Source organism: Microbacterium sp. LEMMJ01, assembly GCF_002114135.1.
Classification (GTDB): domain Bacteria; phylum Actinomycetota; class Actinomycetes; order Actinomycetales; family Microbacteriaceae; genus Microbacterium.
Genome location: NZ_NCTV01000015.1, coordinates 1 through 56615, shown reverse-complemented (window position 1 = coordinate 56615; position 56615 = coordinate 1). Strand labels below are relative to the sequence as shown.

General features: G+C 69.7%; 56 protein-coding genes and 3 tRNA genes (1 of these 59 running past the window's edge). 47 read left to right on the top strand and 12 right to left on the bottom strand.

Going from position 1 to position 56615, the window contains the following annotated elements; translation table 11 throughout:
- From rpoB to B7W94_RS01255, 12 genes are all read left to right on the top strand, one after another.
- A protein-coding gene (gene rpoB, locus B7W94_RS01310) for a DNA-directed RNA polymerase subunit beta (RefSeq protein ID WP_025104411.1) crosses the window boundary here: on the top strand, nt 1–585 show its 3' portion. Its footprint begins 2919 nt before the window's first position; only the last 585 of its 3504 coding nucleotides appear in the window; its start codon lies beyond the left edge, outside the window; the stop codon is at nt 583–585.
- Nucleotides 586–665: 80 nt separating this feature from the next.
- Complete coding sequence (rpoC, locus tag B7W94_RS01305; protein WP_025104410.1) at nt 666–4541, top strand: DNA-directed RNA polymerase subunit beta'; 3876 nt, start codon at nt 666–668, stop codon at nt 4539–4541.
- 181 nt (nt 4542–4722) lie between these two features.
- Nucleotides 4723–5652: a PfkB family carbohydrate kinase gene (locus B7W94_RS01300; protein ID WP_085603758.1), complete on the top strand. Its 930-nt coding sequence runs from the start codon at nt 4723–4725 to the stop codon at nt 5650–5652.
- Between the two features lie 86 nt (nt 5653–5738).
- A tRNA-Tyr gene (locus B7W94_RS01295) sits at nt 5739–5823 on the top strand.
- A 72-nt stretch (nt 5824–5895) separates the two neighbouring features.
- Complete coding sequence (locus tag B7W94_RS01290; RefSeq protein WP_025104408.1) at nt 5896–6387, top strand: FBP domain-containing protein; 492 nt, start codon at nt 5896–5898, stop codon at nt 6385–6387.
- Between the two features lie 45 nt (nt 6388–6432).
- On the top strand, nt 6433–7233 hold the full coding sequence (locus tag B7W94_RS01285; RefSeq protein ID WP_085603754.1) for an enoyl-CoA hydratase/isomerase family protein: 801 nt from the start codon (nt 6433–6435) through the stop codon (nt 7231–7233).
- A gap of 116 nt (nt 7234–7349) precedes the next feature.
- Nucleotides 7350–8384, top strand: a complete 1035-nt coding sequence (locus tag B7W94_RS18425; protein ID WP_139833219.1) for a hypothetical protein — start codon at nt 7350–7352, stop codon at nt 8382–8384.
- Nucleotides 8384–9178, top strand: a complete 795-nt coding sequence (locus B7W94_RS01275; protein WP_085604126.1) for an inositol monophosphatase family protein — start codon at nt 8384–8386, stop codon at nt 9176–9178. Before B7W94_RS18425 ends, B7W94_RS01275 begins: the two co-directional genes overlap by 1 nt.
- 239 nt (nt 9179–9417) lie before the next feature.
- The gene (locus tag B7W94_RS01270) at nt 9418–10566 is read left to right on the top strand and encodes a M23 family metallopeptidase (RefSeq protein ID WP_253247350.1); all 1149 of its coding nucleotides are present in this window, start codon (nt 9418–9420) and stop codon (nt 10564–10566) included.
- A 68-nt stretch (nt 10567–10634) separates the two neighbouring features.
- Nucleotides 10635–10706, top strand: a tRNA-Thr gene (locus tag B7W94_RS01265).
- Nucleotides 10707–10738: 32 nt separating this feature from the next.
- A tRNA-Met gene (locus B7W94_RS01260) sits at nt 10739–10812 on the top strand.
- A gap of 156 nt (nt 10813–10968) precedes the next feature.
- Nucleotides 10969–11448: a hypothetical protein gene (locus B7W94_RS01255; protein ID WP_085603747.1), complete on the top strand. Its 480-nt coding sequence runs from the start codon at nt 10969–10971 to the stop codon at nt 11446–11448.
- A 9-nt stretch (nt 11449–11457) separates the two neighbouring features.
- Here the strand turns inward: B7W94_RS01255 and B7W94_RS01250 are convergent, their stop codons facing one another.
- A complete protein-coding gene (locus B7W94_RS01250; protein ID WP_253247349.1) occupies nt 11458–12282 on the bottom strand; it encodes a CPBP family intramembrane glutamic endopeptidase in 825 nt (274 codons plus the stop codon).
- 155 nt (nt 12283–12437) lie between these two features.
- On the opposite strand from B7W94_RS01250, the gene B7W94_RS18020 reads away from it, so the two are divergent.
- Entirely contained in the window at nt 12438–12599 is a 162-nt protein-coding gene (locus B7W94_RS18020; RefSeq protein ID WP_172400040.1) for a hypothetical protein, read from the top strand.
- A gap of 6 nt (nt 12600–12605) precedes the next feature.
- Here the strand turns inward: B7W94_RS18020 and B7W94_RS01245 are convergent, their stop codons facing one another.
- Nucleotides 12606–14273, bottom strand: coding sequence for an MDR family MFS transporter (locus tag B7W94_RS01245; RefSeq protein WP_085603744.1), 1668 nt, complete (start codon nt 14271–14273; stop codon nt 12606–12608).
- A complete protein-coding gene (locus B7W94_RS01240) occupies nt 14273–14884 on the bottom strand; it encodes a TetR family transcriptional regulator (RefSeq protein WP_085603741.1) in 612 nt (203 codons plus the stop codon). Before B7W94_RS01240 ends, B7W94_RS01245 begins: the two co-directional genes overlap by 1 nt.
- A gap of 175 nt (nt 14885–15059) precedes the next feature.
- On the opposite strand from B7W94_RS01240, the gene B7W94_RS01235 reads away from it, so the two are divergent.
- The 9 genes from B7W94_RS01235 to B7W94_RS01195 all read left to right on the top strand — a co-directional run bounded on the left by B7W94_RS01235 (nt 15060) and on the right by B7W94_RS01195 (nt 19132).
- Nucleotides 15060–15497, top strand: coding sequence for an Asp23/Gls24 family envelope stress response protein (locus B7W94_RS01235; RefSeq protein WP_025104399.1), 438 nt, complete (start codon nt 15060–15062; stop codon nt 15495–15497).
- Nucleotides 15494–15685 carry a DUF2273 domain-containing protein gene (locus B7W94_RS01230; RefSeq protein ID WP_025104398.1) on the top strand — a complete coding sequence of 64 codons (192 nt, stop codon included), beginning with the start codon at nt 15494–15496 and terminating at the stop codon, nt 15683–15685. The genes B7W94_RS01235 and B7W94_RS01230 overlap by 4 nt, the downstream gene beginning before the upstream one ends.
- Nucleotides 15682–16023: a hypothetical protein gene (locus tag B7W94_RS01225; protein WP_029989602.1), complete on the top strand. Its 342-nt coding sequence runs from the start codon at nt 15682–15684 to the stop codon at nt 16021–16023. The genes B7W94_RS01230 and B7W94_RS01225 overlap by 4 nt, the downstream gene beginning before the upstream one ends.
- Nucleotides 16020–16586, top strand: a complete 567-nt coding sequence (locus B7W94_RS01220; protein WP_025104396.1) for a hypothetical protein — start codon at nt 16020–16022, stop codon at nt 16584–16586. Before B7W94_RS01225 ends, B7W94_RS01220 begins: the two co-directional genes overlap by 4 nt.
- Nucleotides 16583–17281 (top strand): hypothetical protein, encoded by a 699-nt coding sequence (locus tag B7W94_RS01215; protein WP_025104395.1) that lies wholly within the window; start codon nt 16583–16585, stop codon nt 17279–17281. The genes B7W94_RS01220 and B7W94_RS01215 overlap by 4 nt, the downstream gene beginning before the upstream one ends.
- Before the next feature lie 14 nt (nt 17282–17295).
- The gene (locus B7W94_RS01210; RefSeq protein ID WP_025104394.1) at nt 17296–17469 is read left to right on the top strand and encodes a CsbD family protein; all 174 of its coding nucleotides are present in this window, start codon (nt 17296–17298) and stop codon (nt 17467–17469) included.
- 117 nt (nt 17470–17586) lie between these two features.
- Nucleotides 17587–18153, top strand: coding sequence for an RNA polymerase sigma factor (locus B7W94_RS01205; protein ID WP_085603738.1), 567 nt, complete (start codon nt 17587–17589; stop codon nt 18151–18153).
- Nucleotides 18150–18752 carry an Asp23/Gls24 family envelope stress response protein gene (locus B7W94_RS01200; protein ID WP_085604120.1) on the top strand — a complete coding sequence of 201 codons (603 nt, stop codon included), beginning with the start codon at nt 18150–18152 and terminating at the stop codon, nt 18750–18752. The genes B7W94_RS01205 and B7W94_RS01200 overlap by 4 nt, the downstream gene beginning before the upstream one ends.
- Entirely contained in the window at nt 18749–19132 is a 384-nt protein-coding gene (locus B7W94_RS01195) for a hypothetical protein (RefSeq protein WP_253247348.1), read from the top strand. Before B7W94_RS01200 ends, B7W94_RS01195 begins: the two co-directional genes overlap by 4 nt.
- A 17-nt stretch (nt 19133–19149) precedes the next feature.
- On the opposite strand, the gene B7W94_RS01190 is transcribed toward B7W94_RS01195, so the two are convergent.
- Nucleotides 19150–19995, bottom strand: a complete 846-nt coding sequence (locus B7W94_RS01190; RefSeq protein ID WP_085603735.1) for an SDR family oxidoreductase — start codon at nt 19993–19995, stop codon at nt 19150–19152.
- Nucleotides 19996–20088: 93 nt separating this feature from the next.
- Between B7W94_RS01190 and B7W94_RS01185 the strand changes: the two genes are divergently transcribed.
- The 7 genes from B7W94_RS01185 (at nt 20089) to glmM (ending at nt 26223) form a co-directional block, all read left to right on the top strand.
- Nucleotides 20089–20454, top strand: a complete 366-nt coding sequence (locus tag B7W94_RS01185) for a winged helix-turn-helix transcriptional regulator (protein WP_085603732.1) — start codon at nt 20089–20091, stop codon at nt 20452–20454.
- Nucleotides 20455–20552: 98 nt separating this feature from the next.
- On the top strand, nt 20553–22091 hold the full coding sequence (locus B7W94_RS01180) for an APC family permease (RefSeq protein ID WP_085603729.1): 1539 nt from the start codon (nt 20553–20555) through the stop codon (nt 22089–22091).
- Between the two features lie 38 nt (nt 22092–22129).
- Nucleotides 22130–22978: a tRNA pseudouridine(38-40) synthase TruA gene (gene truA, locus B7W94_RS01175; RefSeq protein WP_085603726.1), complete on the top strand. Its 849-nt coding sequence runs from the start codon at nt 22130–22132 to the stop codon at nt 22976–22978.
- Nucleotides 22979–23031: 53 nt separating this feature from the next.
- Nucleotides 23032–23700: an endonuclease/exonuclease/phosphatase family protein gene (locus tag B7W94_RS01170; protein WP_085604114.1), complete on the top strand. Its 669-nt coding sequence runs from the start codon at nt 23032–23034 to the stop codon at nt 23698–23700.
- Between the two features lie 191 nt (nt 23701–23891).
- Nucleotides 23892–24338, top strand: coding sequence for a 50S ribosomal protein L13 (gene rplM / locus B7W94_RS01165; RefSeq protein WP_025104385.1), 447 nt, complete (start codon nt 23892–23894; stop codon nt 24336–24338).
- 26 nt (nt 24339–24364) lie between these two features.
- Nucleotides 24365–24850 (top strand): 30S ribosomal protein S9, encoded by a 486-nt coding sequence (gene rpsI, locus B7W94_RS01160; RefSeq protein ID WP_025104384.1) that lies wholly within the window; start codon nt 24365–24367, stop codon nt 24848–24850.
- Between the two features lie 14 nt (nt 24851–24864).
- Nucleotides 24865–26223: a phosphoglucosamine mutase gene (gene glmM / locus B7W94_RS01155; RefSeq protein WP_085603722.1), complete on the top strand. Its 1359-nt coding sequence runs from the start codon at nt 24865–24867 to the stop codon at nt 26221–26223.
- A gap of 66 nt (nt 26224–26289) precedes the next feature.
- Here glmM and B7W94_RS01150 read toward each other — a convergent pair whose 3' ends face one another.
- Together B7W94_RS01150 and B7W94_RS01145 are read right to left on the bottom strand one after the other, a co-directional pair.
- Entirely contained in the window at nt 26290–27807 is a 1518-nt protein-coding gene (locus B7W94_RS01150) for a hypothetical protein (RefSeq protein WP_085603720.1), read from the bottom strand.
- Nucleotides 27738–28523: a glycosyltransferase family 2 protein gene (locus B7W94_RS01145; RefSeq protein WP_085603715.1), complete on the bottom strand. Its 786-nt coding sequence runs from the start codon at nt 28521–28523 to the stop codon at nt 27738–27740. Before B7W94_RS01145 ends, B7W94_RS01150 begins: the two co-directional genes overlap by 70 nt.
- 54 nt (nt 28524–28577) lie before the next feature.
- Between B7W94_RS01145 and B7W94_RS01140 the strand changes: the two genes are divergently transcribed.
- The gene (locus B7W94_RS01140; protein WP_085603712.1) at nt 28578–29024 is read left to right on the top strand and encodes a GtrA family protein; all 447 of its coding nucleotides are present in this window, start codon (nt 28578–28580) and stop codon (nt 29022–29024) included.
- Between the two features lie 18 nt (nt 29025–29042).
- Here the strand turns inward: B7W94_RS01140 and B7W94_RS01135 are convergent, their stop codons facing one another.
- Nucleotides 29043–30506: a polysaccharide biosynthesis tyrosine autokinase gene (locus tag B7W94_RS01135; RefSeq protein WP_085603709.1), complete on the bottom strand. Its 1464-nt coding sequence runs from the start codon at nt 30504–30506 to the stop codon at nt 29043–29045.
- Between the two features lie 103 nt (nt 30507–30609).
- The gene (locus tag B7W94_RS01130) at nt 30610–31974 is read right to left on the bottom strand and encodes a polysaccharide biosynthesis tyrosine autokinase (protein WP_085603706.1); all 1365 of its coding nucleotides are present in this window, start codon (nt 31972–31974) and stop codon (nt 30610–30612) included.
- 70 nt (nt 31975–32044) lie between these two features.
- On the opposite strand from B7W94_RS01130, the gene B7W94_RS01125 reads away from it, so the two are divergent.
- The 9 genes from B7W94_RS01125 to B7W94_RS01090 all read left to right on the top strand — a co-directional run bounded on the left by B7W94_RS01125 (nt 32045) and on the right by B7W94_RS01090 (nt 44762).
- Nucleotides 32045–33196, top strand: a complete 1152-nt coding sequence (locus B7W94_RS01125) for a hypothetical protein (RefSeq protein WP_085603703.1) — start codon at nt 32045–32047, stop codon at nt 33194–33196.
- Nucleotides 33197–33267: 71 nt separating this feature from the next.
- On the top strand, nt 33268–35130 hold the full coding sequence (locus tag B7W94_RS01120) for a polysaccharide biosynthesis protein (protein ID WP_253247347.1): 1863 nt from the start codon (nt 33268–33270) through the stop codon (nt 35128–35130).
- Nucleotides 35130–37139 carry an NAD-dependent epimerase/dehydratase family protein gene (locus tag B7W94_RS01115; RefSeq protein WP_085603700.1) on the top strand — a complete coding sequence of 670 codons (2010 nt, stop codon included), beginning with the start codon at nt 35130–35132 and terminating at the stop codon, nt 37137–37139. Before B7W94_RS01120 ends, B7W94_RS01115 begins: the two co-directional genes overlap by 1 nt.
- Nucleotides 37129–38292, top strand: coding sequence for a glycosyltransferase (locus B7W94_RS01110; protein WP_085603697.1), 1164 nt, complete (start codon nt 37129–37131; stop codon nt 38290–38292). Before B7W94_RS01115 ends, B7W94_RS01110 begins: the two co-directional genes overlap by 11 nt.
- Nucleotides 38289–39524, top strand: a complete 1236-nt coding sequence (locus B7W94_RS01105) for an O-antigen ligase family protein (RefSeq protein ID WP_085603694.1) — start codon at nt 38289–38291, stop codon at nt 39522–39524. The genes B7W94_RS01110 and B7W94_RS01105 overlap by 4 nt, the downstream gene beginning before the upstream one ends.
- Before the next feature lie 101 nt (nt 39525–39625).
- Complete coding sequence (locus B7W94_RS01100) at nt 39626–40600, top strand: glycosyltransferase (RefSeq protein ID WP_172400039.1); 975 nt, start codon at nt 39626–39628, stop codon at nt 40598–40600.
- A gap of 106 nt (nt 40601–40706) precedes the next feature.
- Nucleotides 40707–41663, top strand: a complete 957-nt coding sequence (locus tag B7W94_RS17820) for a hypothetical protein (RefSeq protein WP_139833218.1) — start codon at nt 40707–40709, stop codon at nt 41661–41663.
- Nucleotides 41664–41830: 167 nt separating this feature from the next.
- Complete coding sequence (locus B7W94_RS17815; RefSeq protein ID WP_139833217.1) at nt 41831–42880, top strand: hypothetical protein; 1050 nt, start codon at nt 41831–41833, stop codon at nt 42878–42880.
- Between the two features lie 70 nt (nt 42881–42950).
- Nucleotides 42951–44762: a DUF4012 domain-containing protein gene (locus tag B7W94_RS01090; RefSeq protein ID WP_139833216.1), complete on the top strand. Its 1812-nt coding sequence runs from the start codon at nt 42951–42953 to the stop codon at nt 44760–44762.
- A gap of 37 nt (nt 44763–44799) precedes the next feature.
- Here B7W94_RS01090 and B7W94_RS01085 read toward each other — a convergent pair whose 3' ends face one another.
- The 3 genes from B7W94_RS01085 to B7W94_RS01075 are packed head-to-tail and all read right to left on the bottom strand — an operon-like array spanning nt 44800 to nt 46957.
- Nucleotides 44800–45513 carry an arsenate reductase/protein-tyrosine-phosphatase family protein gene (locus tag B7W94_RS01085; RefSeq protein ID WP_253247346.1) on the bottom strand — a complete coding sequence of 238 codons (714 nt, stop codon included), beginning with the start codon at nt 45511–45513 and terminating at the stop codon, nt 44800–44802.
- Nucleotides 45510–45986 carry a VanZ family protein gene (locus B7W94_RS01080; RefSeq protein WP_085603683.1) on the bottom strand — a complete coding sequence of 159 codons (477 nt, stop codon included), beginning with the start codon at nt 45984–45986 and terminating at the stop codon, nt 45510–45512. Before B7W94_RS01080 ends, B7W94_RS01085 begins: the two co-directional genes overlap by 4 nt.
- A gap of 35 nt (nt 45987–46021) precedes the next feature.
- The gene (locus B7W94_RS01075; RefSeq protein ID WP_085604106.1) at nt 46022–46957 is read right to left on the bottom strand and encodes a Ppx/GppA phosphatase family protein; all 936 of its coding nucleotides are present in this window, start codon (nt 46955–46957) and stop codon (nt 46022–46024) included.
- Between the two features lie 28 nt (nt 46958–46985).
- On the opposite strand from B7W94_RS01075, the gene coaA reads away from it, so the two are divergent.
- From coaA to B7W94_RS01035, 8 genes are all read left to right on the top strand, one after another.
- On the top strand, nt 46986–47939 hold the full coding sequence (gene coaA / locus B7W94_RS01070) for a type I pantothenate kinase (protein ID WP_085603680.1): 954 nt from the start codon (nt 46986–46988) through the stop codon (nt 47937–47939).
- A 63-nt stretch (nt 47940–48002) separates the two neighbouring features.
- A complete protein-coding gene (glmS, locus tag B7W94_RS01065; protein WP_085603677.1) occupies nt 48003–49850 on the top strand; it encodes a glutamine--fructose-6-phosphate transaminase (isomerizing) in 1848 nt (615 codons plus the stop codon).
- A gap of 105 nt (nt 49851–49955) precedes the next feature.
- Complete coding sequence (locus B7W94_RS01060; protein ID WP_025104378.1) at nt 49956–50315, top strand: holo-ACP synthase; 360 nt, start codon at nt 49956–49958, stop codon at nt 50313–50315.
- Entirely contained in the window at nt 50312–51415 is a 1104-nt protein-coding gene (gene alr, locus B7W94_RS01055) for an alanine racemase (protein ID WP_085603675.1), read from the top strand. Before B7W94_RS01060 ends, alr begins: the two co-directional genes overlap by 4 nt.
- Nucleotides 51412–51903, top strand: coding sequence for a tRNA (adenosine(37)-N6)-threonylcarbamoyltransferase complex ATPase subunit type 1 TsaE (gene tsaE / locus B7W94_RS01050; protein ID WP_441338622.1), 492 nt, complete (start codon nt 51412–51414; stop codon nt 51901–51903). Before alr ends, tsaE begins: the two co-directional genes overlap by 4 nt.
- Nucleotides 51900–52745, top strand: a complete 846-nt coding sequence (locus B7W94_RS01045) for a response regulator transcription factor (RefSeq protein ID WP_085603672.1) — start codon at nt 51900–51902, stop codon at nt 52743–52745. The genes tsaE and B7W94_RS01045 overlap by 4 nt, the downstream gene beginning before the upstream one ends.
- Nucleotides 52746–52954: 209 nt before the next feature.
- Nucleotides 52955–54547 (top strand): sensor histidine kinase, encoded by a 1593-nt coding sequence (locus B7W94_RS01040; RefSeq protein ID WP_085603669.1) that lies wholly within the window; start codon nt 52955–52957, stop codon nt 54545–54547.
- Nucleotides 54544–55680, top strand: coding sequence for a hypothetical protein (locus B7W94_RS01035; RefSeq protein WP_025104373.1), 1137 nt, complete (start codon nt 54544–54546; stop codon nt 55678–55680). Before B7W94_RS01040 ends, B7W94_RS01035 begins: the two co-directional genes overlap by 4 nt.
- A 15-nt stretch (nt 55681–55695) precedes the next feature.
- Here the strand turns inward: B7W94_RS01035 and B7W94_RS01030 are convergent, their stop codons facing one another.
- Nucleotides 55696–56364 (bottom strand): FadR/GntR family transcriptional regulator, encoded by a 669-nt coding sequence (locus B7W94_RS01030; protein WP_085603666.1) that lies wholly within the window; start codon nt 56362–56364, stop codon nt 55696–55698.
- Between the last annotated feature and the right edge of the window lie 251 nt (nt 56365–56615).

The following is a 56615-nucleotide window of genomic DNA, read 5'->3' as shown; positions in this document are numbered from 1 at the left end:
GAGATCTCCGGTCTGCTCGACTCGACGCTCCCGACCCGTGACGGCCTGCGCCTGATCGACTCGAGCGGCAAGACGCAGCTGTTCGACGGCCGCTCCGGCGAGCCGTTCCCGGCGCCGATCTCCGTGGGCTACATGTACATCCTGAAGCTCCACCACCTGGTGGACGACAAGATCCACGCCCGCTCCACCGGTCCGTACTCGATGATCACCCAGCAGCCGCTCGGTGGTAAGGCGCAGTTCGGTGGACAGCGCTTCGGTGAGATGGAGGTGTGGGCCCTCGAGGCCTACGGTGCGGCGTACGCCCTCCAGGAGCTCCTCACGATCAAGTCCGACGACATCCTCGGCCGCGTCAAGGTGTACGAGGCCATCGTCAAGGGCGAGAACATCCAGGAGCCCGGCATCCCCGAGTCGTTCAAGGTGCTCATGAAGGAGATGCAGTCGCTCTGCCTGAACGTCGAGGTCCTCTCGGCCGACGGCACGCTGGTCAACCTCCGCGACACCGACGACGAGGCGTTCCGCGCCGCAGAGGAACTCGGTATCAACATCTCCAGCCGCTTCGAGGCCGCCTCGATCGACGAGATCTAATCCTTCGGTAGGCCCGGGACACACGTCCCGGGCCCACCGAAGCAGACTTCTCAAAAAGAATTTCCGACACAGGAGAACTAGTGCTCGAGTCCACAACCTTCGATGAGCTTCGCATCGGCCTGGCGACCGCAGACCACATCCGCGCGTGGTCCTACGGCGAGGTCAAGAAGCCCGAAACCATCAACTACCGCACCCTCAAGCCGGAGAAGGACGGTCTCTTCGGAGAGCAGATCTTCGGCCCGTCCCGTGACTGGGAGTGCGCCTGCGGCAAGTACAAGCGCGTCCGCTTCAAGGGCATCGTCTGCGAGCGCTGCGGCGTGGAGGTCACCAAGAGCTCCGTCCGTCGTGAGCGCATGGGTCACATCGAGCTCGCCGCTCCCGTCACCCACATCTGGTACTTCAAGGGCGTGCCCTCGCGCCTCGGCTACCTGCTGGACATGGCGCCGAAGGACCTCGAGAAGGTCATCTACTTCGCCGCGTACATGGTCATCTCGGTCGACGAGGAGGCCCGTCACCGCGACCTGGGTACCCAGGAGAACAACATCCGTCTCGAGCTGAAGACGCTCGGCGACCGCCGCGACGCGAAGATCGCGGAGCGCCTGGCGAAGCTGGAGGAGGAGCTCGCGGCCCTCGAGGCCGAGGGTGCCAAGGCCGACGCCAAGAAGAAGGTCAAGGACGCCGCCGAGAAGGAGATGTCGCTCATCCGCAAGGGTGCCGACGAGGCGATCCTGAAGCTGGAGCGCGTGTGGGAGGACTTCCGCACGCTCGAGGTCGGTGCCCTGCGCCCGGAGGACGACGTCTTCCACGAGCTGCAGGACCGCTTCGGCCAGTACTTCGAGGCCTACATGGGTGCCGAGGCGATCCAGCGTCGCCTGGCCGCGTTCGACCTGGCCGCCGAGGCCGAGAGCCTGCACCTGCAGATCTCGGAGGGCAAGGGCCAGCGCAAGATCCGTGCGATCAAGCGCCTCAAGGTCGTCAACTCGTTCCTCGAGACCGGCATGAGCCCGGCCGCGATGGTGCTCGACGTCGTCCCGGTGATCCCGCCGGAGCTGCGTCCGATGGTCCAGCTCGACGGTGGCCGCTTCGCGACCTCCGACCTGAACGACCTGTACCGCCGCGTGATCAACCGCAACAACCGTCTCCGTCGCCTGATCGACCTCGGTGCCCCCGAGATCATCGTCAACAACGAGAAGCGGATGCTGCAGGAGGCCGTCGACGCGCTGTTCGACAACGGCCGCCGCGGTCGCCCCGTCACGGGTACCGGCAACCGCGCCCTGAAGTCCCTGAGCGACATGCTCAAGGGAAAGCAGGGGCGCTTCCGCCAGAACCTGCTCGGCAAGCGTGTCGACTACTCGGGCCGTTCGGTCATCGTCGTCGGCCCGCAGCTCAAGCTGCACCAGTGCGGTCTGCCCAAGCAGATGGCGCTCGAGCTCTTCAAGCCGTTCGTCATCAAGCGCCTGATCGACCTCGGTCACTCGCAGAACATCAAGGCTGCCAAGCGCGCCGTCGAGCGCACCCGTCCCGAGGTCTGGGACGTGCTCGAGGAGATCATCCGCGAGCGTCCGGTGCTGCTGAACCGTGCACCCACCCTGCACCGTCTCGGCATCCAGGCGTTCGAGCCGCAGCTCGTCGAGGGCAAGGCCATCCAGCTGCACCCGCTCGTCTGCGCGGCGTTCAACGCCGACTTCGACGGTGACCAGATGGCTGTCCACCTGCCGCTGTCGGTCGAGGCTCAGGCCGAGGCCCGCGTGCTCATGCTCGCGTCGAACAACATCCTGAAGCCGTCGGACGGCCGTCCGGTCACCCTGCCCTCGCAGGACATGATCATCGGTCTGCACCACCTGACGACGGTCAAGGCTGGCGCCAAGGGCGAGGGTCGTGCGTTCGGCTCCGTCGGCGAGGCACAGCTCGCGTACGACGAGGGCACGCTCGACCTGCAGGCGAAGGTCCGCATCCGCATCCCGGGTCTGGCCTTCCTCGAGGGCGAGGCTCCCGAGGGCTACGAGAAGCACGGCCTGGTCGACGCTTCGCTGGGTCAGGCGATCTTCAACGACGCGCTGCCGAAGGGCTACCCCTTCGTCCGCGAGCAGGCCGACAAGGGCAAGCTGTCGCAGATCGTCAACAAGCTGGCCGAGGAGTACCCCAAGGTCGAGACGGCCGCCACGCTGGACCGCATCAAGGATGCCGGTTTCTACTGGGCGACCCGTTCGGGTGTGACCGTCGCGCTGAGCGACATCCTCACCCCGCCGAACAAGGCGGAGATCGTCGCGGGCTACGAGAAGCAGGCCGCGAAGGTCCAGTCCCAGTACGAGAAGGGCCTCACGACCGACGCCGAGCGTCGTCAGGAGCTCATCAAGATCTGGACCGAGGCGACCGACGAGGTGCAGGCCGCGATGAAGGCGCACTTCCCGGAGGACAACACCATCAACCGCATGGTGTCCTCCGGCGCTCGTGGTAACTGGCTGCAGATCCGGAACATCGCCGGTATGCGTGGTCTGGTGAACAACCCCAAGGGTGAGATCATCCCGCGTCCGATCATCTCCTCGTACCGCGAGGGTCTGTCGGTGGCGGAGTACTTCATCGCGACGCACGGTACCCGTAAGGGTCTGGCCGACACCGCCCTGCGTACCGCCGACTCGGGTTACCTGACCCGTCGTCTGGTGGACGTCTCGCAGGACGTCATCATCCGCGAAGAGGACTGCGGCACGTCGAAGGGCCTCGAGCTCCCGATCGCCGCTCCGAACTCGCAGGGTGAGCTGGTGCGCGACGCGAACGTCGAGAACTCGGTGTTCGCCCGCACGCTGGCGTCCGACGTGGTGAACGCGTCGGGCGAGGTCCTGGCCGCGGCCGGCGACGACGTGGGCGACGTGCTCATCGACAAGCTGGTCGCCGCGGGCGTCGAGACCATCAAGGTCCGCTCGGTCCTGACCTGCGACTCCGCCGTCGGCGTGTGCGCGCAGTGCTACGGCCGTTCGCTCGCGACCGGCAAGACCGTCGACATCGGCGAGGCCGTCGGCATCATCGCGGCCCAGTCGATCGGTGAGCCCGGTACCCAGCTGACGATGCGTACCTTCCACACCGGTGGTTCGGCGTCGGCGGATGACATCACGCAGGGTCTGCCCCGTGTGCAGGAGCTGTTCGAGGCGCGTACCCCCAAGGGTGCATCGCCGATCGCGGAGGCCGACGGCCGCATCACGATCGACGAGACCGAGAAGGCCAAGAAGGTCATCCTCACGCCCGACAACGGCGACGAGCCCGTCGTCTACCCGGTGCTGAAGCGTGCCACCCTCCTCGTCGAGGACGGCCAGCACGTCTCGGTCGGTCAGCCCCTGCAGGTCGGCACGCTCGACCCCAAGGAGGTCATGCGCGTCATGGGTGCCCGCGAGGTGCAGAAGTACCTCGTCGGCGGTGTCCAGGGCGTCTACCGCTCGCAGGGTGTGCCGATCCACGACAAGCACATCGAGGTCATCGTCCGCCAGATGCTCCGCAAGGTCACCGTCGTCGACCACGCCGACACGACCCTGCTGCCGGGTGAGATGGTCGACCTGAAGCGCTACCAGCAGATCAACCGCGAGGCCGTGGCCGAGGGCAAGCGCCCCGCGTCCGGTCGCCCGGAGCTGATGGGTATCACGAAGGCGTCGCTCGCGACCGAGTCGTGGCTGTCCGCTGCGTCCTTCCAGGAGACGACCCGCGTGCTCACGCAGGCCGCCATGGAGGGCAAGCGCGACCCGCTGGTCGGTCTCAAGGAGAACGTCATCATCGGAAAGCTCATCCCCGCCGGAACCGGTCTCTCGAAGTACCGCGACGTCACGGTCGAGGCCACCGAGGAAGCCAAGAGCGAGCGTTACCCGAACCGGATCTTCGCATCCGACGGCGCGTACGCGGACGGCGACTTCGGCTACGTCGACTTCGACGCGTTCTCGACGGACGACATCACCCCCGGTACCTACAACTGAGGTGTGAGTGAGTGAACGAAGGCCCCGGGGTTCTCCCCGGGGCCTTCGTCGTCCCTCGGCGCGGTCGGGTGTGCACAGCTTCGGAGATCCGGCGCGGCGCGCCGCCGGTGGGGCTCATCCATCGGGGTGTCGGGTGTCATCTCCGAAGCTGTGACCGGGGCGGGCGCGGTAGGGTCGGCGAGTGACCACTGAGACTTCCCCCGGCGGCGCGGCCGTCGTCATCGGAGACGCCCTGATCGACGAGATCCGGGATGAGGCCGGCGTCCGCGAGTTCGTCGGCGGAGCCGCCCTGAACGTCGCGGTGGGGCTGCGCCGGCTCGGAATCCCCACGACGCTCATCGCGATGGTGGGGGAGGACGTCGCCGGCGCGCACATCCGCGAGTATCTGGCCGATCACGGCGTGCGGCTGATCGCGAGCGCGGCACCGCACGGGTCGTCGCGGGCCGTCGTGACCCGGACCGCGAACGGCGAGCCGAGCTACGTCTTCAACCGCGCGGCCCAGGAGCGGACCGTCCGGTACTCCGACGAGGCGAAGGCTGCCATCGCCGGCGCGGACATCGTCGCGGTGAGCTGCTTCCCCTTCGATGTCCCGGCCGAGGTCGAGGCCCTCGCCGCCGCGGTGGAGGGCGCGCGGCTGGCGATCGACCCGAATCCCCGCACCGGGATGCTGTCCGACCGCGAGGAGTTCGTCCGCGGCTTCGAGCGGCTGGCCGCGCGGGCGGACCTGGTGAAGGTCGGCGCCGACGATGCCGACGTGCTCTATGACGGCGACCTCGACACCCTGCGCGCGCGGCTCCGGGGCCTCGGCGTCACGGCGGTGCTGGCGACGGCCGGAGCGGACGGCGCCGTGCTCGAGGCGGACGCCGGGTCGGTCTCGGCCCCCATCTCGGCGCTGCCGGGTCGGGTGGTCGATACCGTGGGCGCGGGGGACGCGACGCTCGCCGCCGTCGCCGCCGGACTGGTGGACGGTGCCCCGGAGGCGGTCGAAGGATGGTCCGCCCTGCTCGAGCGCGCGATGGATGTGGCCGCCGCGACCTGCCGCGCCGAGGGCGGGCTGCTGCGCACGCCGGAGTCGCTGGCCGCCGCCGACCGCGGCGTGCACGGGAGCTGACGCCTCGATTTCTCGCGCCCGCATCCGGCAGGTATGATTGTTCTTCGTGCCCCCGGTTGGCTGTTCAAGTCGGACGGGTGCGCTCTGGCGAGTTACCCAAGTGGCCAAAGGGATCTGACTGTAAATCAGCCGTCTTCGACTTCGGGGGTTCGAATCCCTCACTCGCCACCACGGAAGCCCCCGCTCGCGGGGGCTTCTCCCGTTCCCGGCCTCACCTCCGCGCCGAGTTCCTAGACTGGTGCGATGCGACCTCTCACCGAAGCCGACGTCCGGGCCTCGTTCGTGAACGCGGACGCCGACGAGCTGCGCGTCATGGAGATGCCGCACGACTTCCTCCTCGTGGACTGGGACTACCTCGACTTCTTCGCCTGGCGCGACCCGAGTGCCGGCAAGCGCGGCTACGTCCTCATCCCGCACGAGGGGCGTGTGGTCGGGGTGGTGCTGCGGGCGTCGGAACCAGGGCGCGGGCGCTCGGGCATGTGCAACATCTGCCACACGATGCAGCCGGGCAACCAGGTGGCGCTGTTCGCGGCGCGACGCACGGGAGAGGCGGGGGAGCGCGGCGACTCGGTCGGCACCTACATCTGCGCCGATCTGTCCTGCCACGAGAACGTGCGCCTGGCGCATCCGCTCGCACCGAACGAGATCCGGGCGGCGGGACAGGTCGACTTCCGGCTCGATGGCACCCGGCGACGGATGGAGCGGTTCGTGGCGCGCGTCTGGGAGGGCGCCTGAGCGCGACTAGCCTGGAGGCATCCGCCTGTGCTCGAAGGAGAAGCCATGAGTGATGCCATCCTGTTCGCCGTCGACGAGGGGATGGCGCGGCTCACGCTCAACCGTCCGACCCGCCTCAACGCCTTCAACGCCGATCTGGCGTACGCCTGGCGGGATGCGACCGTCGAGGCGACGTCGCGCGACGACGTGCAGGCCATCCTCATCGACGCGGCGGGACCGGCGTTCTGCGCGGGCGGCGACGTGATCGACATGGCGACGACCATGGGGTCGTCCGGGGCGGAGATCACCGCGCTGGCGGAGGTCATCAACACCGGGATCCGCGCGCTCACGGAGTCGAGCGTGCCCGTGGTCGCCGCGGCGCACGGGACGACGGCCGGTGGCGGACTCGGCATCCTGCTCGCCACGGACTACGCGGTGGTGGGCTCGCGGTCGCAGCTCGGGAGCCTGTACGCGAACATCGGCCTCACGCCCGACCTCTCCGTGTCAGCCCAGCTCGCGCGGGCCGTGGGTCAGCGCCGTGCCCTCCAGCTCGTGCTGCAGGACCGGCTGCTCACGGCCGCGGAGGCCCTCGACTGGGGCCTGGTGGCCGAGGTCGTGGAGGGCGAGGACGGCAGGACGGAAGCCGACCGGGTCCGTGCGCGGGCCGAGGAGATCGCGCGGTTCTGGCTCGCCGGCGCCGCCGACGCGTACGGGCAGGCCAAGCGGCTGGTGCGGTCGCAGCCGGAGCGCACATTCGCCGAGCAGTTGAGCGAGGAGGCCCGGTCCATCGGCGCCGCCCTGGAGACCCCGGACGCACAGGCGCGGGTCGCGGCCTTCGCGGCGGCCTCCGCGAAGAAGGCCGGCTGACCCTTCCTCCCCAGACCGCGGTCGGACCCCGATCTCCTTCGCACTCGAGGGAAGCCGGAACAAGCGGGCCCGCGCGTGGCAGGATGAAGGCATCGCCGCTCGACGAGAGGATCCCCATGTCCCATCCGGACACCGCCCGGCTGCAGCCGCAGGGTGACAAGAAGAACATGTCGCTGCTCATCAGGGGCTCGCTGTGGGTCGCGATCGGCGCCCTCATCGCCGCGGCTCTGGTCTGCGTCGTGTGGGTCCTGGTCGGTGATCAGAACGGCCTCATCGGTCGCGCCTTCCTCACGATCCTCCTGCTCGCCGCCTTCGCCGGGATCGCCATCCTCGAGGCGGGCCTCGCGCCGAACCGGCCGGACTGGCTCCAGCTCGCGAGCATGGTCTCCTGGGTCATCGCGCTCCTCGTCGGCCTCGTGAAGATCTGGCTCCCGGAAGACGGGCTCTACTTCGGCGCGGAGCGCTTCTTCCAGCTGCTGCTCGTGATCGGGATCCTGCAGCTCGCACTGCTCCATGTGCGGCTCTTCACCCGTGCCGCGCAGCGCCATGTCACGACCTTCACGAAGGTGATCCACATCGTGACGATCGTCTTCCTCGGCGCCCTCGTCGCCCTGCTGGTCTTCTTCCTCGCGTTCCCCAACACCTTCGACTACACCGAGCTGTACTGGCGCATCGTCGTCGCCCTCACGATCCTCGTCGCCGTCGGCACCACGCTCATTCCGCTGCTCAACGCCCTGTTCGCGCCGAAGAAGGCTCCTGCCGCCCGGCCGGTCGCCTCCGCGCCGTCCTGGCCGACCTACGCCGACGGGATCACGCCCCTCCCGGTCCTTCCGGACGGGAGCCCGGACTGGAATGCGTTCTACACGGGGTACCCCTCGACGGCTCCCCAGGCCCTGGGTCAGGCGCCCGCCGCGGGGTTCCCCGTGGCGACCCCGCCCCTGGCGCCGACGGCTCCGGCCCTTCCGGACTTCGCGGCGCCTCCCGCTCCTGGCCCTGTGCCTCCCGCGCCCGACCTGCCGGCGCCGCCGCAGCCGGCGTCGCCCTCGTCGGCACCTGCGCAGCCGGCGCCGCCGCAGCCCGCTCCGCCCACCCAGGGTGAGCCCCCGGCCTTCCCTCCGCCGCCGCCCGCACCCTCGCACCCGGCGCCGTGATCGACGCTCTGGAGCTCAGCGCGCTGGCGACGGAGATCGCCGAGGAGGCGGGTGCGCTCGCCCGTACCCGACGCCGGGAGGGCGTCCGGCTCGCGGCGACCAAGTCGACACTCGCCGACATCGTGACCGAGGCGGACCGCGAGGTGGAGGCGCTCATCCGCGAGCGACTGCGCGCGGCGCGGCCGGCGGACGGTTTCCTCGGCGAGGAGTCGGGGGCGGCCACCGGCGACAGCGGCATCACGTGGGTGGTCGACCCCATCGACGGCACGGTGAACTACGCCTACGGCATCCCCGCGTACAACGTGAGCATCGCGGCCGTCAGCGGTCCTCCGGAGCCCGACGCATGGGAGGCGCTGGCCGCCGCCGTGCACGCTCCCGCTGTGGGGGAGACCTTCACCGCGGCACGCGGCCACGGTTCCTGGTCGGACGGCGTCCGGCTCGCGGTGACCGCGGTGACCGACGCTGGGGCACTCCTGGCGACCGGGTTCGGCTACGACCCGGCGACGCACGACGGCGACCTCGCGACGGTCCGCCGGGTGATGCCCATCGCCCGGGATCTCCGCCGTATGGGTTCGGCGGCCCTGGACCTGGCCTACGTGGCGGCGGGCCGACTGGACGGATACTTCGAGCGCGGCCTCAAACCGTGGGATCACGCGGCGGGTGCCCTGCTCGTCCAGGAAGCGGGTGGGCGCGTGAGCCGGATCGACCGGAAATCGCCGCGGCCCTTCCTGATCGCGGGTGGCGTGACCGTGCACGACCGACTCCGGGATATCCTCGATGAGGAAAAACCCTGACCGATCCATGGCTTTCACAGGAGGATCGGGGTAGTGTTTACCCGATCGTTACTTTCACCACCCGAAGGTGAGAGTTGTCATTGCGCCCCCGAGCATCACGAACGACCGAGAGATTAGCTTTGCCCTTCGAGAACCCCCAGGCTGCCGCTGCGCCCACGCGCCGGTCCAGCCGCCCTCGCACTGCGGCCTCCGAGGCCTCGGCGAGCGGGTCGACGGCACCCCTCGCTGACGCGGAGACCGTGATCGCCCTCGCTGCTGTCATCCCCCTGTCCCGTCGCGCCGCGCGTCAGCGCCAGGCCGAGGTGCCCCCGGTGCCGGTCGCACCCGAGGAGCCCTTCATCGCCGCGGCTGCACCCGCCATCGCCGATGTCCCCGCGGTGCCCGTCGTCGCCGAGATCGTCGAGAAGTCCGAAGACACGGTCCCGGTCGAGGACATCGCCCCGGCATCCGAGCCCTTCGTCGCCGAGGCTGACGCCGAGGGCGACGCCTTCGAGCGCGCCTCCCGCGCCTTCCGTGAGACCGGCTCCATCCCGACTGCGTCGACGTCCCGGCGTTCGGCCTTCGTCGCGAACGCCGCATCGCAGGCCGCGCCGAAGATCGACACCGCCGGCCTCGCGGCCGTCGGTCCTCGCCGCACCCGCCGCATCCGCAAGACCCTCGCCGCCGGTGCCACCGTCGGCGCGATGGGGCTCGCCGGACTCCTGGCCGTGTCCATGACCCTGCCCGCGGAGGCCGTCGCGGCCGCCCAGGGCGGATCCCTCGCCTCGACGTCCCTCGTCACCGCGGCCGCCGCCGACGCGGCAGGCTCGGCGGACGACGAGATCCAGGCTTTCGTCGCGCCGTCGGGCGTGCAGAACGAGCCGCTCTCGCGCGCCGACAACTTCAGCACGGTCTCGCTCGTCGAGGTCGCCGCCGAGCAGGGCATCAACTACTCCGGTGAGATCTTCACGAACGACCCGGACGCCGCCATCCAGTGGCCGTTCCTCGTCGGAGTGGGCATGAGCTACGGCTACGGCATGCGCAGCGGCCGCCTCCACGAGGGCATCGACTTCGTGCCGGGCAACGGTGCGCCCATCCAGGCGATCGCCGACGGCACCGTCCGCATCGCGACCGAGCAGGGTGCCGCCTACGGTGTCACGGTCTACATCGACCACGTCATCGACGGCTCGGTCATCACGAGCCACTACTCGCACATGCAGTACGGCTCGCTGCAGGTGAAGGCGGGCGACAAGGTCAAGGTCGGCGACATCGTCGGCAAGACCGGTAACACCGGCCGCTCCTACGGGGCGCACCTGCACTTCGAGCTCATCGTGAACGGGACGACCATCGACCCGATGCCGTGGCTCAAGAAGAACGCCGGACGCACGTCGCTCACCTCGGAGGAGTGACCGTCTCGATTTCATGAGGACGCCACAGTGATGGTATTCTCGTGTGGTTGCCCCGCGAGGGGCAGCACGCCCCGATAGCTCAGTGGCAGAGCACTTCCATGGTAAGGAAGGGGTCGTCAGTTCAATCCTGACTCGGGGCTCGGAGTTCGCATCTGCGATGCGGATGCCGTGCGGCAGGGTAGCTCAGTTGGTGAGAGCGCACGACTCATAATCGTGAGGTCGCGGGTTCAAGCCCCGCTCCTGCTACAGAATGAAACCCCCGGAACCTTCCGGGGGTTTTGTCGTCTCCGGCCACCGTGCCGGGATACCGTCCTCACCCCGCGCGGAGCGTCCTAGAGTGTGTGACGCGTCGGCCTCCCGGCCGGCCACCGAGATGGCGGGCATCGAGGGACGAGGTCTGTCGTGTCTGCGCCCGATCGCCGTGCAAGCATCGTGTTCCGGGACGCCCGGCGTGCCCTGGAGGAAGCCGTCGCGGACGGGCGCGGTCATTCCCTCGGGCTCGAAACACTCGCGCCGCACGAGTCCTGGGACGTGCTGGTCGCCGAAGGGTACGGGCGGGCGCTGCTGACCGGCGCCCTCGCCGGAGCACTCGCCGGGCTGCTGCGGCACGGCGTGAGCGTCGCCGACGTGCTGAGCTGTCCTGCTGTCCCTCTCGGGGTCGAACTCGGGCCGACCTCCCTTCGACTCGTCAGGGGATGGCTCGCGGACGGCGTGGCCGAGATGGATGATGCCGTCGTATCACGGACGATGGTGGCCGGCGTGGCCGATGATCTCATCGGTGCCTCCGACGCGGCCCTGGCCGTCGGCGATGCGCACCGGGTGGCCGTGCTGGTCTTCGGGATCGCGGCGGTCGGCACGCACACAGTCTGGCGCGCGGTGTGATCCGGGCGGTCAGCGCTGCCGAGCGAAGGTGTCGGGGGCGGAGGCTCCGACCCGACCGCGAATGAAGATCATCAGCACGAGGCCGGCGACGATCACGACGATGTTGCCGAGTCCCGCGATGGCTGTCAGCCCACCCTCGGCGGGGTGCAGCGTCTGCAGGAAGATGCTCGGGTCGGTGCTGGCGTGCAGGAGGATCGGGGCGAGGATGGTCCGGGTGACGCGGAGCGCGAGGTACATGCAGATGCCGAAAGCGAAGGTGTACACGAGCTGGAAGAGGGTCGGGAACAGGTCCTGTCCGGTCAGCAGGTTGCCCGAGTGCAGCCCGGCGAAGATCGCCGCAGAGATCACCGCGACGACGAGCTCGCGCGCCCCCGCGTCGCGCATCATCTTCACGACGAGGCCGCGGGTGAGGACCTCTTCCGCGAAGCCGATGGCGAGTCCCGCGAGCAGCCAGGTCGCAACCACATCCAACCCGACGCTGCCATAGTCGATCGTGAGGAAGCGGAGGACGTTGAACAGCAGGACCGCGACGATCGCGATCCACATCCATCCCGCTCCCCGGATCGGCTGGCGCCCGAACACGGGGCGCCACCACCCGACCGAGGCGATGAACCCGATGAGCAGGAGACCCCCGACGAGGATCGGAAGGACGTCGTAGACGAGGACGCCGGCTGCGCTGGCCGGGTCGTCGACCTGCGCGGCCAGCGGGAGGAAGGCGAGCGAGAACAGCTGATAGAGGCCGTAGTACACCGCCGCGAGCAGGAGGGCGCGCCACCAGCCTCCGCGATCCCAGAAGCGCTGCCAGGCGGAACGGTGCGGTGCGGCGTCGATCACGGGTGCTCCTCGAAGGGGATGGCGGGCACCTCCAGTGTGACGGCTCCGCCCGCGCGGCGCGGGCGCCGGGCGGCGACACGCCGTGTCAACCCCCTCGGCCCCGGCAGCCCGCCCGCCCAGACTGGCCGTCCGGATCCCCAACGTCAGGAGGCGCCATGTCCGACACGTCGAACACCCAGGACAACCAGGAGGAGATCGAGGCCATCGGCGTCGACCCCGACTTCGTCACCACCGATCACGACCCCGAGCCCGATGAGCTCCCGGCGACGGGCGGCGGGGAGGACGACGACGACGTCGACGTCGCCGACCTCCCCTAGCGCGGGCTACCTGCCTGTGGGCGCCGAGCCGGTCTCTCCCGGCTCGGCGTCCGTGCGTCCGGGATCGACGCGCCCGGCGGTGCGGAGCTCCGCCTCCAGACGCTCGGCCTCCTCGCCGCTGATCGCCTCACCGCGGGCCACGAGTCCGGCCTGATCCGACAGCGGGATCTGCTTGAGGAACAGCGACAGGATGAGCGCGAGCGCGATGAAGGGTACGAGGTACCAGAACACCGGGGCGAGCGCGTCCGCGTACGCCGTGACGATGCCGTCGCGCACCTCGTCCGGCAGACTGTTCAGCGTGGCGGGGTCGATCGTTGACGCGGCCTGGGACGCGGCCTCGGGGGATGCCCCGGCGCCGGCGAACACACCGAGGAGGTTCTCCGTCAGCCGCGTGGTGAAGATCGTGCCGAACACCGCGGTCCCCAGCGAGGCGCCGACCTCGCGGAAGTAGTTGTTCGTGCTCGTGGCGGTGCCGATCTCGCCTGCCGGAACGGCGTTCTGCACGACGAGCACGACGACCTGCATGATGAGGCCGAGCCCGGCGCCGAAGACGAACAGGAACGCGCAGATCAACCAGATCGGCGTCTCCGCCGACAGGGTGGTCATGGCGACCATCGCGATGCCGGTGATGATGGTGCCGAGGATCGGGTAGATCTTGTACTTCCCGGTCTTCGAGATCGCGATGCCGGAGAAGATCGAGGTCCCCATGAGGCCCACCATCATCGGGATCATCAGCAGCCCCGACGCGGCGGCGGACGTTCCGGACGACATCTGCAGGAACGTCGGGACGAAGCCGATCGCCGCGAACATGCCGATGCCGAGGACGAGGCCGATCGCGGTGGCGTTCACGAAGATCGGGTTGCGGAAGAGGCTGAGCGGGATGATCGGGTCCTGCACGCGCGACTCGGTGATGACGAACGCCGTCGCCGACACCACGAGGCCGGCGCCCCAGGCCCAGGTCGCCAGGGAATCCCAGCCGAACGCGGCGTCGCCGCCGAAGTCGGTGAAGAAGATGAGGCACGTCGTGGCCGCGGACAGGAAGAGCACGCCGAGGATGTCGATCGGCTTCTCCGCCTTCTTGCTGGGGAGCTTCAGCGCCACGAGGGCGATGAGGAACGCCGCGATGCCGACCGGGATGTTGATGTAGAACGCCCACTGCCAGGTCATGTGGTCGACGAAGAAGCCGCCGAGGAGCGGTCCGGCGACCGCGGAGAGGCCGAACACCGCGCCGAGCGGGCCCATGTACTTGCCGCGCTCGTTGGCCGGCACGATGTCGGCGATGATCGCCTGCGAGAGGATCATGAGCCCGCCGCCGCCGAGGCCCTGGAGGGCACGGAAGACGACGAACATCCAGAAGTCCGTCGCGAAAGCGCAGCCGACCGAGGCGAGCGTGAACAGGGCGATGGCGACGAGGAACAGCGACCGCCTGCCCAGCACGTCGCCGAACTTGCCGTAGATCGGCATGACGATAGTGGTGGCGAGCAGGTAGGCCGTGGTGATCCAGACCTGATGGTCGACGCCGCCGAGCTGGCCGACGATGGTGGGCATCGCGGTCGACACGATCGTCTGGTCGAGGCTCGCGAGCAGCATGCCCGCGATCAGGGCGCTGAAGATGATCCAGATGCGGCGCTTCGTCAGGAGGAAGGGCGCATCCGCGGTGGCGGTGGCGGACATCAGTGGGCTTTCTGTGAAGGGGAGTAGAGGTCGCGCGCGAGGCGCAGCCGGCGGGTGATGAGGTCGGCGAACGGTTCGGTGGAGTGGTTGTGCAGCAGCTGCTCCATGCACAGGCGCACGAGCGCGCCGACGGAGTGGACGAGCACCTCCGCGCGCAGCTCCGCGTCCGGCTCCGTGCCGATGCGGCGGGCCACGAGGGCGATGTCGCGGCGCTCGTGCTTCTCCTGCTGCTCGAAGGCGGCCCGCAGCAGCCGCGGCTCCTGCTCGATGACGGCGAACAGCTCCACGGCGTGCTCGATGGGATCGAAGAGGGCGAAGCGCTCGATGGTGAGCTGCACGAAGTCGTCCAGGAGATCGCCCTCGCGGTCGAGGAAGGCCGCTTCGAGCTCCTCCTGGCGGGAGTCGATGACGGCGAAGCCGAAGACCGCGTTCTCCTTGCTCTCGAAGTAGTTGAAGAACGTGCGCCGCGAGACCCCGGCGTCGGCGCACAGCTCCTCGACGGTGAAGCCCGCGAAGCCCCGCTCGGTGGTCAAGCGGCGCGCGGCTTCGGTGAGCGCGCGCGTGGTCCGACGCTTGCGCTGCTCCCGGGTGGACTCTGCACTGTTCTCCATAAAGTGCAACTTTGCACTCTGAACCTTGGAGTGCACTGAGAGGTGCTGCCGAGAGGCGAGCCGAAATTCGTTCGGAGAAGTTTGTGACATTCTGTGCTCCCCGACCGTCTTAGTGGTGTCGTGAGAACACGGCCCGCGCGGGAACCGCGTGGTCACACGGATGAAGGAGCTCGAGATGGCGAACGTGACTGGGGGCACCCAGCCCAAGGCTCAGGTCGTTCCGGCGTCGCAGGGGGCGGCGGGGAAGACCACGATCGAGGATGCGGTGGTCGCGAAGATCGCCGGCATCGCGGCACGAGAGGTGGACGGGGTCTACGCGCTCGGCGGCGGCGCCGCACGCATGATGGGCGCCATCCGCGACGCCCTCAACACGACCGACCTCGCGCAGGGGATCAGCGTCGAGGTGGGCGAGACGCAGGTGGCCGTCGACGTGACGATCGTGGCGGAGTACCCGGTGTCCCTGCAGAAGGTGGCCGACCAGGTGCGGGCCGCGATCCACCGGGCCATGGTGGAGCTGGTGGGCATGGAGGTCGCCGAGGTGAACGTGACCGTTAACGACGTGCACATCCCCTCCGAGGACGACGACGAGGCTCCGGAGGCGCGAGTCCAGTGAACGCCTCGGTGATCGGCGGAGCTGCGGCGACGGTGCTCGCGCTGACCTGGATCGTCTGGGGGTTCTGGGCGTTCCTGCTCGTCACCCTCGCGATGCTCGTCGGTGCGGTCGTCGGCCGCATCGTCGACGGTCGCCTGGACGTGCGGGCGCTCGCCGACGTGGTGCGCGGGCGGCGATCGTCCTCATGAGCGTCGCAGTGACGGACGGGCCGACGACCGTGGCGGGGGCCACGGTCGTCGAGGCCCGGGCGCTGCATCGGCTCGCGCTGGGGATCGTCCGCGATGTCGCCGGAGTCGGCGCGGGAGACGCGAGCGTCGACCTCGCCGACAGCCGCGGCGACCTGCGGGTCTCCGTGGCGGTCCCGGTCGTCCTGGGGAGCCGCGGGGGCGGTCCCGTGGCGGTCCGCGCCGACGCCGTGCGCGACGCGGTCGTCCGCGGCATGCGCGAGCTGGCGGCCCGCCGCGTGGGAGCGGTGGACGTGCGTTTCACCGGAGTCCGGCGTGAGGACGAGAGGAGAGTGGCATGACGGCGAACACGACGACGTCGCGGCGACTGCTTCGTCGAGAGGCGAGGGCGACGCGCCGGGGCCCGGCGATCGCGCTCGCGGTCGTCCTCGCGGTGCTCCTCCTCGCTCTGCTGGGCGCGATGGTCGCCGGGACTCTCGACGCGGGGTTCCGCGCGCAGGTCACCGGATGGCTCACGCCCGTCACGGCTTCCGCCGCGGCGCCTGCGGTGATGATCGCCGCCGGGGCCGTGCTCGTGGTCGTGGCGCTGCTCCTCCTCGGACTCGCCGTGCTTCCCGGTCGGCGGGCCCGTCGCACGCGGCTCGCCGCACGGGCCGCGCTCGTGATCGACGACGGGGTGCTCGCCGACGCCATCGCCGACGGCACCGCGCGCCGGATCGGCGTGCCACGCGGCCAGGTGCGCGTGACCGTCGGACGACGCACGGTGCTGATCCGGGTCACGCCCACGAGCGGGGTCCCGGTGGATGCGGCCGCCGCGGGAGACGCGGCCCTGCGCGTGCTGGACGAGACCGGATTCCGGCTCTCGCCGCGGGTGCAGGTGGCGCGGGAAGGAGTGATCGCATGACGTCGGCAGGGACCGTCGCGAACCGGATCGTCCTCCTCGGAGGAGCCGCGATGCTTCTGGGCGGGGGCGTCGTCCTCCTCGCTGCGGGACTGCGGGGCGCGGGGGCGCTTCCGGCCCCCGCCGAGGATGTGCTCGCCGAGGCCGACGGTGTCGTGGCGTGGTCGGGGGCCTGGGGCCTCGACATCCCCGGTGCGGGCTTCGTGCCGCTGTGGGCGCTCGCGGGGCTCGCCGCCGCGGTGCTGCTCGTCGTCCTCCTCCTCGCGTTCCTGCTCACCCGCAGGCCGCGGCGGGAGCGCACCCTTCTCCGGCTCGCCGGTGAGGGCGGCACGACCACCGTCGACCGGAGTGTGGCGGAGCAGCTGCTCGCAGCCCCCCTCGCCGATCGAGCGGACGTGCTGGCCGCCCGGGTGACGAGCCGGAAGGCCGGCCGCGAGATCGCTCTCGGCCTCGTGGTCACTCCACGCCCCGGCGCGGCCCTGGGGCAGGTGCTCGCCGCCGCCGATGCGGTCGTGCAGGAGTGGGACGCCGTCACCGGGACGCGGATGCCGGTCGTCGTGCACATCGCGGACCGCGGCTGGCGGGAACTCTTCCGCTCCCGGCAGCGGATGCGCCGTTCGCTGGTGGCCGGACAGAGCACGGCGGCGCGTGAGCCGCACAGCACACAGACATCGACCCCGACCGTCGGGGTCGTGTGAGGAAAGGAGGCGCCATGAGCGCGGAGGACAAGATCAAGGCCGCAGCCGAGAAGGTCGCAGGCAAGGCCAAGGAGGTCGTCGGCGAGGTCACGAACAACGACAAGCTCGTCGCCGAGGGCAAGGCCGAGCAGGCCAAGGGCGATGTCAGGAACGCGGCCGAGGATGTCAAGGACACGTTCACCAAGTGACGGAAGGGGAGGAGGCGCCCGGAGGGGCGTCTCCTCCGCCCGCGCGCAGAGGGTCGATCCGATCCGATGCGGCGCGGGCTCCGAACGTCCGGGGAACCGTGAACGAGGGGTGGGGGAATGGCAGCCGATCACTGGGGTGAGGCGCTGGAGCAGGCCGGAGACCGTATCGTCGCCGGCCGCGCGATGGACGGCGACGTCGCCGCGTTCGCGGTGCTCGTGCGCAGGTACACGCCGATGATGAGGGCCTACACGCAGCGGATGCTCAACGCGTCGGCGGAGGTCGACGACATCGTGCAGGACGCGTTCGTGACGGCATGGCAGCGGTTCGGTGAGCTGGAGGACCCCGCGAAGGTCAAGAGCTGGCTCATGCGGATCGTGAGCCGCAAGGCGGTGGATCGGCTGCGCCGGACGCGTCCCGCGCTCGACGTGGACGAGATCGACCGACCCGCGCCGCCGCAGGCATCGCCCCATGCGGTCGTCGAGGCGAGAGCGGGCGTCGAGGCCCTCGGCGCGGCCCTGCGCGAACTCCCGGAGGCCCAGCGCGAATGCTGGGTGCTGCGGGAGCTGGCCGGCTACAGCTACGACGAGATCGCCGAGGAGCTCGGCATCCCCGTCAGCACGGTGCGCGGACTGCTGTCCCGCGCGCGACGGTTCCTGATCACACGGATGGAGGCGTGGCGATGACCGATCACCACGAGGACGACCAGCTGCGCCGCCTCGGCCTGGAGCCCGCCGACCTCGACGGGCACACGATCGAGGAGCTCAGCGACTACTTGGACTCCGGCCGCACCCCGCGGAATCCCGCCATCGAGGAGTCGCCGGGGTGCCAGCTCGCGCTCGATGCCCTGGAGAGGCTGCGCGGGCTGGGCAGCGCCCTGATGGATGAGGATGTCTCCTCCGCGCCTGCCGCGGACGAGAGCTGGGTGGAGAGGATCCTCAGCGGCATCGCGATGGACGCCCAGGCGGGGCGCCGCATCCCCTTCGCCTCCGATGATCCGGACGTGGAGCTGGCGATCACCGAAGGCGCCGTGCGCGGACTGGTCCGTGCCGCGGAGGAGGCCGTCCCCGGCGTGCTGGTCGGCCGGTGCCGGCTGGAGGGCGATGTCACAGAGCCCGGAGCGCCGGTGCGGGTGGCGATCGACGCGAGCGTGCGCCTCGGCGACCCTCTCCGTCGCGTCGCCGACCGGCTGCGCGCGGAGGTGGAGGCCCGGCTGCGTCGTCATACCGAGCTGCAGGTCGTGGCCATCGATGTCGCGATCACCGACGTCAGGGAGGGGGCATGATGCCCGGCACCGAGCTGTCGAAGGAGGAGCGCGCGGGTCTCGCGCTCCGGATCGAGGCGGCGCTGCGCGCCTGCTCCGGGGTGCGCGGCGTATACCGATCGGGCTCCCTCGTCTCCAACCTCCTGCGTGCGGGTGCGTCGGCGTGGGGGAACGAGCGCGGAGTCGAACCGATCGTGTCCGTCGCCGCCGGAGCGGACGGCGTGGCGGTGGAGGCGGCGATCGGCGTCGACGGGCGGGTGCGCAGCGTCGCGACGCTACGGCATGCCCGTGACGCCGTGGACGCGGTGCTGCGGGCCGAAGGCCTGCGCCGCGGGAGCCTCACGTTGACCGTCGCCTACGTGCAGAGCGCCACGGAGCCGGGGGAGCGCCGCCGTCCATGACGGCGGCGCTCCTCACATCACACCAGGGCGCGGAGGCCCTCGACGAGCGGGGTCGTCGGGCGGCCGATGAGGCGGCGGAGGGTGCCGTCGGTGTCCGCTAGGGCGCCGTCGCGGATACCGGCGTCCAGGGCGACGACGAACCCGGCGGTGCCCTCGTCGAGGCCGGCGGCGCGGAGCGCGGCGAGCTGCTCGTCGGCGGAGAGCGGGACGAACACGACCTCGCGGCCCGTCACCTCGGTCATCGCGGCGGCGAGGTCGGCGTAGGTCCATGCGACGTCCCCGCCGAGCTCGTAGACCGCACCGAGGTGTCCGTCCTCGGTGGCGACGACGGCGGCGGCCTCGGCGTAGTCCTTCCGGCTGGCGGAGGCGACGCGGCCCTCTCCGGTGCCGGCGCTGAGGGTGCCGGTCTCCGCTGCACGAGCCAGGTCGGCGGCGTAGTTCTCGGTGTACCAGTTGTTGCGGAGGATCACCGCGGGAAGGCCGGCGGCCGCGATGAGCTCCTCGGTGGCCTTGTGCTCGGGAGCCAGGACGAGGGAGCTCGTGGTGGCCTTCGGAGCGCTCGTGTAGACGAACTTCGACACCCCGGCATCCTTCGCGGCCTCGATGACCGCCTGATGCTGCGCGACGCGCTGGCCCACCTCCGAGCCGGAGACGAGCACGACGGTGTCCACGCCGTCGAGCGCCGCCGCGACCGACGCCGGGTCGGTGTAGTCGAGACGGACGACGGGCACGCCGAGGTCGGCCCCCTTGGCGAGGTCGCGCGCACCGGCGCGGATCGTCTGCGGGTCGACGCCGCGCGCGAGCAGGGCGGCGACGATGAGGCGGCCGAGGTGACCGGTCGAACCGGTGACGAGGATGGTCATGGGAGTCCTTTCGTTGCTGACTCCCCGGACAACCCCGGCAGCCGTGCTCCGCATTCCTTTCGGTGGGTACCCACTTTTTGGTAAGGTACCCACATGACGGTGAGCTTTGCGCAGATCCGCGATTCCCAGCCCGCTCTCTTCGATCAGGGGTGCGGGACACGCGTCATCCTCGACCACATCATGAGCAAGTGGGGCGTGCTCGTGCTCTCCTGCCTCTCCGACGGCACGCGGCGCTGGGGCGAGCTGCGTCGGGAGGTGGACGGCATCAGCGAGAAGATGCTCGCGTCGACCTTGCGGACCCTCACCGACGACGGCCTGGTGCATCGGGAGTCGCTGCCGACGGTGCCGCCGCATGTCGCGTACAGCCTCACGCCTCTCGGGCGTGACCTGATGGAGCGGATGCTTCCGCTGATGGAGTGGGTCGCGGCGCACGCCGACGGAATGCTCGGTCGCGACTGACCCACGGAATCCTTCGCGTATCCGAACGCGACGCATGGATTCCGTTGCAGAAACAAAAGGATTGACGGGATACCGCAGCGAGCCGTACTGTTCAGGACATGGCAACGACGCCCATCCACCTCGAACGCCCCGACGGCAAGGGCCTGGCCGCAGGCACCCTCGGCCTGTGGGGCTCCACCGTCATCGGGCTCGCCTCCACGGCCCCCGTCTACTCGCTCGTCGCGACGCTCGGCTTCGTCGTGCTCGCCGTCGGTGCGCAGGCGCCGATCGCCTTCATCATCGCCTTCGTGCCGATGCTGCTGATCGCCTTCGCCTATCGCGAGCTCAACAACGCCGTCCCCGACTGCGGCACCACGTTCACCTGGGGCACCAAGGCCTTCGGGCCGTGGGTGGGCTGGATGGGCGGCTGGGGCGTCGCGGTCGCCGGCATGGTCGTGCTCGCGAACCTCGCGCAGATCGCCTCCGTGTACTTCTGGTCGCTGATCGGGCAGGACCTCGAGAACAACGACTGGCGCGTCGTCGTCGTGGCGGTTCTCTTCATCGCGGCGATGACCTGGGTGAGCTGGCGCGGGGTCGAGATCGGCGAGCGCATCCAGAACGTGCTCCTCGCGATCCAGTACCTCGCGCTGGCGATCTTCATCGTGGCCGCCCTCTGGCAGTTCTTCACGGGCGACGCCCCCGACGCCACCCCGTTCTCGTGGGAGTGGCTGAACCCCTTCGGCTTCACCGACTGGTCGGGCTTCACCGAGGCGATCCTCCTCGCGCTCTTCATCTACTGGGGATGGGACACCTGCCTCGCCCTCAACGAGGAGACGAAGGACCCGAAGCGCATCCCCGGCCGCGCCGCGGTGCTCACGTGCGTCATCCTCCTGGTGACGTACGTCGCGGTGACGATCGCCGCGATGATGTACGCCGGACTCGGCCAGGACGGCACGGGACTCGGCAACGAGGCCAACGCCGACGACTTCTTCCTGGCCATCAAGGACGGGCTGCTCGGACCGTTCGGCTGGGTGCTCGTGGTCGCGGTCATCATCTCGGCGATCTCGTCCACCCAGACGACCATCCTCCCGACCGCCCGCGGCACGCTCGCGATGGGCGTGTACAGGGCGCTCCCGGCGAAGTTCAAGGACGTGCACCCCGTCTACAAGACGCCGTCGTTCTCGACCATCGTCATGGGCGTGGTGGCTTCCCTCTACTACGTCGGCATGACCCTCATCAGCGACAACATCCTGCAGGACTCGATCCTCTCGCTGGGCCTCGCGATCGCGTTCTACTACGCCATCACCGGTTTCGCCTGCGTCTGGTACTTCCGTGCCGACCTGCGCCGCTCGACCCGCGACCTGTTCTTCAAGGGCATCTTCCCGCTGCTCGGAGCGCTGCTGCTGACCGGCGCGTTCGTGCAGTCGGCGATCGACATGTGGGATGTCGACTACGGCTACACCGTGCTCTTCGGCATCGGCGGCACGTTCGTGATCGGCATCGGGTCGCTGGCGATCGGCCTCGTCCTGATGTTCCTCTGGTACCTCTTCCCGCGGTCGAAGCGGTTCTTCCGGGGCGAGAGCCTGAACCGGGAGACCGAGGTGATGGTGCCGGAGGAGCCGGGCGCGATGATCCGCTCGGTCGACGGCGGCATCTGAGGCGCAGGGTGCGCGCGCGGCTGTCCTAGGCTGGCCTCGTGCGCATCCGGCTCGACATCGCCTACGACGGCACCCATTTCCGCGGGTGGGCCACGCAGCCCACGCTCCGCACGGTCCAGGGGACGCTGGAGGCGGCGCTCGCCCGGATCGTCGGCTCCGACGTGCGGTTCGTCGTCGCCGGACGGACGGACGCCGGCGTGCATGCGAGCGGACAGGTCGCGCACGTGGATCTCGACGAGGCGCAGTGGGCCCGGATCCAGGCACGACACGGCCGCGCCGCCGAGGATCCCGCGGGCAGCATCGCGGCGCGCATGCGCGGGGTGCTCGGCGCCTACCCCGACGTGTCGGTCGTGCGCTCCTCCCTCGCCCCCGAGGGCTTCGACGCGCGCTTCTCCGCGGTCTGGCGGCGCTATCGGTACCGGCTCGCCGACGACCTCGCCGGCTATGACCCGCTACGGCGTCTCGACACCACGACGATCCGCGGTCGGCTGGACGCCGAGGCCATGGACGCCGCCGCCCGGACCCTCGTCGGTCTGCACGACTTCGCCGCCTACTGCAAGCCGCGCGAGGAGGCCACGACCATCCGCACGCTGCTCGACTACCGGTGGCAGCGGGACGCGGACGGGGTGCTCGTCGCGGAGGTGAAGGCCGACGCGTTCTGCCACAGCATGGTGCGGGCCCTCGTCGGCGCCTGCGCGGCGGTGGGGGAGGGGCGCCTCGACGTGGGCGACCTCGTCGTGCTCCGCGATGCCCTCACGCGGACCAGCGAGTTCAAGGTGCTCGCCGCCCGCGGGCTCACGCTCACCGAGGTCGGATACCCCGCCGACGATCTCCTCGCCGCGCGGGCAGCCCAGACCCGCGCCCGCCGGGACCACGAGACCGACTGATCGTCCGGATCCGGAGCCGGGGCACAGATGGGGCGGGTAGCGTGGGGACGATCATGAAGGTCATCTCCTACAACCTGCGCAAGCACCGGGCCGCCGGCGAGCTCGCGGCGCTCGTCGATGAGCATGATCCCGACATCCTCTGCCTGCAGGAGTGCGACGTCCCGGAGCTGCCGGACCGGATCGGCGGCCTCGTGCTGGCGGATGCGACACAGGGCAACCGCCTCGGTCTCGCGCTCTTCTATCGCGAGAGCACCTACCTTCTGCAGGGCATCCGCACCCTCGGCCTGAAGAAGTCGCTGCACGATCGCATCGCGAAGCCGGCGCACGAGCGCGTGCTCGGCGCGCGCCTGCGCGACATCGACGACGGCGGCGAGTTCATCGTCGCGTCCTTCCACGCCGCGCCCCTGACGGCGTTGAACTCGCTGCGGCGGCATCAGATCCGTGCGGCGCTCGCCGAGCTCGCGACGCTGGGCGAGGGGCTGCCGCAGCTCATGGTGGGGGATTACAACTACCCCGTGTTCAAGGAGAACCTCGGGCAGGCCGTGCGCGACCAGGGCTACGCGCTCTCCCTCAGCGACGACCACACCTACACGCGCTACCGCGTCTTCCGCGGGCACTACGACTTCGCGACGTCGTCCGGCTTCGAGATCGAGCGCATCACCACGCTGCCGCAGCGTTCCAGCGACCACCGCCCGATCCTCGTGACGGTCCGCCCGGACTGAGCCCGGGCGCCGGCGGGTTTGGGAATGCCGTTCCGGTGGCGTATGCTGACTCTTTGGTGCCCTTCCCTGTCCTGCGGGGAAGACGCACATCCGAACGTGAGCCCTCCACTGGCGTGTTCCTCCCCGTAGGGAAGAACCACCCCGGAGTGGGATTCACGAACACCTCCGTTCGACAAGAAAGCAGCACTATCGTGACGCGCACTTACACCCCCAAGGCTGGCGAAGTCCAGCGCGACTGGGTCGTCATCGACGCCACCGACGTCGTTCTCGGCCGTCTGGCTTCGCACGCGGCGACGCTCCTGCGTGGCAAGCACAAGCCGACCTTCGCCAACCACATCGACTCGGGTGACTTCGTCATCATCGTGAACGCCGACAAGGTCGCGCTCACCGGTCAGAAGCTCCAGAAGAAGATGGCGTACCGCCACTCCGGCTACCCGGGTGGCCTCAAGGCCGTCAGCTACGCCGAGCTCCTCGAGAAGAACCCGGTCCGCGCCGTGGAGAAGGCCATCCGTGGCATGCTCCCGAAGAACAGCCTGGGCCGCCAGCAGCTGTCGAAGCTGAAGGTGTACGCCGGTGCCGAGCACCCGCACGCCGCGCAGCAGCCCCAGCCGTACACCCTCGACCAGGTCGCCCAGTAAGCGCCGTACAGACTAAGGACATACTCGTGGCTGACATCCAGGACTCCACCGAAAACCTCCAGAACTTCTCGACGTCGACCCCGGAGACCGACGCGGTCGAGGCGGCTCCCCGCCCCGTGCTGAGCGTCCCCGGCGCCGCTGTCGGCCGTCGCAAGCAGGCCATCGCCCGCGTGCGTCTGGTTCCCGGCTCGGGCACCATCACGGTCAACGGCCGCACGCTCGAGGACTACTTCCCGAACAAGCTGCACCAGCAGCTCATCAACGACCCGTTCACCGCGCTGAACCTCGCCGGTGCCTACGACGTGATCGCCCGCATCTCGGGTGGTGGCGACTCCGGCCAGGCCGGCGCCCTGCGTCTCGGCATCGCGCGTGCCCTCAACGGCATCGACGCGGAGAACAACCGTCCGACCCTGAAGAAGGCCGGCTTCCTCTCGCGCGACGCCCGCGTCAAGGAGCGCAAGAAGGCCGGACTCAAGAAGGCCCGTAAGGCGCCTCAGTACTCGAAGCGTTAAGGTCCACTGCTCCGATGCCGATCTTTGGCACGGACGGCGTGCGAGGACTCGCCAATGGCATCCTCACCGCCGACCTGGCGCTCACCCTGGCCCAGGCGACTGCTGTCGTCCTGGGCCAGGGCCGTACGGCGGAGGCCCGCAAGGCCGAAGGCAAGCGACTCACCGCCGTCGTCGCCCGTGACCCGCGGGTCTCCGGGCACTTCCTGACCGCTGCCGTCGCCGCGGGCCTCGCCTCCTCGGGAGTCGATGTCCTCGAGGCCGGGGTCATCCCCACGCCCGCTCTGGCGTTCCTCGTCGCGGATCGCGATGCGGACTTCGGCGTGATGATCTCCGCATCGCACAACGCGGCGCCCGACAACGGGATCAAGATCTTCGCCCGCGGCGGACGCAAGCTCCCTGACATCGTGGAGCAGCGCATCGAGGAGGCCATGCACGGCGAGATGCTGCGCCCGACCGGTGCCGGCGTCGGCCGCATCGACCGGTTCTCGGACGCCGAGGACCGCTACGTGGTGCACCTGCTCGCGTCGCTGCCGCACCGTCTCGAGGGCATCCACGTCGTGCTCGACTGCGCCCACGGCGCCGCCTCCGGTGTCTCGCCGGAGACGTTCCGCGATGCCGGCGCCGAGGTCACGGTGATCGGTGCCGACCCCGACGGCTGGAACATCAACGACGGCGTCGGTTCGACCCACCTCGACAACCTCGCCGAAGCCGTCGTCCGGCTCGGCGCCGACGTCGGCATCGCGCACGACGGCGACGCGGATCGCTGCCTCGCGGTCGACGCACAGGGCAACGTCGTGGACGGCGACCAGATCATGGCCATCCTCGCCGTGTCGATGAAGGAGCGCGGTCGTCTCACCGACGACACCCTCGTGGCCACGGTCATGAGCAACCTCGGCCTGCACGTCGCGATGCGCGAGCACGGGATCACGGTGCGTCAGACGGCCGTCGGCGACCGCTACGTGCTCGAGGACATGAACGCCGGCGGCTACGCCCTCGGCGGCGAGCAGTCCGGCCACGTCATCATGAGCGAGTACGCCACCACGGGTGACGGCCTGCTCACCGGTCTGCATCTGGTGGCCGAGATGGCGCGGCAGGGCAAGTCCCTCGCCGAGCTTGCGTCCGTCATGACCGTGTACCCGCAGCTGCTGATCAACGTCCGCGACGTCGACAAGGATCGCGTCGCCGATGACGAGGTCGTGCAGCAGGCGGTGCGCGACGTCGAGGCCGAGCTGGGCGATACCGGGCGTGTGCTGCTGCGCAAGTCCGGCACCGAGCCGCTGGTGCGCGTCATGGTCGAGGCGGCCGACTCCGAGTCGGCCCGCACCTACGCCGAACGTCTCGCGGCGGTCGTGCAGGAGCGCCTCGCGCTCTGAGCCCGTCGTCTCCGAACCGGTCGGTCGCCTCGGCGGCCGGCCGGTTCGTCGTCTCCGGAGGCCCGGTCAGCGCGCCGCGCAGAGGCGGCTCGTCGTCCCCTCGACCAGCGTCGCCGTGGGGCAGTCATCGAGGGCCAGTCGCGGTGCCTCGGTCATCGACGGCGCATCCTGCAGGCCCAGATGCGCGCCGATGAGCACCACCAGCGGCACCGCCCAGCCCCAGCGCTCCGCGGCGACCCATTCGACGTCGTTCTCCTCGACCCAGGCCCGCAGCGGCTCCACGTCGGCGCGCTGCGCGGCGAGCGTCAGCCCGCGGGAGGTGACGGTGTCCGTGACATGCAGCACGGCCCCCGTCGCGACGATCGCGCCGACCAGCGCCGCCGCCACGGTCCCGACGATCCGCCAGGCGCGTCGCTCGGGAAGCCGTGTGACCGCCCACACGGCGACGGCGGCGAGGAGGGGGAAGAAGGCGAGGATCCCCGGTGCGGGATGCCGGACCCACAGCGGCAGCCGCGACGCCGTCGCCCACCAGGCCACGAACGCGAGGGCCCCGACGACGGCGGCGAGAGCGTAGGCGATCACCACGCGTTCCTCGGCGGTGGCCGTGCGCCAGCGGCGGACGACGCCGAGCGTCACGAGGGCGAGGGTGAGCACGGCGCCGAGGAGCGCGACGATGGGCGGCAGCGACCCGGAATCGGCGAGGGTGCCGAGCTTCTGCAGCACGGTCGTCGCCGCGTCGGTCTGCCCGCCGCTGCGCACGAAGCGGACGAAGGCGCGCAGATGCTCAATGAACCCCGCCGGGCCGAGGGCGAGAAGCGCCCCGAGCTCGAAGAGGGCGGTGGGCACCGCCGAGAGAAGCAGCGGGAGCCAGGCGCGGCGCAGTGCCTCGCGGACGCGGGCCCACCCGCGGCCGTCGGCGAGGACCCACAGCGCGACCGCGAAGGCCGGGAGGGCCAGCGCGGCGATGAGCTTGGCCTGCACGGCGAGGCCGACGAGCAGTCCCGCGAGCCAGGCCCGCCGCGGCAGGACGGTGAGAGCCCAGACCAGGAGCGCCGCGGCAGGGATCTCACCCAGCAGGTCGGCGGGCCCCTGGATAGGGGAGACGCCGGCACCGGCGGTGAACGCCAGCGGGACGGTGACCGCGAGAAGCGCCGCCCAGCGCCCGCCGATGCGCCGCCCGAGGGCGGCGAGCCCGGCGAGGAGCAGCACCCAGAACGCGAGCGGGACGAGCCGGCCGGCGAGCACCGGGTCCATGCCGGTCGCCAGGAGCGCCGCCACCGGGAGGAGAACGACCGGACCCGTGGAGATGCGGGGATCGAACGGCGTGATGGTCGAGCCGGACAGGGCGCCGTCACTGGCGTAGCCGAGCCCGGCGAGGAGATTGCGGGGCACGGTCAGATTGAACGCCTCGTCCTCCCAGAAGCGGGACACCGTGAGGCTGTGCCAGGCGAGGATGACGTGGCCGATCACGAGGGCGGCGGCCGCCACCCAGAAGAGGGCCGTGCGCAGCCGGCTCATCGGCGCACGGGCTCCGGACGACGGACGGAGCGGAGCGGAGCGGACGGACGCAGCGAGAGCAGCCATGCCTCGGTGAGCGCGGCGCGCACAAAGACCCGCAGGCGCTTCGGCGGCAGCGGGAGTCCGCCGCCGCGGCCCCACATGGTGCCGGTGGTGGATGCGCCACGGCGCGGGATGCTGGCCACCCGGACGTACCGCACGCGGAAGCCGCCGCGGGCCTCGGCGAGCGAGAAGTGCACGTGCGGCACCGTCGCGTCCGCGGGCACCGCCTCGACCAGGACCCGCAGAGCCTCGGGACGGTAGGCGCGCAGGGGCGTGTTGACATCGGGGATGCGTCGCCCGGCCGCGGCGGCGATGAGCAGCCCGACAGCGCCGGTGAGCGTCTTCCGGTACCAGGGGTCCGTGCGCCCGTCTCGCACGCCGTGCACGACGTCGGCCTGCTCGCCGGTCAGGGCCCGGAGCAGGCGCGGGAAATCGGCGCCGTGGAACTGCCCGTCGCCGTCGACGTGTACGAGCGCGTCCGGGTCGGCGGCGAGACCGGCGCGGTAGGCCGCGAGGGCGGTCGGACCGTGGCCGCGGTTGGCCGGCTGCACCACGACGGTGGTGTCGGCGACGTCGTCGAACTGGACGGCCGTGGCGTCCGTTGAGCGGTCGTCGGCGATGTGGAACGAGACCTCGTCGGCCAGCGGAGCGACCGCGGACCGGATCTCGTCGATGAAGCCCCGGATGCCCTCCACCTCGTTGTAGGCGGGCATGACGATGGCGAGGTGGCGGAGAGTCACGGAGTCCTTGCGGTGGCGGGGTGCGGAGGTGTCAGCCAGTAGCCTAGTTGAGCCATGAATCCTCCCTCCCGACTGCGTCGCCTCGCCGGCGTGGGCAGCCGCTTCCTCGTGGTCGGTGCCCTGAGCACACTGATCGAGGTCGGCGTCTTCAATCTCCTCGTCTACGCCTGGGGATGGGACGTCGTCGCCGCGAAGATCGTCGCCTCGCTCGTCGCCCTCATCAACGCCTACATCGGCAACCGCGAGTGGACGTTCCGGCACCGGGATCGTCGCGGCCGGGTCGCGGAGGTCGCCCTGTTCCTCGCGACCAACGCCGTGTGCACCGCGCTCGGCGCGGTGCTCGTCTGGGTGGGCGTCGAAGCGGTCGGCGGCATCCTCGGCCGAACGCCGGGCGCCGTGGCCGTCAACGCGGTGAACCTCGTCAGCATCGTCATCGTCGTGCTGCTGCGCTTCGTGCTCTACCACTCGATCGTCTTCCGGGTCGCGTCGCCGAAGGCCTGAGCGGCCGGCGGGGCGGCGTCAGGCACGGGCGGTCGTGCGCTTCTTCGGGGCGCTCTTCCTGCCCCTCCACCGTCCGAGCCTCCCCGTGGCCTTCGTGGACGGCGTGCCGTCGAGCTCGTGGGTCGAGCCGTAGGTGTAGGCGCCGTAGCCGTAGCTGTCCGGTCCCTTCGTCGGCAGCATCGTGACCACGACGCCCAGCAGCTGCACGCCCGCGTTGTCGAGGGCGCGGACCGCGCCGGACAGCTCCTGCTTCTTGGTCTTCCCCGAAGCGGCGGCGAGGATCACACCGCGCGTCTTGGTGCCGAGGACCGCTGCGTCCGTCACGAGGAGCAGCGGGGGTGCGTCGATCAGGACATAGTCGAAGTACTCGCCGAGCGCCTGGAGCACGTCGTCCATCGCCGCCGAGCCGAGCAGCTCGCTGGGGTTGGGCGGCACCTGGCCGCTGGGCAGGACGTACAGGTCGTTCCGCCCCCACTTCTGGAGGGCGTCCGCGACATCCATCCGGCCGATCAGCACGTCGGTGAGACCGGCGCCGCCCTCCAGGCCCATGTAGTCGGCGACGCGGGGAAGACGGAGGTCGCCGTCGATGAGCGCGACGCGCGCCCCGGTCTCCGCGAGGGCGATCGCCAGGTTCGCGGTCGTGGTCGACTTGCCCTCGCCGGGGCCGGCGCTGGACACGACGAAGATGCGGGGACCGCTGTCGAGATTGAGGAACTGCAGGTTCGTCCGAAGGCTGCGGAAGGACTCGGCGCGGGGGCTCCGGGGATCGGCGTGGACGATCAGCGGGCGCTTCGGGGCGTCCGGATCGAAGGCGATACCGCCGAGGACCGGACGCTCGGTGAGCGCCTCGATGTCATGCAGGGTGTGGATGCGGTTGTCCAGCACGGTGCGCAGCATGGCGATGCCGACGCCGAGGGCGAGGCCGATGACGCCGCCCAGCAGGGTGAGCATGCGCGTATTCGGGCTCACCGGAGACGTGGGGACCGCGGCCGGCTCGGTCACGGTGATCTGCACGGGGCTGACCGCGCCCTCCGCAGCCGGCTGCTCCAGCGTGTTCTGCACGGCGTTCTGGAAGCTCGCGGCCACGGCATCGGCGATCTCCGCTGCCCTGGCTGCGTTCCCGTCGGTCACGCTGACGTCGATGAGGACGGTGTTCAGCGGGGTCGTCGCGGTGACGCGACGGCTCAGGCTCGAGACGGTCTCGTCGAGATCCAGTTCCTCGATGACCGGGTCGAGCACGAGGGCCGTGCCGACCACGTCGACGTAGCTGGTCACCATCTGCCGCGCGAACGTGGTGCCCTGCACGAGGTCGCCGGTCGCGGCGCCTTCCGTGCGTACCGAGACGTACAGCTGCGTCGAGGCGACGTAGGAGGGCTGCTGAAGTGCCGCGTATCCGGCACCACCCACGACGCCGAGGACAAGCAGGATCAGGATCATGATCCAGTTGCGGTGCAGGATGCGCACATAGTCGCGAAGTTCCACGCGGCAGTTCTTTCTGTTGCTGGGCAGCTCCCGGTCGTCGGTGAGCCGCAGAGTCAAATCCCGATATTCTCACAAAACGCGCGCGTCGCGCCCCGGGTCTGCGTCATCGCGGAGCTCCGGCCGCCGCGGCGGCCTGCGCAGCAGGATCGCGCCGACCGGACGGCGCCTTCGTGAGGACCGTCCCGAGGACCGTGGCGCCGACCGCCTCGATGCTCTTGGCGGCCGCCGAGAGGCGGCCGGCCGGGGTGCTGCCGGACGCGGCGACGAGGATCGCTCCCGTGGTCACCCTGGCGATGACCGCGGCGTCCGTCACGAGGAGCAGGGGAGGGGCGTCGATGATGACCACGTCGAAGGCGGCGGAGGCCGCCTGCACGAGCTCCTCCATCGCCGAAGACCCGAGCAGCTCCGCCGGGTTCGGAGGCACGGTGCCGGCCGGCAGCACGAAAAGTGCGCTGCGTCCCCACCGCTGGATGACGTCGTTGAGACGCACGCGACCGACGAGGACGTCGCTGAGACCGACGCCGCCCTCGATCCCGAAGTACTCCGCCACGCGCGGGAGCCGCAGATCCGCGTCGATGAGGGCCACGCGATGCCCGGCGTCGGCGAAGGCGAGGGCGAGGTTGGCCGCCGTCGTGGACTTGCCCTCTCCGGGGCCGGAACTCGTGATGACGAAGACGCCGCGGTTCTCACGGAACAGGAAGTGCACGTTCGTGCGCAGGGCGCGGTAGGCCTCGGCGCGCGCGCTCTGCGGCGCCGAGCTGATCGCGAGGGGCCGCTCCTCCGTGCCGGTGTCGAAGGGAATGCGCCCGAGGAGGGGAACGGGCACGGCCGCCTCCACGTCGGACTGCGAGCGCACGCGCTGATCGAGCAGCGAACGCAGGAGGGCGGCTGCGAGGCCGAGGCCGAGACCGATGACCGCGCCGATCGCCAGCGAGAGCGGCATGTTCGGTGCGATCGGCGTCGTGGGCACCTGGGCCGCCTGCAGGGTGACGACGCGGATCGAGAAGGGGGTCTCCTGGCCGCGGCTCTCGAGGGTGTCGGCGACGACGGCGGTGAAGCTCTCCGCGATGCCGTTCGCGATCCGCGCGGCCTGGCCGGGGTTCGTGTCACGGACCTGGACGGTCACGATCGAGCTGTTCAGCTCCGAGGAGACCGCCGTGGCGGCGGCGATGTCCGAAGGCGACGCGGACAGGCCGAGGTCTTCGATCACGCGGTCGAGGACGAGGGAGCTCGTGACGACATCGCGGTAGGTCTGGACGATCTGGGTGGCGTAGCCGGTCGCCTGCGCGCGCTCCGTCGGGGAGGCCGTCTCGGACAACTGCACGGTGACCATCATCTGCGTCGACGCCTCGAAGCGCTGCGGGGTGAGCATCGCCACCACCGCGCCCACCGAGACCCCGATGAGCAGGCCGGAGAGGATGACGACGATCTGCCGTCGGACGATCCGGAGATAGTCCTGGAGCTGCATCGGTCTCCCCGCATGGTCAGGCCGGATCGGCGGTATGTTCTCTTGAGACTACCGATTCCCTGAAGGCGGCATGACGGCTCTCGACACTCTCTTCCCCGACGGCCCGCGCACGGACCATGAGAAGTCCGCCGTGCGCGAGGTGGCGTCCGCCGCGCGGTTGCGTGACCTCGTCGGGGATCCGCGCTCGCGCTCGCCCCGCGCCGCCGGCATGTCGGACACCAGGGAACTCGCGCGCCGCGCGGAGGCCGCCGCCCGTAGCGCGGTGCCCTTCGCCGCCGTCGCGCCCGCGGTCGCCTCGGAGGCCCCGCGCCGTCGTCGGAAGCTCGATCCGCTGTCCCTGTCCGCTGCCGCGCTGGCCGTCGTCGCGGTCGTCGCCGCGGTCACCGTCGGCGGGATCCAGGCCGCCACGGCGAGCCCCGCGGCCAGTGCGCTCGAGTCGCTCCAGGCCGATGAGGCGACCATTCAGAACGCGCAGCAGGCTCTGACGACGACCAGGGACGGCATCGTCGCCGACATCGCGACGCAGACGGCGGAAGCGACGGCGCTGCGCGCGGCTCTGCTCGACACCGCCACTGTCCCCGATCCGCTCTCTTCGGAGGGCGACGTGCTCGAGGTGACCGACCCCGCGCCGCGGCAGGCGGCGGTCGCGGCGCTCGACACCTACCTCGCGGGTCTCGCCGCCATCGACATCCCCGAGGCGCCCGACGAGTATCGGCGCGGAGACGTCGACGAGGATTCCCTGATCGAGGTCGGCGGTGCCATCGACGCGGCCCAGGAGCGCCTGGAGGCCCTCGACCGCGAGACGGCGGACATGCGAACGGTCCGAGGGACGCTCGACGCGCTCCGGCCGGCCGCCGCGCCGGCTCTCACCGCATTCGCCGGCTCGTTCATCCCCTCCGCCGAATCGGCGACAGAGGAGCGGCTGGGGGCCGGGGAGCCGTTCCGCATCGCCGTGACCCAGACGGCCGACGCCGCGGCCGCTGCCGACCCGTGGTCCGCGGACGCGCAGACGGCGTATGCGGCGTATCGCGATGCTTTCGGTGCTCTCGTCGAGGACCAGCTGCGGGCCGAGCGCGAGGAAGCCGATCGCCGCGCGGCGGAGCAGCAACAGCAGCAGAGCTTCCCGCAGAACCCGGGGACCGGCGGCACCACTCCGCCCGACCCGGTCGAGTCGCCCGCCCCCACGGAACCGGACACGCAGGACGGCGACGGCACCCCCTAACGCACGGACCTTCTCGTTTCCTGTGAGAGCATGGCACACAGGTGGAGAAAAATGCGGGGGAGCAGACTGTCGTGAGCGGTGCACAGAGGATCGGCGATGAGGCCGACGAGAACCGGCTGCCGGCGCAGGCATCGGTCAAGCAGCGGCGCCGTCGCGTGCTCGCCGCGCTGGTCGATGGTGCGTGCTGGAGCGTCGGGGTGGTTCTCGCTGTGGCGCTCCGGTTCGAGTTCCAGATGGACGCCCGGGGGTGGATCACGACCGTGGTCCTCGCGGTCGTCGCCGGCGCCATCCAGATCGTCCTCGGCTTCGCGACGGCGCTGTATCGCGGCCGGTTCACGTACGGATCCTTCGACGAGGTCCGCACGTTGGCGTTCCTGGTCGTCGCCGAAGCGCTGGCGCTGTCGCTCGTCGTCATCCCGCTCGGCACGGTGATCGGCGTCCCCCGCGCCACACTGATCCTCGCGTTCCCCTTCGTGCTGCTGCTCATGTTCGGTGTGCGGTACGTGGCGCGGCTCGTCATCGAGCGTTCGCGCAAGCCCGGGGTCGACGCGGAACCGGCGCTCATCATCGGCGCCGGGTTCGTCGCCGACAAGCTCCTCGCGAACATGACCACCGATCCGTTGTCGCCGATCCGGCCCGTCGGACTCCTGGAAGACGACCCGGACAAGCGGAACCTGCGGCTGCGCGGCGTCCCGGTGATCGGCACCACGCGGGACATCGCCGCCGCGCGCGCCCGCACCGGGGCGACGCTCGCCGTGATCGCCATCGCCCGTGCCGACAGCTCCCTGTTGCGCACGCTCACCGATCGTGCCGAGGCGGCGGGCCTGCGTGTGGCGGTGACCCCCAGCATCGAGATGATGACCTCGGGCACACGGGCGCTCACCGACGTCCGCGACATCAGCATCGAGGACCTCATCGGACGCCACCCCGTGGACACCAACGTCGAGCTCATCGCCGGCTACATCACCGGCCGTCGTGTGCTCGTGACCGGCGCCGGAGGGTCGATCGGCGCGGAGCTGTGCCGCCAGCTGGCCAAGTTCGGTCCGCGCGAACTGGTCATGCTCGACCGCGACGAGACGGGGTTGCAGTTCGCGCAGCTCGGCACCGCCGGACACGGGCTGCTCGACACGCCGGACGTCGTGCTGGCCGACATCCGCGAGACGGCGACGCTCGACCGGATCTTCGACGAGCGCCGTCCCGAGGTGGTCTTCCATGCCGCCGCGCTCAAGCACCTGCCGATGCTCGAGCAGTACCCCGACGAAGCCTGGAAGACGAACGTCATCGGCACTCTCAACGTCATCAACGCCGCCCGCCGCGCCGGCGTGACCACCTTCGTCAACATCTCGACGGACAAGGCCGCCAACCCCACCAGCGTGCTCGGGCACTCCAAACGCGTGGCCGAGAAGCTCACCGCCTGGGCCGGAGAAGAGACCGGCATGCGCTACCTCTCGGTGCGCTTCGGTAACGTGATCGGCAGCCGAGGATCGATGCTCCCGACGTTCCAGCGCCTGATCGCGGAGGGACGGCCCATCACCGTCACGCACCCGCAGGCGACGCGGTACTTCATGACCATCCCCGAGGCCTGTCAGCTCGTCGTGCAGGCGGGCGGCATCGGTCGTGCGGGGGAGGTGCTCATCCTCGACATGGGCGAGCCCGTGTCGATCCTCGAGGTCGCGAAGCGGATGATCGCCATGTCCGGCAAGGACATCGAGATCGTCTTCACCGGGCTGCGCAACGGCGAGAAACTGCACGAGGAGCTCGTCGGCTCCCGGGAGAACCTCGAGCGTCCGTTCCACCCCAAGGTCTCCCACACGCGTGTCGACACGATCACGCCCGACCGTCTCGACAAGGAAGGCTGGATGCACCGGATGTTCGCGACGCCCCGCGAGAACGACACGGTCGCTATTGAGCCGATCCAACTCGGGCACCGCTGATGCAAGTCGAGCTCGCGCTCGTCGGCACCACAGCGCTGGTCCTGGGTGTTCTGCTGCCGTTCGCCGTCCGTCCTCTCCTCGCCCGTATCGGGTCGGTCGATGTCCCGAACGACAGGTCGTCGCATTCGGCTCCCACCCTGCGTGGTGGGGGTCTCGCTCCACTCCTCGCCTGGGACGCGGCACTTGTCGTCAGCCTGTTCCTCGGCATGACTGACGTTGCCCCTGTCCTCATCCTTCTGGCTGCAACGAACCTGGCTGCGGCCGTGGGCTTCGTGGACGATGTAGTTAGCTTGGGCTCGGGCGTGCGCCTGCTGCTGCAACTCGCGATCGGCGTCAGTTCTGGCCTCGCGGTAACGGCCGTCTTCGGACTGTCCCCGTGGTGGTCCGTCCTGATGATGATCGCTATCGCCGGCTACATCAACGTCGCGAACTTCATCGACGGTATTAACGGCATCTCCGGTGTTCATGGTGCGATAGCGGGACTGGCGTTCGTGGTGGCGGGTTCGACTGCGGGGCAGACGTGGCTCGCTGTCGCGGGCATCGCGCTCGCCGCCGCCTTCGTCGCTTTCCTTCCGTGGAATCTGCGGCGTCCAAGCCTTTTCCTCGGTGATGTCGGAAGCTACCTCCTCGGGGCTGTCATCGGCGTGGTCGTGGTCATGGCCTTGGCGGCCGGCGTGAGTCCGCTTCTCGCCGTGCCGGTTCTCGCCCCTTGGCTTGCCGACACGATGACGACGATCGTGCGTCGGTTTGCTCGCGCTGAGGGCGTGTTGTCGGCCCACCGGACTCACGCCTATCAGCGACTTACAGATACCGGTCTCTCACACGGTGTCGTCACCGCTATCGCAGGATCGGTGAGCGCGGGTTCGGCGGTGCTGGGCTATCTCTCCTGGACGCAGGCGGTGCCAACATGGCTCGGGCTTGCGGGCATCGTCGCCTTGTCGGTGGCCTACGTCGCGCTACCGAGGATTCGTGGCTCGCGCCTATTGATGCCGGTGAACCGGCCGTTCGTGTCGAGTGTCCCGGCAGTCGCCGCTGCGGCGGACCCACGTCAGCGCCGTCGATGGGCAGTCGTCGGAGCTTCTGGTTTCGTGGGCTCGGGCATTGCCGCGCATCTGCGGTCTCGTGGCTACGAGGTGCGGGAGCTTCGCGCGCCGCGTCTCCGATGCGATGCCCAGCAGCTGTCCGGTGAGTCGATCGTTCGCCAGGCGAGCGTCGATCCTGTGGCCGCGGAGATGGCGAGTCAGCTCGCCGGCGTGGATGTCGTCATCAACGCCGCGGGCGCCGCCGCCCCGGACGCCGATGCCACGCAGGACCTCTGGGGAGCCAACTCCTACCTTCCGACGGTCCTCGCCGAAGCCAGCAGGCGTGCGGGAGCGGCGCGATTCGTGCACCTCAGCTCCGCAGCCGTCCAGGGGCGGGATAAGGTGCTCGACGAATCAACGCGCTACTCGCCGTTCTCTCCTTATTCACGATCGAAGGCGCTGGGCGAGGTCGGCCTCCTCATGCTCGCCGACGCTGATCGCGACGCGCGACCGAGCATCGTCATTGTGCGCGCCACTTCTGTACAGGGTCCGGGACGGCCCACTACGCAACGACTACGCCGATTGGCGGCATCGCGGCTGGCAAGCGTCGCGTCGCCAGGGAGCCAGCAATCGGTCGTGAGTGGCCTGCATGGCTTGGCGGCCACGGTCGAAGCAGTGGGAAGAGAGCCCGGCGCGGTCCCCGGTGTCGTGCTGCAACCTTGGGAGGGGCTTTCGGTCAGCGACGTGCTTCGCACGGCCGGTTCGCGACGTCCGCTGGTTCTTCCTCGCTGGCTCTGCACGATGACGCTCTCTACCGGTTACTTCGCCGGACGCGTCGCCCCTGGCTTCGCGGGGCTCGCGCGACGACTGGAGATGATGTGGTTCGGTCAGACCCAACAAGAGGGATGGGCGAGCCCCCGCGTTGCGCGCGACGAACGGTGGTTGCAGCAGGTGCTAGCCAGCGGGGAGGTGCGAGATGACGGGTGATCGTCGTTCGATCGTCTTCGGAGTCACCATCGATTACCAGCTGCGCTACCACGAGGGTCTTTATCAGCGTCTCGCCGATGACGGCTGGGACGTGCACCTTGTGAGCGGGGCCGGACCGATCGGTGAGGCGCTCGCACAGTATCCGGGTGTGACCGCATACGTGCTTCCGATGGCGCGGACGCCGCATCCCATTGCCGATCTGCGCGCCCTTAGTCGGTGGTGGTGGTTGCTGAAGCGGTTGCGGCCGACGGTCGTGGTCATCGGAACTCCGAAGGCAGGACTGCTCGGCGGGATTGCTGCCGCGATGCGTCATGTGCCGGTGCGCTTGTACGAACTGCATGGCCTCCGTCTCGAGAGCGCGCAGGGGCCTCTGCGGATGCTCCTGCGAATGATGGAGCGCGTCAGCGGCGCGGCGGCGACCCAGGTGGTTGCCGTCGGGCCGTCGCTCCGCGAGCGCGCGCTCGCGGAGCGCCTGGTCCCGGCGGAAAAGATCGTCGTGCTCGGAGCGGGAAGCCCGAACGGCGTCGACGTCCGGCAGTTCGGCGACGCGCGGCATGACGCCACCGCGCGAACCACTATGCGTGAGCACCTCGGCATCCCGGCTCCCGCACAGATTGTGGTCTTCATGGGGCGACTCACGGCAGATAAGGGGCTCGTCGCACTGGCCGAGGCGATGGCCATCGTGCAGCAGCATTCTCACGCATGGTTGGTGATCGTTGGAGGTATCGATGACGCCTCGGGGGCGGAAGGCGAACGGCTTCTCCGAGAGGCCGTCGCCCGGCTCGTCGTCGTCGGCGAGGTCGCGGATGTAAAGCCGTATCTCGCCGCGGCCGACGTCCTCTGCCTGCCTAGCCGCCGGGAGGGAATGCCTACAGTCGTACTGGAAGCCTTCGCCGCAAGCGTGCCGGTCGTGGCCACGCGCGCTACCGGCATCGTCGATCTCGTCACCGACGGAATAACTGGCTGGCTCGTTCCGGTCGACGATGCCGCTGCACTCGCCCGTGCTCTCCGTCAAGCACTCGACGATCGGGACACCGCCCGGCGGATGGCTGACGCGGCGGCGGCACTAGTTTCAGAGAGATTCGACAGAGAGATCGTGCAGACAGCCTGGTTCAATACTGTTCGGGACGCACTGATGGACAGCGGCCGATGACTCCCGAACTCTTGCTCGCGGGGATGATCGCCCTGTTCGTCGTTGTGATCCTCTCGGTGACCCTTTTCCGCACTGCCCTCGGGTTCCTCGGGGCAGCGATGTGGAGCCTCTTCCCGGTGTACGGAGCGCTCCTTCCGCCTGGGGGCGGCCTAGTAGCGTTGACCGCAGGCCTGATGGTTGTCACTATTTTCGCCCGCAATCAGACGGCGCGGGTACGAATAGGGTCCGGAATCATCTACGCTGCCCTCCTCGCCATGACCGTCGTCGTGAGGGAGTGGGTGCAGCCTTCGCAGTACGCGGAATCCACCGGCCTTCAACTAGCAGCTTCGGTCATCGCCGCCGGACTCCTTGGCCGGATTGGGGTGCTGGTTCGTTGGAAGCAGGGTTTCGCCCTGGGACTCCTCCCGGGGGGAACCATCCTCGCTGTCGCCGAAACCTTGCGTGTCATCGGCGGAGGCAGAGTTCACGCTCAAGAAGCCGCCTTCGGCGTCAATCCGATAGTCCTGGCGCAGTATGCGGCTGTCGCCGCTCTGGTGGTGGTCTTCCAAGTCGCGCGACACTCATGGCGTTGGCACGCATGGCCCGTGTTTCTTATCGCGGCCACAGGGCTCGTCTTCTCAGGATCACGAGGGCCGCTTCTCGGACTTGTTGTCGCCCTGGCGTATGTCCTCATCCGCGGATACGGAGTCGACAAGGCAGGAGCGCGACGGGCGGTGCGGCTCGTCACCTTGGCGGTGATCGGTGCTATCGGCCTGTTCTTCCTGGCCGCTTCGCGATTCGACGTCACTTCGTGGCTGCGGCTGGACGACGCCGACGGCAACGCGTCGAGCCGGCTCGACGCCTGGGAGGGGGCGGCGGCGACCATCCGACAGCATCCACTGTTCGGGGCTGGTCCGGGAAACTACTACTTTGGGGGCTCCGGTCTGGCCAATGGGGTACCTGCATACCCACACAACCTCTGGTTGGAGGCATGGTCGGAGTACGGCGTGATCTCGTTCGTGCTGCTGATTGCCGTCGCGGTCTCCGCTTGGCGCCAGGCAGCGCAGCTCGGCCAACTCTTCGTGATCTTCGCGGCCGTCGCCTACAGCCTCTCGGGCTCCTTCGACACGTCGCTCATTTTCTTCATGTGTCTCATGATCGCCGCGAGCACACGGGTGCTAGACGAAAGCAAGGAGAGCGTGCTGGCGCTCCCCGGAGCCCCGACCTTCGACGGGCGGCGTCCCTCGTGGTAGTCGAAGTCGTCCGGGGTCTGGGCCTAGGCGGGACCGAGTCTTTGCTCGTAACTCGGCTGCGGTACGAACAGCGCGCGGGGACTGCGCGCACGCGCCTCGTTGTGAATACCCATTCGGCGGACGCATACTTCGCTGGTGAGATCAAAGCGGCCGGGGTCGCCCTGGACGATCTGCAGACCTCGTCGCGCTGGATATCGGCCACGAGGCTCTGGAAGCTCGCGTCACAAATGGCGGTCGATGAGCCGGTGGTGGTGCATTCGCCATGGCCTGCAGCCGTACTGAAACTGCGCAAGGCGCTCGGCTACCGGATGCCGCGTATCGTCGAGGTCGCGCACAGCACCCGGTACGCTCGGGCATCGATGGCGCTCGGGCGGTTGCTCAACCGGCAGGCAGACCTGTGTATCGCCGTGAGCGAAGACGTGGCGGCCGCGCCGACCACGGCCGGATTCCGACGGACGGTGGTGGTCCGCGCTGGCGTGGACCGTGCCGGGATGCGGGAGTGGGTCCTGAACACTCCTCACGCGCCGGAGGAGTTTCGACGAGAGGTCGGCGTGCCCGAGGGGGCTCCTCTCGTTGTCAGCGTAGGTAACCTACTGCCGGACAAGCGGCATTCGCTGATCGTCGAGGCGATGCTGGGCCTGCCAGAGGACGTGCATGTCGCGATCGTCGGAGAGGGGCCAGAACGGGCTGCACTTGAGGCGAAAGCAAACGCTCTGGGGGTCAGCGACCGCTTCCATCTGCTGGGTCGACGGGACGGAGGCTGGAGATGGATGGCAGTTGCGGATGTCGTAGCGCATCCGAGTATCCGCGAGGGCTTGCCGATCGCCCTGACTGAGGCGCGTGCGCTCGGCGTGCCAGTTGTGGCTTTCGATGTCGGCGGTGTCGGCACCGTGCTGGATGGATTACAGGGGTCGGCGCTGCTGCCTGCCTTGGAAACCTCCCGGTTCTCGAGCGAATTGGCACGCGTACTTCGCACCGCGAAACCCGCTGCGTCGGCATTTCCGCACCGCGCTTCCTATGAGTCAAGCTGGGACATCGAGCGGTTCAGTGAGGAGTTTTACCGTTATGTCGAGTGAGAGGCCACTTCGCATCGCGTATGTCACACCCTACGGGCCCCGTTACCGTTCGATAAGTGTCCACACTGCTCAGAGACACACTCAATGGCGAACGGGAGGGGTCGAGGTGAAGCAGTTCATCTTCGGGCATCCGGATCGCGCTGAGCGAGCAGCGTTCAGCAACCTACTTCGGGATGTGGGTGAGCGTGGGTCGCTTAAACAGCGGCTCGCTGCCTATGCCCCGGACATAATTTACCTTCGGTGGCTTACGCCGGTTCCCGGCCTCCTTCGGAAGCTGAAGGAAGTTGGGCCTGTGGTGCTCGACATCCACGCGGACGACATTGCCGAGGTGACTCGAGGTTCATTTGTCCGCTCGCTCTTTCTACGGTGCTTTCGAGACGCTGAGATGAGCAGGGCAGACGGCGCAACCTTCGTTGTGAGCGAACTCGCGAAGTCGCCGAGCTTTCGGGCCGTGCGCGGGCCCCGAGGGGTTTTCGTCAATGCGAGTTGGTTGCATCGGCGTGATCGGCCCGCCGTGTTGCCGCGACCCCGGATCGGAATCAGCGTTGGGGTGGCGAATCCATGGGCGGGACTCGACCGGTTCGCGCGCCTCGCGGAGTCGAGTAGCCTCGCCGCCGATTGGGTGGTCGTGTGCCCGGTTGACGCGGCTGCAGGAGTTAGGAACGTTGTTGGTGAGCGTGTCATCGTTGTTTCCACGGAGGATGAGGACGGGTATGTCAGCGAGCTCTCGACGTGGTCGGCGGCGATCGGTTCTTTGGCTTTGGAGAGAGCCGGCTTGCGCACTGCGTCTCCGCTGAAGGTCAGAGACTACATTGGAGTAGGTATCCCGACTGTTCTGCCCTACTGGGATGAGGGGCTTGCCGATGTTCAGGATCCACTCCTCCTTAAACTCGCTGGCGCGAGCAATTCCCCCGTTGACAACATCGACGTCTCCGTGTTGGATGCGTTCGTTCTACAGTCGAACGGCCACAATCTCCCGGAGTCCGTGTCTGCGCGGGTGGCAGCGCAGGCCGTAGAGCGACGTCGCATCGTCTTTTTGCGATCCATTGCGGGACTCGCGTGAGACAACTGTTCCGGGTGGCATTAGGGCAGGGCCTTGTCGTCATGGCCGCCTTCGTTCCAGTCGTGTCGGGACAGCACTCCGCACTGGCGGCTTCGGTCTTCTGCAGTAGTCTCGCAGGACTTCTTCTTCAGCCCTTGTTGGCGTCCATCCCCACTCGACTTCCAGGGGTGGCCGACGAGGCGCGCGCTGCGCTCTATGTTCGCGTTGGAGCCGGTGTCCTCATCGCCCTGTTTGGTCTGCTGGTCCTGGCGGGGTCACTGAAGGTCATCACTGAGGGCATCGAGTGGACCGCCGCGCTTCGGGTCGGCACTTGGCGGTTTGTCGACGTAGTCATCGGAACGTTGGCGATGCTCGTCGGGCAGGGGCTCTATGCGCTTGTGGCTGCGTGGTACACCCGCCAAAGCGATATGGGCGGTGTTGCGTTCCTGCGAACGGCCTACGGATGCTGCGCCGTGGCTTTCTCTGGGGCTGCGGTGCTGCTAGGTGACGGCTTCTATCCCGTGATCCTGTCATCGTCGGGGGCGTTGCTCGTCGCAACCCTCGGAACGTTTATTTGGCGTCATCGCGGAGCTCGCGCTCCACTTTTTCGGGAAGCAGTACGGAGTTTCACGCAATACGGAGTGATCTGGCGCTCGGGATGGCGGCTTTCCGTAGCGGGAGCGGCGAACGGCTTCACGGCACAAGCGGCGGGCCTAGCAGTGCCTGCTTTGGGGGCGTTTAGCGAAGCGTGGGCGATCATCCTGCGGACAGGAGGCGGGTTTACGACCGTTATGCAGACAGTCGTGGCGCCTTTCGTGGAGCGAGATTTGGGCCTTGCAGTGCGGGTCGCGGACGACCGTGCGTTCCGACGCACGGTCGTCAAGGGGTGGGGGGCTGGTCTTGCCGCGGGAGCACTCGCGGCGGCGGTCGGGACTCTCGCCGTCCTCTGGAGCACGGCTCCGTCGAGCCCGACAACGGTGTGGCTCGGGCTGGCGGCCTTGCTTTACTTCCTCGGTCAGACCGGTACAGGCGCCATCTCTCGCGCACTGGCGATCGCAGACCGACAATCCAGTCAGTTGGCATGGGACCTCGCCCGATTCCTAGTGTTTCTCACGATTATCGCCCGACTCTCGGGAGTCGAACTTCTCACAGCCGTCGGTGGGACCGTGTTCGTCTTCAGCGTCATCTTTGTCCTCCTCGCCTTGAAACGCCCTCCAGGCCGGCTCCGGAGAACTTGAGGCGATCGGGCATGATCAGCAGTCAGGTCCCGGTCTAGCCGGGACCTCGCCTGCTGATTGAATGGACGACATGCATCAGGAACAGCCCGGACCCCGCACGCGCCGTGAAGCGCGAACTCTGACGGAGGCCCCCGCTGTGGAGACACGCCCGCCGCGCCGTCGTCGGCACTGGATTTGGATCGCATTGGTCATTGCCCTCATCCTGCTGCTCACCGCCGCGGTGGTCGCCGCCGTGCAGCTCTATGAGCGTGCCATGACGACTCGGTCCCACCTGGAGGCGGCGATGGCCGAGGTGTCGACGGTGCAAGAATCAATCCTGTCTCAGGACACTGCTGCGGCATCGGAAGCGGCTGCGCGGCTGGCGGAGGAGACTTCGGCTGCGGTATCGCCCACCCAGGGTCGGCTGTGGGCGGTGGGGGAGTGGGTGCCCTGGATCGGCTCGAACCTCACCGCTGTGCGGGAGGTCGCGGAGGTGACGGACTCGCTCGTAGCAGAGGCGGTGACGCCCGCCACGCAGCTCGACCTCTCTGCACTCACCCCGAGTGGAGGACGAATCGACGTTGCTGCCCTGGGCGGGCTCTCGTCGCTTGTCGACGGCGTCGTGGCGGAGGTTGACCGGGCAGGCGCGAGGATCGGTGCCATCCACACTGACGGGCTCATCGACGAGGTGGCTTCCGGCGTCGCAAGGCTGGACGGCGCGCTGGCGCGGCTTGACGAGACACTGTCCCCTATTCACGACGTCCTGGGTGTTCTCCCCGAAGCACTGGGGGCGAACGGGCCCCGCAACTACCTGGTCATGTTCCAGGGCAACTCGGAAGCGCGCAGTCTCGCCGGCAACGCGGCGGTGTTCATCGTGATTCGTGTCGACAACGGCGCGATTGCGATCACGGAACACGTGGATAGCTCGGATTTCCGCCAGCCGACCGAGGAGCCGGTCGTCTCCCTAGACCCCGAGGCCGTCACGATCTACGGCGATAAGATCGGCCGCTACACCCCCGACTTCACGATGGTGCCGGATTTCCCGACGGCCACAGGGATTCTTCAGGGCTGGTGGAACCGGGATGTGGGGACGGATGTGGATGCCTACATATCCATGGATCCGGTGGCGCTCTCATACCTGCTCGCAGTCACGGGGCCGGTGACCCTGCCGACCGGCGACTCGTTGACCGCGGAGAACGCTGTGCCGCTGCTGCTGAACGAGGCGTACTTCCGATACGAAGACCCGCTCATGCAGAATGCGTTCTTCGGGTCGGCGGCGGACGCCGTCTTCACGAAACTCACGAGTGGCGCAGGTTCGCCGACGGCCATGATCAGTGCGCTCGCTCGCGCGGTGGAGGAGGGGCGCCTGCTGTACTCCAGCGAGGACCCGGATGAGATGGCGCTGATCGGGACTACCCGAATGGCGGGACGGATGCCCACGGATGGAAAACCTCTGCTCGGTGTCTATGTGAATGACAACACGGCTTCGAAGAAGAGCTATTACCTCGACATGAGCATCATGGCGTGTCTCGGGGGAGGGCAGGCACGCGCTTCCGTCACGCTGGCATCCTCGCTCGAGGAAGCTGAGGCTTCGCGGCTTCCGTACTACATCGCGGGGCCGTACTTCGCCCCGGGCGAGATCAGCAGCTACATCGTCCTCTACGGCCCGGTGGGGTCTTCGTTGGTGAGCGCTTCGGTGGATGGCAGTGCTGTGACTCCGCTCGCGGTCGGCCAGCACCTCGGTCGTCCCGCGGTCAAGGTAGAAGTGCTGAACAGGTTCGTCAGCGAGCACACCGTCGACGTGACCTTCGATGGTGTCGCTGGTGACGGCGACGAGCTGGAGGTTTGGCACACCCCTATGACAAGGGAGACGCCAGTCGAGACCTCGACCTGCACCCCGTGACGTCCACGGTTCGATGAGTCGGTGCGGAAGATCCGGCCTAGCGAAGCGCCGCCCGGACGATCCGCTCAACCTCGTCCAGCGCGGGGGTGAGCTGGGCGCCGGAGAGCGCATAGGTCTCGCGCGAACGGCGGTACGGATCGACGACGTCGTCGTCCGCGGGTGGCGCGGGGGTGAGGCCGCGCTGGTCGCCGACGGCGCGGAGCACGGCGGCGAACCGGTCGCGTGGTGCACCGTCTGCCCGGGCGGCGTCCTGGGCCTCCTCCGTGCTCAGCGTCGATGCGAGCCGTGCGAACTCGCGCAGCGTGAATGTGCGACGCAGAGCGCCGGGCACCATCTTCACGACGGCGGAGCGGTGTTCGCGAGCCATCGTCAATACGAGGTCGGCGCCTGTGATGTAGGGCTCGACGAGGTAGCGGGCGCGGTGGGCGGCGGCGATCGCCGGATCGGCACCGCCCTGCGTCGCGAGTTCGAGGGCCTCCTCCGGCATGCCGTGACCGTCCAGCGCGTGCGTTCCGGCGCTGTGCACGCGGACGCCCAGCGGCTCGAGGCGCTGTCGGAGCAGCACCTCGGCCAGGGGAGAGCGGCAGATGTTCCCCGTGCACACCGTCAGGACGGTCAGCGTCTCGCCGGGAGGGATGATCGGGCTGGCGTCGTTCTCGGGGACGGAGGTGGGCGCGGGCTGTTCCTGCTGCTCGCGCCACTCTCGGCGGCTCATGCCGGACGGCGGGCCGTCGGGGGGAGGGATGGTCACGAGGCCAGCCTACGGTTCCTCGCCCGTTCGGGACCTCGCGACAGCAACGCGAGCAGCACGGTCGCGATGACCGCCCCCAGGAAGGTGCCGGTGGTGTTGGCGATCACGTCGCTGACCGTGGGGAAGCGGGAGGGCATGAGGCCCTGAACCGACTCGATCACGATGCTGAGCAGTCCGCCGGCGAGCGTGACCTGCCAGAGCCGGAGCCGCGGCCAGGCGAACGGGAGCAGCAGCCCAACGGGGACGAAGAGGGCGACGTTGGCCAGGATCTCCAGGACCACGGCGCTCTGCTGGTAGGACGCGATCCCGGCCTCCGCGACCCACCGGGCCGTCACGCCCACGAGTCCGGTGACCTTCGACGACACGCTCGCGGGAAGCCAGACGGTGAAGCCCACGAACAGCAGGTAGCCGACCAGGGCGACGCGCGCCGTCGCCGCGGCGCGACGAGGGCGGACGGCGAGGGTCGAGGTCATGGCGTCATGCTATCCACGCCTCCGGAGCGCGTCTTTCAGGATCGCGGGCCAAGCTGTTCGATGTACCGCAGCAGCACGCCTTCGCGCAGCGCCCACGGCGACACCTCCAGCTCCTCGACATCCAGCGCGCTCATGGCGGCGTGCAGCGCCACCGCCGCCGCCACGATCTGGAACGTGCGGTCGGGCGTGATGCCGGGGAGCTCCTGCCGCGCCGACGCCGGAAGGCGCGCGAGCCGCGGGATCCACGACCCGAGCGCGTCACGAGGGAGCAGCATCCGCTCGATCCCGGACCAGCCGGGGACGGGATAGCCGACCAGCCGTGCGAGCGAACGGATCGCCTTGGAGGACCCCACGACGTGGTCCGGACGGGGGAGGGCATGGAACCGGGGGACGACCGTGTCGAGAGTCGCCGCGGCGTGTGCCCGGAGCCGCTCCACGTCGTCCTGCCCCGGAGGATCCTGCGGAAGGAACTGCACGGTCATGCGCCCGGCTCCGAGGGGGACGGACGCGGCGACATCCGGCACCTCCTCGGCGCCGGCGGCGATCTCCAGGGAGCCGCCGCCGATGTCGAGGAGCAGCAGCTGGCCGGCAGACCACCCGAACCAGCGCCGCACGGCGAGAAACGTGAGCGCGGCCTCGGTCTCCCCGTCGAGCACCTGGAGGGGCTGGCCGAGGACGGCCTCGATGCGGGCGATCACCTCGGCCCCGTTGCGGGCATCGCGGACGGCGCTCGTGGCGGTGGCGAGGAGCGCGTCCACGCGTTCCTCCTCCGCCACCCGGCGCGCCTGCGCGACGGCCGCTTCCAGGGCCTGCACGCCCTCCTCCGCGATCGCCCCGTCCGGTGTCAGGTAGCGCATGAGGCGCAGCACGGTCCGATCGCTCGTGGTGGCGAGCGGTCGTCCGCCCGGACGCACGTCGGCGGCGAGCATGTGGACGGTGTTGGATCCGATGTCGAGGACTCCCAGGCGCACGGGATGAGGATACTCGCGCGCGGTTACGATGGACGACGTGACCACCGCCGACCCCACGCTGCCGCTGTCGCCGTACCGGGAGATCGGGCGCGCGGAATGGGCGCGTCTCGCCGCCGGACTCGACCAGCCCCTGACCGAGACCGAGGTCGTGGAGCTGCGAGGCATCGGCGATCGCCTCGACCTCACCGAGGTCCGCGAGGTCTACCTCCCGCTGAGCCGGCTGCTGAGCCTGTACGCGAGCGCGACGAAGCAGCTCGGTGCGGCCACCTCGTCGTTCCTCCAGGAGGACGACACGACCACGCCCTTCGTCGTCGGTGTCGCCGGCTCCGTGGCCGTAGGCAAGTCGACCATCGCCCGGCTCCTCCGCGAGTTGATGAGCCGATGGCCGGGGACGCCGCGGGTCGAGCTGGTGACGACGGACGGCTTCCTCTACCCGAACGCCGAGCTCGAGCGTCGCAGCCTCATGGATCGCAAGGGCTTCCCGGAGTCGTACGACCGCCGGGCGCTGATCGAGTTCCTCACGGAGGTCAAGAGCGGAGCCCCCGAGGTGCGGGCGCCGTTCTACTCCCACATGCGCTACGACATCGTCCCCGACGCGCACGTCGTGGTGCGCCGCCCCGATGTCGTCATCGTCGAAGGGCTCAACGTCCTGCAACCCCCGCCCGCCCCGAACGACGTCGCGGTCAGCGATCTCTTCGACTTCTCGATCTTCGTGGACGCCGACACCGCGCACATCGAGAAGTGGTACGTCGACCGGTTCCTCGCCCTGCGGCAGGGAGCCTTCAGCAACCCGTCGTCCTACTTCAACGTGTTCGCGCACCTCACCGACGAGGAGGCGATCACGACCGCACTGGGATATTGGAACGAGATCAACATGCCGAACCTCGTCGAGAACGTGATGCCCACCCGGCACCGCGCGCGACTGGTCCTGCGGAAGGGCGCGGATCACGACGTGGAGAGCGTGCTCCTGCGCAAGCTCTGAGCCCCTCCGGCGGCGCTCTATTGTTCGGACGACTCGCAAAAATTCCCGCTTACCCTTGTCCCCATGTGTGGAATCGTCGGATACGTGGGCCCGCGGCCCAGCCAGGACATCCTTCTCGCCGGCCTCGCCCGGCTCGAGTACCGCGGCTATGACTCCGCGGGCATCGCCGTGATCGACGGCGAGGGAACGCTGGGCATGCGCAAGAAGGCGGGCAAGCTCGCCATGCTGCGCGACTCGCTCGGCGATGCGCCCCTCGCCGACGGCACCACCGGCATCGGGCACACGCGGTGGGCGACGCACGGCGGCCCGACCGACGTCAACGCGCACCCCCACCTCGCCGACGACGACAAGCTCGCGGTGATCCACAACGGCATCATCGAGAACTTCGCGGCTCTGCGCGACGAGCTCCTCGCCGACGGTGTCGCCTTCCGCAGCGAGACCGACACCGAGGTGGCTGCGGCGCTGCTCGGTCGCGAGTACGCCGGCAACGGGGGCGACCTCGCCCTCGCGTTCCGTGCTGTCGTCAACCGCCTCGAGGGCGCCTTCACCCTCCTCGCGATGCACCAGCACCACCCCGGACTCGTCGTCGGCGCTCGCCGCAACTCGCCGCTCGTCATCGGTCTGGGCGAGGGGGAGAACTTCCTCGGCTCCGACGTCGCCGCCTTCGTCGAGCACACCCGCAAGGCACTGGCGATCGGTCAGGACCAGATCGTCTCGATCACCCCGGACGCGGTGACCGTGACCGACTTCGCCGGGACGCCCGTCACCGCCGAGCCCTTCGACGTCTCCTGGGACGCCGCCGCCGCCGAGAAGGGCGGATGGTCGAGCTTCATGGCCAAGGAGGTCGCGGAGCAGCCCGAGGCGGTCGCGAACACCATCCGCGGACGCATCCGCGACGGTCAGGTCGTGATCCCGGAGCTGGACGGCCTCGACGAGCTCTTCGTCGGCATCAACCGCGTCATCATCACGGCGTGCGGCACGGCCTCCTATGCCGCGCTCGTCGGCAAGTACGCGATCGAGCAGTGGGCCCGCGTGGCCGTCGACGTCGAGCTCGCCCACGAGTTCCGCTACCGCGACCCGGTCATCGGCGCGGACACCCTCGTGGTCTCGATCAGCCAGTCCGGCGAGACCATGGACACCCTCATGGCCGTGAAGTACGCCCGGGAGCGCGGTGCCCGCACGCTGTCGGTCTGCAACACGCAGGGCGCGACCATCCCGCGCGAGTCCGACGCCGTCGTGTACACCCACGCCGGCCCGGAGGTCGCCGTGGCCTCGACCAAGGCGTTCTCCGCCCAGATCACGGCCCTGCTGCTGCTCGGCCTGCACATGGGCCGCGTCCGCGGTGTCGTCGCCGACGCCTCCACGGACGTCGAAGAGCTCGCCGCGCTGCCGGAGAAGGTCGCGAAGGTGCTGGAGAGCGAGCACGAGCACGTCTCGCAGCTCGCCGGCTGGATGGCCGACACCCGCTCGGTGCTCTTCCTCGGCCGCCACGTCGGCTATCCGATCGCGCTCGAGGGTGCGCTCAAGCTCAAGGAGATCTCCTACATCCACGCGGAGGGCTTCGCCGCCGGTGAGCTCAAGCACGGTCCGATCGCCCTGATCGAGCCGGGACAGCCGGTGTTCGTGCTCGTGCCGTCGCCGCGGCACTCCGCGCTCGTGCACTCCAAGGTCGTCTCCAACATCCAGGAGATCCGCGCCCGTGGCGCCCGCGTGATCGTCGTGGCGGAGGAGGGCGACGCCGCCGTGCTGCCCTTCGCCGACGAGGTCATCCACATCCCGCTCGCCGGGCCCATGTTCGAGCCGCTGCTCGCCGTGGTTCCGCTGCAGATCTTCGCGATGGCGCTGGCCACCGCGAAGGGTCTCGACGTGGACCAGCCGCGCAACCTCGCGAAGTCCGTCACGGTGGAGTGACCGCCGACCCACCCCCTTGTGTTCCTCCCACCCCTCTGCGTGCGCACGCAGAGGGGTGGGGTGTACGGAGAGGGGTGGGTGGGCAAGCCCGAGTAGGCTGAACGCGTGATCATCGGCACCGGCATCGACCTCGTGGACATCCCGAGGTTCGAGCGCACGATGACCCGCACCCCTCGCCTGCGCGAGCGGCTGTTCGCTCCGTCCGAACGGGAGCTCCGGCTGCCCTCTCTGGCCGCGCGATATGCCGCGAAGGAAGCGCTGATCAAGGCGCTCGGCGGCTCCGACGGCGTGCACTGGACCGAGATCGAGATCGCCTCGGAGGCCTCCGGAAAGCCGCACTTCGTGCTGTCCGGATCCACCGCCGCGGTCGTCGAGGAGCGCGGCATCCGCACGCTGCATCTCACCCTCACCCACGATGCCGGCCTCGCCGCCGCATTCGTCGTCGCCGAAGGAGCCCCGCTGTGACCGTCCCGTTCCGCGAGGCCACGATCGACCTCGATGCGATCGCCGACAACGTGCGACACTTCCGCAGGCTCACCGGCGTCGAGGTGCTCGTCGTCGTCAAGGCCAACGCCTACGGGCACGGCGCCGCCGCGACCGCCGTGGCCGCGCTCTCCGCCGGTGCGACGCGGCTCGGCGTGGCCGAGATCCCGGAGGCGCTGGAACTGCGGCGTCAGGGCGTGCACGCGCCTGTGGTGGCCTGGCTGCACGCCCCGGGGGAGCGGTTCCTGGAGGCGGCAGCGGAAGGGGTCGAGGTCGGCATCTCGTCGTACGACCAGCTGCAGGCGGCCGCCGCCGCGTCCGCGGACCGCCCGGTCGCCGTGCACCTGAAGCTCGAGACCGGGCTGTCGCGCAACGGCATCGCTCCCGACGACTGGGGGACGGTGCTCGCCGAGGCCGCCCGGCTGGAGCGCATCGGCCGCCTGCGCATCGTGGGCCTCTTCTCGCACCTCTCCAACGCCTCGCCGGCCGACGACCGCGCCGCGCTCGCCCGGTTCGAGGAGGGTGTGGCGCAGGCCGCGGCGCTCGGCGTACGCCCGGAGATCCGCCACATCGCCGCCACGGCCGCCGCGATCGACCTGCCGGAGACACGGCTGGACGCCGTCCGCATCGGCATCGGCACGTACGGCCTCTCGCCCTTTGACGACCGCTCCTCCGCGGAACTGGGTCTGCGCCCGGCCATGACCCTGCGCGGGGCGGTGGCGGCCGTCCGTCGTGTTCCCGCCGGCACCGGGGTCTCCTACGACTACGTGCACCGCACCGACCGCGAGACCACCCTGGCGCTCGTGCCCCTCGGTTATGCCGACGGCGTGCCCCGCAGCGCCTCCGGACGCCTGCCCGTGTCGATCGGAGGGCGCCGCTACACGAACGTCGGACGGATCGCGATGGATCAGTTCGTCGTGGACATCGGGGATGCACCGGTGGATGTCGGTGACGAGGTCACCCTGTTCGGGGATCCGACCCTCGGCGTGCCGTCGGCCACGGATTGGGCGGAGGCCGCCGGCACGATCGGCTACGAGATCGTCACCCGCATCGGTCACCGGGTGCCGCGGAGGACGACGTGAGCCTGGACCCCGCGTTCCTCGGACGCCGCCGGATCTCCACCTCCGAGGAGATGGAGCAACTCGGCCTGCGCATCGGCGAGCAGCTCGCGCCGGGCGACCTCCTGATCCTCACCGGGCCGCTGGGGGCGGGCAAGACCACCTTCACCCGCGGCCTGGCCGAGGGGCTCGGGGTGCGCGGTCCCGTGCAGAGCCCCACGTTCGTGATCGCCCGCACGCATCCGTCGCTCGTCGGCCGCGCGCCGCTCGTGCACGTCGACGCCTATCGCCTCGGCTCCGCGGCGGAACTCGACGACCTCGACCTCGACCTGGAGCGGTCGGTCGTGGTCGTGGAATGGGGCCGCGGTATGGCGGAGGAGCTCGCCGACGCCTGGTGGGACATCGAGATCGAACGCCCCGTCGGTGCCGGCGAGGACGACGCCCTCGACCCGTCGGAACTCGACGCCGACGCACCTCGCGTCGTCACGATCACCCGTGAGGAGCGCGCGTGACGGCGGGGGAGCCGCTGGTCGCGGTCATCATCGAGGACGACCCCGGGGTCCGGTCGCTGCTGGACGAGGTGTTCCTCGCCGCGGGGTTCCGCACCGTGCTGGCCGGCTCCGGGCCGGAGGGGCTCGCGGCGGTCGCGGCGCACCGTCCGATCATCACCACGCTCGACATCAACCTCCCCGGCATCGACGGCTTCGAGGTCGCGCGGCGCATCCGACAGGTCAGCGACACCTTCATCATCATGCTGTCCGCCCTGGCCGACGAGTCGGACGTGGTGCTCGGCCTCACCTCCGGTGCCGACGAGTACCTGGTGAAGCCTTTCCGGCCGCGCGAGCTGCGTGCCCGGATCGAGGCGCTCCTCCGGCGCACCCGCACCCCGGCGACGGACCCGCTCCCTCTCGCCGCGGCACAGGTCCCGGCGGCTCCGACCCCCGTCCCCGCGGCCTCACCCGCCCCGAGTGCCGCGCTCCCGGCCGGTGCCGCCGCCGATGCCACCGTGGCCACGTGGCGAGGGCTCGTGCACCGTGACCTCAGTCTCGACCTCGACACGCGCCTCGTGCTCGTCGCCCAGCGCCCCGTCGAACTCACCCCCACCGAGTTCGACCTGCTCGCGGCGCTCCTCGAGGCCGGCCGCCGGGTCTGCAGCAAAGCCGACCTCGCGCTCGGACTGCGCGGAGCCTCCGGCGGCGCCTTCGATCGGGTGAGCGAACCCGACAAGCGGGCGATCGAGACGCACATGGCCAATCTGCGTCGGAAGCTCGGCGACAGTCCCACCGCCCCTCGCTACATCGAGACGGTGCGTGGCGTCGGATACCGCCTCACGTCCGACGATCGGCGCCCCTGACGGGAGGGGTCGAGGCCGCGGCTCCCCCACCGCGGCCCCGGATGCCTGCGAATCCCCACTCGCGCGGCCCCAGCTTCTGCGAAATCCCCAGTCGCAGCGTCGGCTCCCACTCAGAATCGTAGGGCGCGAACGCCTCCTGAAGAGCGAGATGTGACGATCTTTGAGTAATCTTGCGTGAATGCTGAGGATCGACCGGGAGGCGGACCTTGATGATCCGTACGGTCTCGATCTGGCGGTGGCAGCTGGTGTTCACCGCGAGCATCGTCGCCATCGTGGTGATGGTCGCGGGCTTCAAGCCGCAGACCCTCGCGATCCCGCTGTTCATCGGGGGGATCGGCCTCATCGTCGTCACCACCCTGGTGGCGCTCATGGTCCCGTGGCGACGTCTGCCGCGCACGGCGGTGACGGTCCTCCCGCTGCTCGACGTGCTCGGGGTCGGACTGACGACGAACGTGCCGGATCTCCGGCTCGGCTTCCTCTGGGTCTTCCCCGTGGTCTGGCTGGCGACCTACTTCTCGATGCCCTGGGTGTTCGTCGGCATCGCGCTCAGCGGCGGCTGCCTGGTGTTCTTCTCGGACCGCTCCGGCCCGCCGGAGGACGTGCTGCTGCGCGTGCTCACGGTCGTCATCACCCTGAGCTTCCTCGGCGTGACGGTCCGCATCGGCGCCCAGCGCTCCGGCGCGGCACGGCGGCTCCTGCAGCGCCGCTCCGAGCAGGTGAACCGGGCGGCGGAGCGGGCCGAGACGAACCAGGAGCGCGTCACGCAGGTCATCGACGCGCTGCGCATCGCGCTGGTCGTGGTCACCTCCGCGGGCCGCATCCTGCAGATGAACGACGCCTACCGCACCCTCTACGGCCGTGACCGCTTCGGCGCGGCGCTCCCGTCGGCGTCCGTCGAGTACGACGCCCGGCGCGGGACGGCTCTGACCCCGGAGCGCACGACGCTGGCGCGGGCGGCCGCGGGGGAGTCGATGCGGGAGGAGCGGGTGTGGCTGTACGACGGGGCAGGGCAGTGGCACGCCCTGGCCGTGACCACGCAGCCCATCGCCGGAGCCCGGGAGGGGGAGTGCATCACCCTCGTCGTCATCGACGACGTCACCGCGCTCCTGGAGGCCGCCGAGGAGCGGCGGGCGCTGACCGCCGTGATCTCCCACGAGCTACGCAACCCGCTGACCGCGATCATCGGCCACGTCGAGCTCCTGCGCGAGCGCGACGACCTCCCCGGCCGCGTGCCCGCGCAGATCGAGGTCATCGCGGACGCGGGGGAGCGGCTGCAGGATCTCGTCACGAGCATGCAGGCCCAGACGGGGCGGGTCTCGCACGACCCCTTCGAGCCGGTGGACCTGCGCGTGGTCGTCGAGGAGTCGGCCGCGTCGTTCGCGCCCCTGATGGGGGCCGCGCGGCAGGAGCTCATCCTCGACGGGGCCGAGCGGATGGTGATCACGGGCGACGCGTTCCGGCTGCGTCAGGTGCTGGACAACCTCCTGGGCAACGCCGTGAAGTACACGCCGGGGGGCGGGCGCATCACGGTGCGGCTGGCGGAGTCGGACGGACACGCCGAGGTCACCGTGGCGGACACCGGGATCGGCATCGCCGAGGAGGAGCTGCCGCGGCTGTTCGAGCCCTACTTCCGCGCCGACAGCGCCGTGCGCGGCGGCATCGCCGGCACCGGTCTCGGCATGGGCATCGCGCGGGACATCGTGGTCGCGCACGGCGGCGCCATCCTTGTGGCGAGCGAGGTGGACGTCGGGACCACCGTCACCGTCCGCTTCCCCCGACGAATGAGAGAGGACCCCGTATGACGCCGCTCGTGCCCGTCAGCGTTGACGTCACCACGAGCATGGTGGCCGTGGTGACCGTGCTCACCGCGATCGTCGTCGGTCTCGCCACCCTGGCGCGGCCGAGCAGGGCGACCATCGTCTGGGGCGTCGCCTTCGGCATCGGGATGCTCGGCGCCTACCTCTGGTTGGCCGGTCACCACACCGGCAGCCCCGTGCTCCGCGCGGCCGCCTCCGCGATCGTCGTCTCCTTCGTGCCGCTCGTGTGGCTCGGGGTGCGGATGCACTTCGGACGGTCAGCGCCCTGGCTGCCGGTCGTCCTCGCGCTCGTCGGCGTCCCCACGGCGCTGATCCTCACGGCGGGCACGCGCTGGTATCTGCCGGTCTTCCACGTCGTCTTCCTGGCGATGGCGGTCTTCGCCGGCCTGCTCGCCTGGGAGCTGCTCCGAGGGCAGCCGGCGTCGCGGGACATCGTGCTGCCTCTCGCGCTCGCCGCGTGCGGCTTCGTCGTGGTCGCCGTCGTGAGCGCCGGCTCCGCCCTCGTCTCGGGAGGCGTGAGCACGGAGGAGCAGCTCAGCGCGCTGCGCGGGATGAACGCGGTCGGGACGATCGTCGTGAGCACGTGCGCAGCCTTCACCCTCGTGCTCCTCGTGCGGGTGGAGAGCGCGACGCCCGGGACGGACGGCGCGGCGGAGCGCGCCAGGGAGCGGCTTCGCAAGGCGTCAGCGCAGAAGGACCCCGCCTGGTCGATCCTCGACATCCGCCTGGACGACCCCACCGACCTCCGCGAGGCGTCGAGCAGCGCCGGCTTCCGACGCATCGCCGATCGGTTCCACGCGGACATCGGCGACGCGCTTCCGGCGACAGCCGATGCGGAGCGGGTCGCCGACGACCGCGCGATCGTCATCATCCACGGAAGCGACGAGGCGGTGCGGTTCCACCTGCGGGCGATCCTGGCCTCCGTGTCGATCATCGATCTGGAGGCGCCTGCGAGCGGGATCCGCTCCTCCGCCAGCATCGGCTGGGCGACGGCAGCCGTCGCGGGATACGACTACGACACACTCGTCGCGGCGGCGGCATCCGCGGCGGAACGGGCGCGCGACGCCGGCGGGGATCAGTGGAAACGGGCGCAGGAGTCGGATCTGACCGCCGTCTGAGCTCGCCTTCCGGCGTCAGCCGAACAGCCTCTTCACCGTATCGAGGTGCTCGCGGGTCAGGGCGCCGGCTGTCCGGGGGTCGCGCGCGGCGATCGCATCGCCGATACGCCCGTGCGCGTCCTGGTCGGCGGCGTCGCCGTGATGGCCGCGGATGCGCAGCATGTCGATCATGGCCTGCAGCGAGCGCGGGGCGAAGCCGTCGAACAGCTCTCGCAGCACGGGATTGCCGGAGGCGACGACGACGGCCCGGTGGAAGGCCATGTCCGCCTCGACGTGCGCGCGGATGTCCGTGCGTCGACGGTCGCGTTCGGCGAGCGTGCGCCTCAGCTCGTCCAGGTCGGCCGCGGTCCGGCGCTCCGCAGCGAGCGCCGCGGCCTCGACTTCGATCGCGGTGCGGGCCTCGAGGACCGCGATGATGTCGGCGCGGTCGAGGACGGCATCCCAGGTCGGGGCGGGCTCGACGGCCGTGACGAAGACGCCCGCGCCCTGGCGGGTGGCGAGCACACCGCGCCCGGCCAGGATGCGGATCGCCTCGCGGGCCGTCGAGCGACCCACGCCGAGCTGCGGAGCGAGCGTCGTCTCGGCGGGCAGCTTCCCGCCGACCTCCCATTCGCCGGCTCCGATCCGGGCGAGGAGCAGTTCGGCGGCCTGTTCGGCGAGGGATTCGCGGCGCACGGTCGTCATGGGTCCATTCTCGCAGGTGACTCGACTGCTCTGCTTGTCTGAGGAGTTGTGCTAGGTTCTCCCTATGCGCACATCCCGGTTCCTCCTCCTTCGTCGCCACGACGGGGTCTAGTCAGACCGGCTCCCCGTCGTGGGGAGCAGGACGCGCCGGTCGCCTTCCTCGCGATCCGAACAGGAACCCGATCATGACCCCATCCCGCGCCTTCCCGACCCTCGCCACCCCGTCCGGGGCCTTCCCAGACGACGCGCCG

Excerpts from the sequence above, each read along its gene's own strand:
- B7W94_RS01030 (WP_085603666.1), bottom strand. The coding sequence starts at position 56,364 with ATGACGACCGTGCGCCGCGAATCCCTCGCCGAACAGGCCGCCGAACTG.
- B7W94_RS01150 (WP_085603720.1), bottom strand. The coding sequence starts at position 27,807 with ATGGCTGCTCTCGCTGCGTCCGTCCGCTCCGCTCCGCTCCGTCCGTCG.
- B7W94_RS18425 (WP_139833219.1), top strand. The coding sequence starts at position 7,350 with ATGTCCCATCCGGACACCGCCCGGCTGCAGCCGCAGGGTGACAAGAAG.
- B7W94_RS01195 (WP_253247348.1), top strand. The coding sequence starts at position 18,749 with ATGATGCCCGGCACCGAGCTGTCGAAGGAGGAGCGCGCGGGTCTCGCG.
- B7W94_RS01210 (WP_025104394.1), top strand. The coding sequence starts at position 17,296 with ATGAGCGCGGAGGACAAGATCAAGGCCGCAGCCGAGAAGGTCGCAGGC.
- B7W94_RS01235 (WP_025104399.1), top strand. The coding sequence starts at position 15,060 with ATGGCGAACGTGACTGGGGGCACCCAGCCCAAGGCTCAGGTCGTTCCG.
- B7W94_RS01205 (WP_085603738.1), top strand. The coding sequence starts at position 17,587 with ATGGCAGCCGATCACTGGGGTGAGGCGCTGGAGCAGGCCGGAGACCGT.
- B7W94_RS01220 (WP_025104396.1), top strand. The coding sequence starts at position 16,020 with ATGACGGCGAACACGACGACGTCGCGGCGACTGCTTCGTCGAGAGGCG.
- B7W94_RS01240 (WP_085603741.1), bottom strand. The coding sequence starts at position 14,884 with ATGGAGAACAGTGCAGAGTCCACCCGGGAGCAGCGCAAGCGTCGGACC.
- B7W94_RS01170 (WP_085604114.1), top strand. The coding sequence starts at position 23,032 with ATGAAGGTCATCTCCTACAACCTGCGCAAGCACCGGGCCGCCGGCGAG.
- B7W94_RS01190 (WP_085603735.1), bottom strand. The coding sequence starts at position 19,995 with ATGACCATCCTCGTCACCGGTTCGACCGGTCACCTCGGCCGCCTCATC.
- B7W94_RS01130 (WP_085603706.1), bottom strand. The coding sequence starts at position 31,974 with ATGCAGCTCCAGGACTATCTCCGGATCGTCCGACGGCAGATCGTCGTC.
- B7W94_RS01180 (WP_085603729.1), top strand. The coding sequence starts at position 20,553 with ATGGCAACGACGCCCATCCACCTCGAACGCCCCGACGGCAAGGGCCTG.
- B7W94_RS01290 (WP_025104408.1), top strand. The coding sequence starts at position 5,896 with ATGCGACCTCTCACCGAAGCCGACGTCCGGGCCTCGTTCGTGAACGCG.
- B7W94_RS01035 (WP_025104373.1), top strand. The coding sequence starts at position 54,544 with ATGACGCCGCTCGTGCCCGTCAGCGTTGACGTCACCACGAGCATGGTG.
- B7W94_RS01110 (WP_085603697.1), top strand. The coding sequence starts at position 37,129 with ATGACGGGTGATCGTCGTTCGATCGTCTTCGGAGTCACCATCGATTAC.
- B7W94_RS01285 (WP_085603754.1), top strand. The coding sequence starts at position 6,433 with ATGAGTGATGCCATCCTGTTCGCCGTCGACGAGGGGATGGCGCGGCTC.
- B7W94_RS01200 (WP_085604120.1), top strand. The coding sequence starts at position 18,150 with ATGACCGATCACCACGAGGACGACCAGCTGCGCCGCCTCGGCCTGGAG.
- B7W94_RS01140 (WP_085603712.1), top strand. The coding sequence starts at position 28,578 with ATGAATCCTCCCTCCCGACTGCGTCGCCTCGCCGGCGTGGGCAGCCGC.
- B7W94_RS01245 (WP_085603744.1), bottom strand. The coding sequence starts at position 14,273 with ATGTCCGCCACCGCCACCGCGGATGCGCCCTTCCTCCTGACGAAGCGC.
- B7W94_RS18020 (WP_172400040.1), top strand. The coding sequence starts at position 12,438 with ATGTCCGACACGTCGAACACCCAGGACAACCAGGAGGAGATCGAGGCC.
- coaA (WP_085603680.1), top strand. The coding sequence starts at position 46,986 with ATGGACGACGTGACCACCGCCGACCCCACGCTGCCGCTGTCGCCGTAC.
- B7W94_RS01115 (WP_085603700.1), top strand. The coding sequence starts at position 35,130 with ATGCAAGTCGAGCTCGCGCTCGTCGGCACCACAGCGCTGGTCCTGGGT.
- B7W94_RS01215 (WP_025104395.1), top strand. The coding sequence starts at position 16,583 with ATGACGTCGGCAGGGACCGTCGCGAACCGGATCGTCCTCCTCGGAGGA.
- glmM (WP_085603722.1), top strand. The coding sequence starts at position 24,865 with ATGCCGATCTTTGGCACGGACGGCGTGCGAGGACTCGCCAATGGCATC.
- glmS (WP_085603677.1), top strand. The coding sequence starts at position 48,003 with ATGTGTGGAATCGTCGGATACGTGGGCCCGCGGCCCAGCCAGGACATC.
- B7W94_RS01040 (WP_085603669.1), top strand. The coding sequence starts at position 52,955 with ATGATCCGTACGGTCTCGATCTGGCGGTGGCAGCTGGTGTTCACCGCG.
- B7W94_RS01185 (WP_085603732.1), top strand. The coding sequence starts at position 20,089 with ATGACGGTGAGCTTTGCGCAGATCCGCGATTCCCAGCCCGCTCTCTTC.
- B7W94_RS01225 (WP_029989602.1), top strand. The coding sequence starts at position 15,682 with ATGAGCGTCGCAGTGACGGACGGGCCGACGACCGTGGCGGGGGCCACG.
- B7W94_RS01090 (WP_139833216.1), top strand. The coding sequence starts at position 42,951 with ATGCATCAGGAACAGCCCGGACCCCGCACGCGCCGTGAAGCGCGAACT.
- B7W94_RS01080 (WP_085603683.1), bottom strand. The coding sequence starts at position 45,986 with ATGACCTCGACCCTCGCCGTCCGCCCTCGTCGCGCCGCGGCGACGGCG.
- B7W94_RS01125 (WP_085603703.1), top strand. The coding sequence starts at position 32,045 with ATGACGGCTCTCGACACTCTCTTCCCCGACGGCCCGCGCACGGACCAT.
- B7W94_RS01105 (WP_085603694.1), top strand. The coding sequence starts at position 38,289 with ATGACTCCCGAACTCTTGCTCGCGGGGATGATCGCCCTGTTCGTCGTT.